Below are 57,671 nucleotides of genomic sequence, written 5' to 3' on the forward strand. Positions count from 1 at the left end.
ACTGCTCTAGGTTTTCATAGTTTTTCTAGTTGATGAACATTTTCAAACAGGTTTCCTCTCTAATTTCCAGCAAATTAAATGAGTTGAAGCAAAGGGGTGTCATAAATACAAGTACGGTAAATTTTATTGTAGAGCCTCCAAGCAATAGAGCACATGGTGATATCTATACAAATGTTGCTATGGTGCTTGCAAAGCATGAAAAGAAGAATTCAGTCGAGATTGCAGGGATGTTAGCAAGAGAATTTAAACCTTTTGATGAAGTTGCAAAAGTGGAAATAGCAGGCCCTGGTTTCATCAACATGCACTTAAAAATAGAAGTATGGCATGAAATTTTAAAACAAATAAATGAGCTGAAAACAGAGTTTGGCACCCTAGATATAGGGAACAATCAGGCCATCAATGTTGAGTTTGTATCTGCAAATCCAACTGGTCCACTGCATATTGGTCATGCAAGAGGGGCAGTATTTGGTAACGTTCTGGCAAATTTATTGAAAAAAGTTGGTTATAAAGTTACTAAGGAATACTATATTAATGATGCTGGAGCGCAGATAGATACACTAATAAAGTCAGTATATTTGCGGTATAAGGAAGCTCTGGGAGAAAAAATCAGCATCGAAAAAGGTTTATACCCAGGTGAATATTTAAAACCGATAGGGAATGGGCTGGCCAAAAAATATGGCAAGGAGCTTCTAGAAAAGCAAGATAATCAGGTGATTAGGGAATATACTTTAAGTTCTATCTTAGAATTCATAAAGGAAGACATGAACTTACTTGGGGTAAGTCATGATGTTTTTACTTCAGAGTATGAGCTACAAAAAAGTGGCAAAATTGAAGAGAGTATAAAGATATTGTCTGACAAGGGTTTGGTGTATGAAGGGTACCTGGAGAAACCAAAAGGCAAAGAAAGTGAAAATTGGACTCCCAGAAAAGAGATGTTATTTCGCTCTACAAAATTTGGTGATGACGTTGACCGCGCATTGAAGAAAGAGGACGGCAGTTGGACTTATTTTGCCTCAGATATCGCTTATCATTTTGATAAGATATCACGTGGTTTTAATAATATGATAGTAGCAGTCGGTAGTGATCATAGTGGTTATATCAAAAGGCTCAAAGCAGTCGTCTCTGCGCTGAGTGATGATCAAGCAAAAATAGAGGTAAAACTGCATAATATTGTGAATTTTTTCAAGAATGGCAAACCTGTTAAGATGTCCAAAAGATCAGGAAACTTCCTCACAGCAAGAGATGTAGTGGAAGAAGTTGGCAGGGACATAACTCGTTTTATAATGTTAACACGCAAGAATGATATGGTCTTGGACTTTGATTTTGCTAAAGTTAAAGAACAGTCAAAAGACAACCCTATTTTTTACGTGCAATATGCGCATGCTCGTGCTCACTCATTAATGCGTAATGCTCCAAAAGAGCTCCCAACAGCAGATCCTTCACTTTTAAAGACCGATGGGGAGCTCTTCCTCATAAAAACCTTAGCAAAGTGGCTAGATGTGGTAGAAACTGCAGCAAGGCTTTATGAGCCACACAGAATTACTTTCTACTTACTTGAAGTTGCAGAAGCGTTTCACGTTTTATGGGGGTATGGCAAGAGTGATTTAAACACGCGGTTCATACTGGAAGACAACTTAAACCTCACCGCTGCAAGAATGTTCCTTGTACAAGCCTTAGCACACGTCATCGCTTCTGGACTTTCCATCTTTAATATAGAACCGTTAGAAGAAATGAGTTGACTTTTTTTGTGCAAGATTGTTTTTTCAACGAATAGAGAAATTGACAAAATTAAGTAAAAATGTTATAGTTTATAGTAGTATTTTTTGGTTAATATATGGCTCACAGTCAAAAAAAGCTCAATGTTAATGTAAGTTTTGACAGTAAATTGGCTCAGTATCTTACAGAAATGGCAGAGATTCAAAATAAAACTATCCCTGAAGTTTTAGTAGATTTAGTGGAAGAAGAGTTCGAAGAAGATGTAGAGCTATCCAAAATAGCTGACGATCGCCTCTCTGAAGGTGAAGAAGAAGTAGAGGATGATGAAAACATCTGGAAATAAAACTTACACTATAAAATTCTTAAAAAATGTTATTGAAAAAGAAATTCCAGCTCTTCCGGCAAAGATTAAATTAATGGTTCAGGAGGCCATAAAGAAACGCCTTACAGTTGATCCTTTTAATCTAGGAAAGCCTTTATGTCATAGCTTTAGAGGGCAATATAGGATAAGGGTTAGCAACTACCATATAATTTACATCATAAATCATTCAGAACGTAAAGTACTTATTACTGCAGTGGGGCATAGAAAAAACATTTACAAACACAGAAGATTACACAATTAAAAATATAAGAAAGACCTCACCGCTGCAACTCGTACAAACCTTAGATCGCTTCTGGACTTTCTATCTTCAATATAGAGCCTTTGGAAGAAATGAGTTGATTTTTTTGCCATAATACATGATAATTAAAATATTCTTGAAGTAGGGGTAAAATTATGACAATGAACTATGAGCAGTGGAAAAGAATGTTAAGCGCAGTTGATAAGGAGGAAGGCTTAAGTAAGGATAACGTAATTGAAAAAATAAAAGAGAAATTAAAAGCAGAAAATGGAGAAGATGAGTATAAAAAGTGGGAAGAGGCTGGTTTTGATGTAAATCACCCACTTGAAGACGATGAATTCACATTATTACATTTAGCTGCTAGATATAACAGCGAAAAGGTAGTAGATGTTTTATTAAAGGCAGAGGGAATCAATGTTAATGCAAATGCAAAAGATCCTAAATATACCCCTTTGCATATAGCTGCCCTTCATAACAGCGGAAAGGCAGCAGGTGCTCTGTTAAAAGCAAAAGAAATTGATGTCAATGTTGCAACATTTTTTTTACCTCCTTTACATTTAGCTATTAAGTCTTACAGCCATAAGGTAGTAGAAGTTCTATGTAAGGAAAGACCAGATATTATCAATGCAAAAAATAAGGATGGCGATACTCCTTTACATCAGGCTATCTTTCCACCCAATGAACAAGCCATATGTATTTTGCTAAAAAATGGAGCAGATGTTAATGCAGTAAATGAATATAGAAATACTCCTTTACATGAGGCTGCTTGCAGAAGAGACACAAATATATTGAATATTCTCATAAAAAATGGAGCAAGTATCGATGCAGTAAACAAGCTTGGAGATACTCCTTTACATTGAGCTGTTAATCACAAACGTGAAAAGGTAGTAAACATTCTAATAGAAAATGGAGCAAATGTTAATGCAATAGGGAGAGATGGTTATGCTCCTTTATATTTGGCTGTTAAGAATAATCATGTGGGAATAGTGAATTCTTTATTAAAGAGAGAAGACATAAAGGTTAATATAGTGGATGGGGATGGGGACGGCGACACTCCTCTATATAAGGCTGCTTCCAAGGGTTACATAAAGGTGGTAGATACTCTATTAAAAGCAAAAGGAATCAATGTTAATGTAATGAATAGGGACGGCGAAACTCCTTTATATGAGGCTGTTTCCAATGGTCACATAGAGGTGGTAGATGCTCTATTAAAAGCAGAAGGAATCAATATTAATGCAGTATATAAACCATATTTGTGGACTCCTTTGCATTTGGCTGCTTATCATGGCCATAAAGATGTAGTAAAAGCTTTGGTAGAAAAAAAAGCAAATCCTTTATTAAAGAATAAAGATGGTAAAACTCCGAGAGATTTAGCTAAAGATGATAGCATAAAGAATCTTCTGAAAGAGGCAGAAGAAAAACAACTGAAGCAGCAAGCACTTAATAAAAGTATTTCTGCCAGTGGTGCAGTCGCAGTATTAGGCACTGCTGTAGCAGTGGCACTTTTTGTAACCGGAACAGTTGCAGTTGAGTTGATATCTATAGTAATAGCAGTGGCTGCAATTGCAGCAGCAGCACTAGCAGTTGGTGGTATCACATATATGATGTTAAAACCTAGTACTGAAATGGATGAAGTGGAAAAAGAACAAGGCATAACTGGGGATGAGCGGAAAGCTTGATCTGCTGGATTCCAGTGTCAGCTACTTTCATGACATCATCCTTTTTTCTTGATCCCAGTATCGGCTACTTGGATGACAGGAGAAGGTACTAGCCTGACAACCGTCATCCCGCTACGTGTTAGCGCCGCTGCGGTATAGCTATACTTAAAAATATGGTTGAATAGTTGTTAATAATAGTGTATAATTATTAATCTTTTTTCAGTATTTTTACTATGGCTCTTTCTAAATTTCTCGATCCAAAGTTAGATTTAACATTTAAGAAAATCTTTGGCACTGAAAAAAATAAGAATATTCTTATCCACTTTTTGAACGATATTTTAGGATGTACTGAAGTCAATACTATACAAGAAGTAGAATTCTTAAGCACCATTATGGACCCTGAAATTGCTTCTGACAAACAAAGCATTGTTGATGTTCTTTGCAGGGATTCTAGTGGGAACAGGTATATAATTGAGATGCATCTCACTCGTGATAAAGGCTTTGAAAAACGTGCACAACTTTATGCTGCTAAGGCTTACTCAAGACAAGCTGATAAATCTGGTAAATACGTTGATTTAAAGAAGATTTTCTTTATCGCGATTTCAAATTGCACCTTATTCCCTGATAAGCTTGACTATATATCTAGCCATACCATAAGAGATGAGAAAACCAATGAGCATGACTTAAAAGATTTTCAATTTATCTTCATAGAGCTGCTAAAATTTCCTAAGAGTAGAGAAGAACAACTAGAAAGTGTAGTAGACCGTTGGCTATTTTTTTTCAAATATGCAGATGAAACAACGGACGAAGATCTCAGAAAAATTGCGGAAAAATCACCAATAATAAAGCTAGCATATGATGAATTAGATAAGTTTCACTGGAATGAAAAAGATCTAGTAGCTTATGAAGAAAGAATAATGGATCTGCGCAAAGAAGAAGCCATTCTTGAATACAGACTTGATCTTGCTAAAGAGGAAGGTAGAAAAGAAAGGGAAATTGAAGTTGCAAAAGCAATGCTGGCTAGTAATGTTGATGTCAACACTATTGTCAAGTGTACTGGCCTTTCCATGAAAGAATTGCAGAATTAAGTGTGAACGGTTACGAAAAATATAAGTTTTTGCGATAAACGACATAGTGATGTATTTGTTGTTCAGCATGTCAGTGGAATATTTTCTGAAAAATTTCCACATAACTCTTTCAGATTTCATAATATCTCTTGCCACTCATCTGAACAGATACCCATTTTGGAGGGATACCAATAATAGTTGTGAGCGGGTGACCACTAGTCCACAAGCATAACACGCTCACGAAACTTTAATGCGATAGCTTGATTTCTACTGAAAGACAGCATTATGCCAAGTGCGATGCTCGAAGATAAAAGAGAAGAACCACCATAGCTAAGTAGTGGCAGGGTTATGCCGGTGGTGGGAAAAACACTCAATGTTACCCCTGTGTTTATCATGAATTGTGTGATGAATTGAATTGAGATACCAAGAATCACCAATAGATTGAATAATTCATTTTCTCTATATGCAACGTAAAGCAAGCGGGCGGAAATGATGCCAAATAACATCAATGTGGCTAAGCACGTAATCAAACCAAATTCTTCTGCTAAAACAGAAAACACAAAATCTGTATGACAATCAGGAAGAGAGGTTTTTACGCTACCTTCACCAGGTCCAACTCCAGTTAATTGACCTCTTTTGAATGCTTCTAATGATTTTGTGACTTGAAAGTTATCGTGTTGTGTAAAAAAGACAAAATTGTAAATCCTTTGCTTTATATGTGGGAGGCATAAGTAAGCTATTGTAGTTCCAGTTGTGGCCATTCCTATTATGCATAGAAAGTATAAAAGTGGTATACATGCAATAAACATTTGACCAATAAAAGAATATGTTAAAAGCATGGACATACTGAAATCAGGTTGCAAAAGTAACAACACAAAAACTAACAGAAATATTATGATTGATATGTGCATTTTAAACTTCATTCCGCTGGCTAAGACACTAGCTATAACAACAGAAAAAAATGGCCTTACGAACTCAGATGGTTGAACTGAAATTTTGACAATATGTAACCATCGTTTTGCACCTTTTACCTCTATACCAAGTATTATCGCAGCTGCCACTAAAATAGTAAATAAAATGAAACCTGCGAATGAGAGGTTAAGTATAGTTCTTGTGTTGAGAAAAGAAAATGTCACCAGGGTAATTAGTGACAGGACTATATAAATTGTATGGCGCCGTATAAAATAATCTTGTGGTAAAGAAAGACGCTGCGCAATTACAGGGCTTGCTGAATAAACAAGAATGAAGCTTATAGTGAGCAAAAAAAACACTGGAAGGATGAGATAATAATCCAGCGTTCTATACCAGAATTTAATATTCATTTTGTTCCAATGTGTAATGCCACTATTCCATAGCTCATATTATGAAACTCAACATTCTTAAAGCCTACCTCTTCAATTTCCATTTTAAAATCAGCCTGAGTTGGAAACTCTCTAATGCTCTTCACTAAATATTCATAAGAACTCCTGTCTTTAGCAACTATGCTGCCAATTTTAGGAATTACTTTAAATGAATATAAGTCATAAAGTTTGGTAAATATCTCATTTTGATAGTGCATAGGGGCAAATTCTAAGCAGATAAATTTCCCATGTGGTTTTAATACCCTGTGCGCCTCATTTAAAGCCTTCTTGCGGTCAGAAACGTTTCGAATGCCAAAAGCTATTGTGCAATAATCAAATTCGGAGTCTTCAAATGGTAAACTTTCTGCATTCGCACATACCCAATCAAAATTAATTTGGTTTGAATTTATAGCTTTATCACGTCCTCTGCTTAGCATATTTTGATTTATGTCACATACTGTAACCTTAGCACTTGGCTCTTTTCTTACTATTCTTATTGCTATATCTCCAGTTCCTCCAGCAACATCTAAAATCTTAGAGTTTTTTGTAAAATGCACACTATTTACTATCTTATCTTTCCATAATCTATGCATTCCGAGGCTCATTATATCATTCATGGTGTCGTAGCGACTTGCCACGGAATCGAATACCTCTTTAACTAATTGTGATTTCTTCTCGATTTTTATAGTAGACATTACGTAAAGTCGCTCAACTCCTTTATAATTAGTAAAAATTAATTTGAATTAACACAAATGTCAACGACAGGCCTTGAGCCTGTTGAAATCTTCTTCAGCGTGGTATGATGACCGAGTTAGTGGGCTTGATGCAACCACTAAGAAACCTTTGGAGTAAGCAACGTATTTATAATGCTCAAATTCCTCTGGGGTAACATACCTATCAAGTTTTGCATGTTTTGGAGTTGGTTGTAGATATTGACCAATTGTAATAAAATCAACCTCAGCACTGCGCAAATCGTCCATAACCTGAAGTATTTCCTCTTTTGTTTCTCCAAGACCAACCATAAGCCCTGACTTTGTGAAAACTTTAGGATTAATCTGCTTTACCATCTTCAACAAATATAGTGAATGAAAATAGCGAGCTCGTGGTCTTATTTTTGCATACAATCTCGGCACTGTTTCAATATTGTGGTTATAGACATCAGGTGATGCAACAGCAATTGCTTCAAATGCTCCTTTCTTATTTAAAAAATCAGGAGTTAAAATCTCTATTGTTGTTTCTGAAGTTATCTTTCTAATTTCTTCTATGCACTGTATAAACTGATTTGCGCCACCATCTGGTAAATCATCACGATCAACGGAGGTAATGACAACATGTTTTAAGTTTAACTTTTTTATCGCTTTTGCTAAATTTTCTGGCTCATGAGGGTCTAGTTTATCAGGAATGCCAGTTGCAACGTTGCAAAATGCACAAGCACGAGTGCAAACAGAACCAAGAATCATCACAGTAGCATGACGTTTATTCCAACATTCACCAATATTTGGACATGCAGCTTCTTCACATACCGTATGTAAGTTATGCAGTTTAACGATGTTTAAAGTTTCATTGAATACTTCACCGGTAGGAGCTTTTGCTCTGAGCCATTGAGGTTTGCTATGCATCTGAAACGGCTAACTCTACCTCTTGCTTTACTAAAACTTTTTTCAACCTTCTTTTTATCTTCTGCGCTTTTTCACTTAGTTTAATCGTTCTTGTGTTGAGCAAAAAAGCATCTAAATCACCTTTGTAATCTATAGTTCTCAAAGTTCTTGTTGCCACACGAAATCTAAACTTTTTATTCAATATATCACTTGCCAACGTAACCTTATGTAAATTTAAAAGAAAGGTACGCTTTGTTTTACGATTCGAATGTGATACCTTATTACCAAAAGATTTTTTTCTATTTGTTAATTCACAAACTCTACTCACTTCAATATACCAAATTATTCTATGTACTTAGATTACCTTATATAGTCAAATAGTCAATACTCTCTTGCTTAATTTTTATACCATATACTGCTTTGTAGCCAAAAAATATCGTAATTTTTTCTATTATAAGAGAAATCATATGCTGAATTTCTAATGCTTTACTGCCATTTGTTACTACTAGATGCAATACACCAGAATTTACATTCTGTGCATATGAGATCTTTTTCGGTTTTGTACACTCTGCTATTTCTTTCCCTACTATATTTCGCCAGTTTAAAATCAGACGTATTTCATTTTTGCTAATCTTATTTTTCATGCATTTTAATGCGTAATTTTCAATTATAGACTTTAATTTTTTTGGACCGCTACGTTTGAGCATTTTTCTGTTTTTTTAGTAGGTAGATAATATAAAAGCATACATATAACTTGAGATTTTGTCATTACTGCTACATGTTTGTGAGATACCGTGACGGTATGACGACAAATACATAATCGTCACTCCGCAACGCATACCGCATAGTCGTCACTCCGCGGTGTGTTCGCGGCCATGTCACGCTACTTAGATGACAACCTTCTAACTGCTTTACAAAGACTCTACCCTCTGGCCTCACACCGTAAAAAGCAGTATTTTTATGTAAAATTTATCTCAACGTAGCACTTGTCAGGCAAGTCGTAATCACGTTCCATCCAAAAATTTTTGTGCTGCCATCTTTGCCTCATAATTAACCTTATAGCTGTTTTAATTGTAATTGGTTAAATTATTATTAACTTGCCAGGCTAGATCCAAAAAATAGCATAATCAATATGCAAACTGCAATAGAAATCACATTTGCGTATGGTTTATTGCTATGTGGTCAATCTTTCCTCAATCCAAGCTGCTTGAATGGCCTCGAGTATTTTCTCGTTACAGCGTTTTTCATCATCATCAAATTCCTCTAAACTCAAGACCTTTTTTTTAAGCTCAGTGAATCTGATATTAATTATATTCTCATCTGGAAATTTTTCCTCCAGAGCTTCTACAATATCTTCTATATCAAGCCATTTCATACTTTTTTGTATTTATCTGCTAAGTTAAATTGGTGCCCATGGGGAGACTTGAACTCCCAAGGTCGCAAAACCCACGGATTTTAAGTCCGCTGCGTCTACCGATTCCGCCACACGGGCTTTTTTTTATCTATCTAGAGTAAAACTCTACTACTAAATTGACTTCCATGTCTGCTGAATAAGGAACCTCAGAATATTGAGGTGACCTCAAATACTTCACTGAATGCTCTTTACTATCTGTCTTTAAATAATCCGGAGCCTTGCGCTCTTGTTTTTGTTCAGCCTCTACTACTACAGGGATTTTTGCTGCCCTTTCTCTTATTTTTATTATATCGCCTGGTTTCACTCGATAACTCGATATGTTGACCACCTTATCATTAACTGTAACGTGCTTATGAGATATGAGCTGCTTCGCTGCATAAATTGTTGGCACAAGACTAGAGTGGTATAAAACAGAACTGAGCCTTGATTCTAAAATACCGATAAAATTATCAGCCGTATAACCTCTTCTGTTATAAGCATCTAAAAATGTACGTCTGAGCTGCTTACTTGAAATCGCATAGTAAAACTTAAATTTCTTATGCGCAGCAAACTGCTTACCAAAGTCGGATAACTTCTTGAATCCAAGAATACCATGTTGACCTGGAGGGTATTTCCTTTTGTTTACTGGGTCTTTAGCTCTACCCCATAAATTCACACCAAGTCTACGGCTAATCCTATACTTTCTAGTGATAACAGTTGTCATATAAAAACTCTCACGATTTAACTTTAGATTATTAAGGATTTTAGCACTCAGTGTCAACTTGTTTTTGCTGGTATAATCTTTTATACTTTATTTTTAAGTTTTTCTATGAATCATCTACCTTTGGAATCTATGGCAAACGCCATCCGTTTTTTATCAATTGATGCAGTACAAAAAGCAAACTCTGGACACCCAGGTATGCCACTTGGCATGGCAGATGTTGCAACTGTTTTGTTTGCTAAATACCTGAATCATAATCCTGATGATTCTAAATGGTTCAATAGAGATCGCTTTGTTTTATCAAACGGTCATGGGTCAATGTTACTATACTCAATATTATATTTGACAGGTTATACTAGCATAGATGAGCTAAAAAACTTCAGGCAAATGGGATCCAAGACCCCAGGTCATCCAGAGTTTGGCTTGACTTCCGGGGTAGAGGCAACAACAGGCCCGCTCGGTCAGGGATTTGCCGCTGCTGTTGGCATGGCACTTGCTGAATCAATCCTTAAAAAGCAATTCAGAATCAATCACTACACTTACGTAATGCTAGGGGATGGCTGTCTTATGGAAGGAATAAGCCATGAAGCAGCATCACTTGCTGGGCACCTTAAATTGAATAAATTAATAGCCCTTTTTGATGATAATGATATCTCTATAGATGGCGCTACTTGCCTTTCCTGCTCTGATGATGTAGAGAAACGCTTCTTAGCGTATGGATGGAATGTTGACAAAATTGATGGCCATGATTTTAATGCCATATCCCTTGCAATAGAGCAAGCAAAAAAGTCTGATAAACCTACAATGATCTGCTGCAAAACTATTATCGGAAAATTTTCAAGCCGTGCTGGCACATCCTCTGCTCACAGTGGTGCTTTTTCGGAGGAAGACATCAAACAGATGAGAGAGAAATTAAACTGGAATTATGAACCATTTCATGTGCCAGATGATGTAAAAAATGCCTGGATGAAAACAGTTGAAAGAGCAAGGCAAAATTACAGTTCGGTGTCCTTGACTAGTGAGAATAAAGAACTTCACAGAAGACTCGATGAGCGTTCACCAGACTCGGTGTCATTCCAGTGCTTGACACTGGAATCTAGGAAAGAAGGAAAAGAATGGATCCCAGTGTCAAGCACTGGGATGACAGAAGAGAATGCTGGGATGACAGGGTATCATGCAGAACTTCAAAGGCGACTAGATGAGCGTCTGCCGGATAACATCAATTCGGTGTCATTCCAGTGCGTGACACTGGAATCCAGAGAAAAAAATGAAGAACTAAAAAGAAGACTTGATAAGCGTTTGCCGGATAATATCGATAGTGTTTTAGCTGACCTGAAGAAACAAATATGTGAGCTAATGCCAAATGAAGCTACACGTTCTTCTTTCGGCATGGTAATGGAACTTTTAACACAACATATGCCGGAATTAATCGGCGGTTCTGCTGATCTTACTGGGTCAAATTGCACTAAATATAAGCACATGCAGGTAATAGATAGTAATAATTATAGTGGTTCTTATGTCCACTATGGAGTGAGAGAACACGCTATGGCAGCATGTATGAATGGTATGGCTCTTCACGGCGCGATTCTTCCTTATAGTGGCACTTTTTTGGTATTTTCCGACTACTGTCGTCCTGCTATACGTCTTTCAGCTCTGATGAAACAGCAGGTTATCTATGTGATGACTCATGACTCAATTGGAGTGGGAGAAGATGGCCCAACTCACCAACCAATAGAGCATTTAGCTTCTTTGCGTGCTATACCAAATCTATATGTTTTTAGGCCAGCCGATGCAGTTGAAACTCTAGAGTGTGTTAGCATTGCACTCGAAAAAAAAGAGTCACCTGCACTGTTTGCGCTCTCAAGGCAAAATGTCAATTACATGCGCAAACTCTATTCTGATATCGATCAATCTGCTAATCTATCGAAGTTTGGTGCATATATTTTGTGTGAATGTTCAAAAGAATTAAAAGTGACAATATTTGCTACGGGGTCCGAGGTTGAAATTGCAATTGAAGCAAGGGAGAAATTGCAGGAAAAGGGTATAGATACAAGGGTTGTTTCTATGCCATGCTGGAGACTTTTTGATGAGCAAAGTGATGTATATAAAGCAGCAATATTAAATAATGACAGCATTAAAGTTGCAATTGAAGCCGGAAGTGAAATGGGTTGGCATAAATATATAGGTTCAAACGGTATATTTATTGGCATGAAAAGCTTCGGAGAATCAGCACCTTATAAAGCACTCTATAAGCATTTTAATATCAGCGCCGATCATGTAGTAAAATGTGTGTGTGAATTTTATCATTCCACTGTATATATTCAATAGAAACTACTTGACAAGCTTCGCCAGCCCCCTTATCATGATATGTATAACAATGTTACAAAAAATAATATCATAGAATTCAACAGGATCATTCCTAGAAAATCCCTACATACTAAAAAAAGCAAAATGCTGTTAAAATGAGCTTAAGAATAAATAGCAAACATCTAACATAACAATTTCTATTTGTAAATCAGGTGAGGCTTATCCTATAGAAAGCTTTCAAACTATGCAAGCGTATCTTTTTGCCTTTACTATTTCTTTATTGTTTTAAGGCAACTGTCTGAGCTCCTCTGCCTTAGCATTATATCTCCACTTTCTGCAAGTTATTCCATTAAGTAGTAAAAATATTAGACTTGCTGCAAAACTAAGAAAAAAAGACCAAAGATAGAGCAGATTGAACTTACAGTAAAAATAGAACAAAAAAACTCCAACAATAAATTATACAAACTTCATCAGGTTAACTTTAACTTAAGAAAACATAAATCAAATTTTCTTGCTCAAAGACCTTGCTTTTTCTCCAACCTTACTCAAACGTACTCTAGAGCTTAATGCATAATTTTACCCATAAACAACCTTATCTTTGGTACTTTTATTAGTTACAAAGTCATCTAGAAAACCCAGATGCTCTACGAAGCCCACCAATCAATATCAGATCCTGCTCTTGTCCTACAGCATTCAATATAGCGTATAACAAAACCATCGCATCTCCCCCAGTAATACGCTTGCATCCTCCACAAAATTCGTATTCACTTAACTGTCGATTTGCCTCCACCCTTTTTCGTTCAACTTGTTCTGCGGTGTTAGCATACTTCAACTCTATTCCAATTGGATGAGTATCATCATTTTCCGCAGATTTTGATAATACTAGGTCTATTTTCCTTCCTCTCTGTAGCTGGAACTCAATAATTACCTTGGCAGGATTATCGCAACTTTGAAATATCCCACGCAACAAAGCCTGAAATTTAGCTTCATTGTTCACAAGTAGACGGTTTCCATTTAATAACGGAGACAACAGACGAGAAATCTCATTAAATAAAACTTTATACCTAGCCCTGTACTCACCATTCACATTACCATCATTACCAAAATTAGGCTCAGCACTCATCAACTGATCTGCAAATTGATGTAAGTTCCTAACATTACCCATTTGTTCTGAGAACCTCCCCTCGAAATAACCTTCACTATGAGAACGTGAGTAAGCACGTAGTGATTCGAATTTCTTTGCAGAAGCCACTTCCAGATGACCCTGGACATCTACTTCACAAAGTACTTGACGCACCTTAGCATCATCTGTGGCTTGAGGTAGTAACGACAGGTTCAATGCCTTATCTGGTAAAGTCTGCTACTTTAAACGACGAAAAATGTGAAGCACAACAAAACCAATATTTGATAAAAATAGAGCTAAAGTTAACGCATGGCTTACAATATCTGCTGCATCTCCCCTACCACCTGTACGTTTCATTTTCTCTCTCTGAGAGTGGTTAAATAGATACTTGGTAACCCTTACCTCCCGCCCATCATCTGTTTCTAAGTCCCTCCTTGTAGATAAAACATTTCCAAAAACAAACGATGAGATACAGGAAAAAGTATTACAATGAGGCGATTGAGTGAACTCTGGTGCTATGGGTTGTAAAAAACGTTTTACATTTCCCCTAACTCCATTTCCATGAGGATGTAGTAAACCCGGTATTAAGGAAAGACCGCCTTCTGAAAAGGCCTGCACAGAAGTTCGGAGACCAGCACCTCCACGCAATTGAAAATTTAACGCTACACAAACAGCACTTGGTGATGAGGTATGAATAGGCAAAGACGAAACAGAACAACTTTTAGCATAATCTTTAGCTTGCTCTAACCCTTCCTCATCACCAACCTTCAACTCAATTATAATTGGAACCGAATCATTTGCCTGATCAACACCACGAACAAGCAAAACAACATCTGCATAACCTTTTCCTATAAGTAGCTCTGGGTAGAAATCAGCCACAGCTCGGTATCTAAAATTTACTAAAAGACCACACAGAAAACCGTGGTAATCAGACTCTGCACGAAACACTAAGCTATCTTCATGTTCATCATGGATATCAATAATATATTCCAAAATTCTTTTAACATTAGTACGCACTTCTCCTGCATCATCATTTGCCAACTCATTCATCAGGTCTAACAATTCACCTTGTTCTCTGATTGGGTTAATTTCATGAAAAATTGGAGCTCCAGGTTCATCACGTTGAGGAAATCTATCTATTTCATGAATAAACCTACATTCTTCTCCAAACCGAAATATTTTATACTCTTCCCAGTCCAGATCCTCATCTTCCTGTAATTCTTGTGGAAGATTCTCTTCTACCTGCTGCTTCTCTTCTGCACTAAACCTTGACCCAGGGCTGTTCTCATTATCAGCAATAGTATAACACCTTACTATTCTTCTATCTTCTTCATTAGTAAGAACTGCAACTTTCAGATTTCCACAACCGTCAAAACGAAAATAAATTCTTTCATCATTTGGATCTGCAATACCAGAATCATGTGCAGTAGCAAACATGCCAAAGAAGAATGCAGGAAAAAAGCCGTGCTTATTAGCAGAATGCAAAAAAGATGGACAATTGTTTAAAAAATCCCCAAACTTCCTACTGAATTCAGTACAATTTCCATTTAATAAATCCCTAACTAATTCATGATCTTCACCATTACCATGCATAAACACTCCTACTTGTTAATAACTACAACAGGCGAACCACTAACACTAGTGCCTGCTAACGTGGATTGAGGACCTTCAGTGCTAGCAGAGGATAAATTCAAATTTCTCGCCGACTTACACAACTCTTCTATTAAATTGCAGGAGCTAGTTGCATCTATCATCTTAGAATTCCTTGTTTTATCTAAACTATTTGCTATCCTCTCTTTTAATGATTTAAAGCTTTTGTCTGAACAACAATCTTTAGCAAACTTTAAAATACTCAAGACCAAATCAACTTTTTCACCATCGCCAGCACTTTGAGTATCCTTACTGTTCTCCTGATCTACAATCAAATTTGAAATTGCATTCTCCATTGCAACAAAAGCAATCCTATCTTTAAAAGGATCGACAACATTTATTTTATTTTGGTCAAATACACTAGATCTCCAAAGACTGCTAATAGCTGACCTTGCTTCATTCCTGTTATCCAAGTCATAATCTTTAGAAACTGCAACAAATGAAAGCGATGAGAGAAGATGTGCATATCCTCTAGGTGAAAGCATTTCCTCTACTTCAGATCTCGAACATCCCTCGCTCAAGTACTGTATAACATACTTAGTTGTGCAAAGAAAACCATGCTCTACTAAGCAACTAAGAGGACGATAGATCACACCCCTATCTTTCTTATTCGGTAGCCCGAGTAGTGACTTATGATCTACTTTTGTGCTTATGACTTTACCTAGAAGGGAATTTAAGGTAGAAGCAAGTTTATAGCTAGATTGCAATGGAGATAATTTTGCAATAGCAGAAACTAGCAATTTTTCTCGCCCTTCTTTCCCTAATTTTTCTTCAGAACACAGACGATTATAGAAGTGTTCCACTCCCTTACTCCACTTGAAGTCTACAGCCTTATTAAATCCATCTTCTGCTTCTATATTTTCTCTAAGGTTACCTGATTCTTGATCAATCCAGAAATTGAAAACAGGATCACGTCTTCCCATGGAACTTAACAATTCAACTCTTGCAAGCTCATCACTGCAAGCTAAATTCCTATCTTCCTCACATGCGCCTTTATGAGATAAATCAGATCTAAAAGACTCTAACGCCTTGTCAAATAATTGCTTAATTTCACTCTCCACACACTCAATACATGCTATTTTATATATAGCAAATGGATTCAACACACCTGATTTAGCTAATTCTCCTACCAATTTAGCAACATCTAGTATCGCACCTGACCAACAAGATTCATCACGAAACGCATTACATAAGAGGTCCGATTGCTCAACTGTTAGACCCTCTACTGTTACAGGGTGAGCCTTGACCCATTGCTCAATAGCTGGAGTTCTATGACCTTTAACAACATCCTTCAGCTTATTTATTACTTTACCAGAGCTGACCTCTTTATCTTTTTTAGGATCAGAACTGAGACGAGATCTTTTGCTTGGGCCTGCATTACCCTTCAAATCTTCTGTTCCACGTTTAGTTTTACTTTTTGGCATCTTATTACCTCAAAATCAAATATTCAATGAAGGCATTATATAAGCATTAGAATAATATGCAAATCGAAAAATTAGTGTGCACCTAAATTTAAGCAGCAAGTATAGACCTGCTGCAAAAGAGGAGATATAAAGAGAGATGTAGCAAGAGGGAAGATGAGCTTAAATTATCAAATCAACGTTATTCTACTTTACCTCACTACCATTTTCCTTACCTTGAACCTTACTATTACTCACAAATATAAACATTCGTTACATAGCTCTTAATATGTCTACAGAGACGAAATTTCCCGAATTATTTATAATTAACACTCAAGATCACATTCTGGGACCATACATCAGAAAACTTTTATATTATTAGTTTTGTAGTAAAATTATATGAGTACATCGTATCTATTAAATCAGAAGCTTTATGGATTACAGACTGAGAGCTTATTTGTTTGGGGTTATCTGGTTTATACTTAGCTGATACCAATTCTCATTGTTGATCAGTCAAATAGGAGAAATTGCAGAGTTGTTTAATTGTGGAGCTGGCAAGAGAAGTAATAAATTTGCACAAAGCACCCTAAAGCAGAGCAATTGTATCGTATATTTTATTGCGCAAAATGTTCTGTTTTATGTATAACCAAAGCCTCTCAACAGGATTGAGTTCAGGTGAATATGGAGGTAGGTATATAATCTCAATATTTTTAGCTACCTTTAAATTTTTTGACTTATGCCAACTAGCACAGTCCATAACAAGAACAGCTTCTCTTGTCCCTAGATATTGCGACATTTGCTCAAGAAATACATTCATGCAATCAGTGTTAACATTTAGTGCAAATAAGCTAAAACTCTCTCCATTTTTAGGATTAACTGCACTGTAGAGATAAAAATTATGCCTACCTAATTTTATTTTAACCCGAGTCCTAGTGCCTTTTTTAAACCATCCATGCCCAACTTTCGAATGTGTGCCAAACCTTGATTCATCAAAGAAAAATAGCTCTTTTTCTGGATACTTGCCAATAACTTCATTGAGATTTTTTTTTGAATTCCTCTTGTTTACTTTTATCTTGTACGTTGTGTACTGGTCTTGGTGTAATATATGAAAATTTCATCTTTTGCATATGGCGGTGTACTGTAGATTTGCTGATATTTAATCCGAACTTTTCCTGGATTCTTATTCTCATTTCTTTAATGGTAATATTAGGATTTTCTTCTATACATGCTTCAATTTGCTGTAGTTGAGCCTGATTTAATTTAGTTTTTCTACGGCGTGATGGAGGAGCAAACAGTTTTTCTTCTCTGCCAAATTTCAAGAGTTTTATCCACGAAGTTAGTGCGCTTCTTGAAATTCAATATATTTTTGCTACAGCCGTTATACTATGCTTTTTTGCCGCAATTACAGCATTTAGTTTTTTTGAAACATATGCATTGTTCCTTACTTTCTTCAGCATTTCTTTTGCTGATTCTACTACTTTTTCATCCAATAATTTTGATCTTAATGCCATTTATACCTCGCTACTTCACTTACTTTAGTATGGCTTTTTTCCCATTATTGTCTATCCGTTCTTTGTATAGTGGGAATTGGTACCAGTTACCAGGGAAAACAGATGATAAACCTAGAACCTGTTTAAAGGATCCAACAGTGAACAAGCAGCTACAAAGATCATGTCAGACAATTTCTTCCTGAAGTTGTTTGATTTCGTCAAGGGAAAGTCCGGTGATTTCAGCTATAACATCTATAGAGACAACGGCCTTAAGTGAATTTTTTGCCACTGCTATTTTAGCTTTCATTTCACCTTTTTCTTCGCCGATTAGGATGCCTTTTTCATGTTCGATTTGGATGGCTTCTCTATTTATGAGCTGTATTAGCTGTGGTATTACGTAGCAGGATTTCCTATTATCCAATCTGGTGCTCCTCTGCCATTTTCCCACTTAGCAAATCTCATCTTTTCCTTGAGATAATATCTCCTATAAGCTTCCACAGCACTGCTGCATTTATACTGATCCGGCAGTGCTTGTATAAAAGCTTGCATATCAGTTGATCGAAAAATGAGTAAATCCTTATTACTATCACACCAATTTATTACTTCCTCTGGTTTATGCTTTCTTTTGTATCGCCAAGTGTACTCTTTACATAATTCTCTTCCGTACTCTATCAACCAACAAAAATTCCCTTTCGATTGCCTAGCCCACAAAGAACAAGGATGATTGTTGTGAGTCAGTTTATATGGGACTTCTATATTCTGATTTATGATACTGACAAAAGGATTTGGCACTTTCAATGCTGTTGAAAAAACATTACTCAATAATTGAGCAGTTTCTAATGGCATTTTTACTATATGCTTATCACATAACATTTGAGCCGCAATTGCTGGGTTTTCATCTAGTATAAAGATGTTCATCTAGACACCCAAAGATAGAATTAGCTTAAGTCTTTGACTTCGTTAACTGTAAGACCAGTAGTTTGAGCTATAATATCAATAGAAACACCTGCTTTAAGTAGATTCTTTGCAACTGCTATTTTAGCTTGCTTTTCACCCTCTTTTCTGCCTTTTTCATGACCGATTTGGATGCCTTCTTGCCTACCTTCTTGTTTAGCATCATCGAGTTTTTGAGCGAGTACAGCCTGTTCATCACGAATACGCTTGATCTCTTGTTCATAGGCAATAAATTCTTTTTCAGACCAGTTGAACCTATTTAGTTCTTCATAAGCTCTTTTAATTATTAGATCACTTCCTATTATTCTTTCTAGCTCTTCTTCACTAGTTTCATCTGCATATCTAAAGAAGTAGATCCATTTCTCAACAATACTTGAAAGCTGATCCTCTTTGGTTTTTGGAAATTTAGGCAACTCAATAAAGATAAAGTAGAAATCTTTTAGGTCATGTTCATTAGTATCTTCATCGCGAATAGTGTGTTTTGATTTATACTCAGACTTATCAGGAAATAAAATACAATCTGCTATAGCAATAAAGATAATTTCCTTAAGGTCATGGTATTGATCGCCCTTGTCAGCCTGTCTTGAATAGGCTTTGGCAGCATAGTATTTGGCACGTTTTTCAAATCCTTTAGTTTTAGCGACCTGCATCTCAATTATGCATTGCACTCCTGTGGAATCCCTACACAACACATCAACAATGCTTTGCTTTTTAGAGGCAATATCAGGGTCTTGAATAGTACTTAAAAACTCTATATCCTGTATTGCATTTTTGCCAGTAAAGCCCAGAATATCGTTGAGAAAGTAAATGAGGATATCTTTATTCTTTTCAGTACCAAAGATACGGCGAAAGGCGACATCATTCTTTGGATCGAGAAACTTCGAAAGAGCCATAACGAACTAACCTAAAAAGCATTAACAATTATACACAATTCTGAAGAAATGTTCAAGTTTTTTATTTTTTTAAGTTTTGAATGCGTTGATGAAAAAAATGTCTCCCATGGATGGCTTTAGAATGCTACTACGCACCTTAGAGGTCCAAACGCACACAAATTTTCAAAGAAATATATCTATCTTTAGGTAATACAATAAGCCTGTTTATTGACTGCTTTAATTCTTTCCAAAAATGCGAAACTATCATAGCTAGGTGCACTAGTATGTATCTAAAATAGGATAAAAATAGACTAAAATGTTGGATTTAGGTTACTTAAAGGAATAAAGCTTTTGCATATGCTGATAGGATTAAGAACACACTGGTGATTTATTGTACCCAGTAGTCCATACACTAGAAAGGACGCTCTTAACAGCATCCCACGTATCTATATCGGGATCTTCTTGCTTCTCTTCACTAACTTTTTCACAAAATTTGCCAATACCATAACCTACCAATGCACCAACTACTGCAGCTGCAAGAAACACCGCAACAGCACCAACAGGAGTTAGAGCAGCAGCTCCTGCAAAATATGCTATGCTCAAACCTAAAAATAAACCAATTACTCTCCCGCCACAAGCATAGTATTTGTTGTCTTTAGGTTTAACTTGTGGTTTTTTATTACATAAAGATATAGTAAAATTTTTAGATTTATCTCCTAACTCTTTTACAACCTCATCACTAATATTGTTGTGTGCTAAACTAAGCAGGCCGAGCTCTGCAAATTTACATTAGCTAAAGCTTTTGTACCTTTACCGCCAATTCTATTACCCGATAACTTAAGCCATTTGAGATTTGTAAGCTTACCGTTAGCTAGAGCTTCTGCACCTTCATCACCAACCTTATTCTTCTCTAAATTAAGTTCAATAAGCTTGGTAAGATTAGCCAAAGCTTTTGCACCTTCAGCGCCAGTCTGGTTGCTTTCTAAATTAAGTTCAGTAAGCTTTGTGAGCTTAGCTAACCCTTTCGCACCTTCAGTACCAATATTATTACGTTCTAAACCAAGTGCAGTAAGATTTGTAAGACTAGCTAAAGCTTTTGCACCTTCATCACCAATATTGTTATATGTCAAATCAAGTGTAGTAAGGTTTGTAAGATTAGCTAATTCTTTTGCACCTTCATTGCCAATTTCTGCTCCGTACAAACTAAGTTTTGTAACGTCTGTTCTATTTTGTAAAAAGCTTACTAGTTCACTTACGTTTACGGCGCAATGACAATAAAGGACACCGTCCTTAATATGTTCATTAAAATCCATTCTTTTCCCTACTAAACATTATCATATAAATATTTTAGCCAGTATTTCAGTGATTGTCAATTATGTAAAAACTTATAGAAAATACCAGACTCTGTAGCGTCACAAAAGATTTGATTATTTACTTTCTTCAAAAACGTGAAAATAGTACGTATATTTGTGAGAACAATTTAAATAAAAGCGGCGTTGTGAAAATAAAAACGTAAAATTGTTCCAATAAAGTTAGGTACGTTAATTCGTATATAAACATAGTGAAAGTAGGCTAATATAGCTGACTTTGCGGTATAGTAGAACTATTATATAGAAAAGTTCGAACGTGTCATTTGGTAAAGAAGATCATTAGAGGGAAAAGAGGAGCTTGATGATTTGGGAGAGTGCTTAATTGATGAAAGATAGCGAAGTAAGCTAGGAATTTCTACAGATGTAGATAGTTTTCATTTCTAAATTTTACATAAAAGCTAATACCAATTCCCACTATACAAAGAACGGATAGACAATAATGGGAAAAAAGCCATACTAAAGTAAGTGAAGTAGCGAGGTATAAATGGCATTAAGATCAAAATTATTGGATGAAAAAGTAGTAGAATCAGCAAAAGAAATGCTGAAGAAAGTAAGGAACAATGCATATGTTTCAAAAAAACTAAATGCTGTAATTGCGGCAAAAAAGCATAGTATAACGGCTGTAGCAAAAATATATTGAATTTCAAGAAGCGCACTAACTTCGTGGATAAAACTCTTGAAATTTGGCAGAGAAGAAAAACTGTTTGCTCCTCCATCACGCCGTAGAAAAACTAAATTAAATCAGGCTCAACTACAGCAAATTGAAGCATGTATAGAAGAAAATCCTAATATTACCATTAAAGAAATGAGAATAAGAATCCAGGAAAAGTTCGGATTAAATATCAGCAAATCTACAGTACACCGCCATATGCAAAAGATGAAATTTTCATATATTACACCAAGACCAGTACACAACGTACAAGATAAAAGTAAACAAGAGGAATTCAAAAAAAAATCTCAATGAAGTTATTGGCAAGTATCCAGAAAAAGAGCTATTTTTCTTTGATGAATCAAGGTTTGGCACACATTCGAAAGTTGGGCATGGATGGTTTAAAAAAGGCACTAGGACTCGGGTTAAAATAAAATTAGGTAGGCATAATTTTTATCTCTACAGTGCAGTTAATCCTAAAAATGGAGAGAGTTTTAGCTTATTTGCACTAAATGTTAACACTGATTGCATGAATGTATTTCTTGAGCAAATGTCGCAATATCTAGGGACAAGAGAAGCTGTTCTTGTTATGGACTGTGCTAGTTGGCATAAGTCAAAAAATTTAAAGGTAGCTAAAAATATTGAGATTATATACCTACCTCCATATTCACCTGAACTCAATCCTGTTGAGAGGCTTTGGTTATACATAAAACAGAACATTTTGCGCAATAAAATATACGATACAATTGCTCTGCTTTAGGGTGCTTTGTGCAAATTTATTACTTCTCTTGCCAGCTCCACAATTAAACAACTCTGCAATTTCTCCTATTTGACTGATCAACAATGAGAATTGGTATGACTTGCACTAGCTATAGATCTAAAGTGAAACTTGAGTGAGAAATATTTAAGTAATAATTTTCCGCCACAAACAATACTTTCTTTGTTTGCTAGTGCAATAGAAGTCTAATCTACTTTCAATTCCCCAGTATGTAAACTGCGCGGTAAGGACTCTAATTTCTTTGCAGCACTTAAACTTTTATTTTTTGCATGTATACCAAGCTTATTGAATTCTCGGGCAGCAGGAAACACCCTTGCTTCAAGCGAACCAGCAGTTTTATTATAATGATCGACAGCACTTTTTAAGCTCCTGCGCAAATTATCAAAGTTTTCGCCCATTGTGCAAATGCGCTCATATAAAATATGACCTAGTTCACTGATTTTCTTTGCATTTTCAGCTATCATCTCTTGCTTCCATCCATATGCTATTGCTCTCAGCAACGCAATTAGAGTGATCGGTGTTGCAATGATCACTTTTTTTTCCACTCCAATCTCTATCAAAGCAGGCTCATATTCCAGTGCTGCGCTAAAAACCCCTTCCCCTGTTAAGAAAAGCACCACAAGTTCTGGCGTATTTTCAAATTGATTCCAATACTCTTTTTTACCCAAGTCATTTATGTGTTTTTTTATTGCCAGGGAATGATTCTTTAATTTCTCCTTTTGTATTTGCAAATCATTTTGTGATATAGCATCCATGTAAGAATCAAGCGGCACTTTAGCATCTATTATTATTTGCTTTCCAGATGGCATTTTGATTATTAAATCAGGACGCAATAAATTATCCTCGTTTTTATCAACCACTGACGGCTGAGTAAAAAAATCGCAATATTCAATCATTCCCGCCATTTCTACCACTCTCTTTAACTGCATTTCACCCCACTTTCCTCTGATGTGGGGCTTTCTCAAGGCATTAGCAAGGCTAGAAGTTTGGTTCATCAGCGCTCCAATTTGCTCCTTTAAACCTTCATAGGCCCCTACCCTCTCCTTTTCTAGCTCACGTATTTCATTATCGAATTTTTCTAATTTTTCTTTTATCGGAGTTACAACTTCGTTAATCGTTGCTTGTCTTTTTTTAAAATCGCTTTCCGTTTCTTTTAATTTACTATCGATTACTTCCTTCGCTAAGTTCAGAAAATTATTGTTATTTGTCTGCAAAGCATCAAGAGAGAGCGCTTTAAAAGTGTTTGTTAATCTCTCCTCTGCTTTTGTTAGTAATTCTATTTCCTTTTTCTTTTCCTCACGTTCTTTTTGCAGAGTTACTTCAAGCTCTGCTTTTTTGATCTTTAAATCAACTATTTCTTCATTCTTCGTAAGCAAACTTTGTTTTATCTCTTGAAGTTCTTGCTCTAATTTACATAAATTACCCTCAAGGTTTGCTTTCTTTTCGCTCATTTTTTTTACGATAATGTAGAAAAATAGTAATAGAGAGACAACCAGAGCTATAGAATTGAAAAGCATCATAATAAAAGAACTGTGTTTACAATTCTATATGATTTTTGTGTGTATAAGAAAGAAAAAAAGAGCACCTCTTTAGGTGCTCTTTTTTATAAAGGGTTGCTATGCATTAACTGATAGATCAGTATCAACAGTGTGTTGTTCTGCTTCTGGACTAGTAGTTTCTGAACTTGGTACGCCATTATTTGTGGGCACTTCAAGTTTAGGACTTTCAACAGATTGATATTTACATATAAAATCTATTGCAACAGATGTCAACCGTCTCTCCAAGCCTAAGGACTTTTTAATTTTACTTGTATCACTAAGTACTTGTTTATCATCTGTTTTTTGCAGCGTGTTAATAAGTAGAGATAAGGAACCATCCTTATCTTTCTTACTAAAATTAATGTTAAAATCATTTTTATTGCAGTATATTCTCATACGATATTTACCATTATTTTTTGGGTGTTTATAATCTTCTAGCTTTTGTTGAATATCATCTGCAAGACGTAGTTCTAATACCAATTCTCATTGTTGGTCAGTCAAATAGGAGAAATTGCAGAGTTGTTTAATTGTGGAGCTGGCAAGAGAAGTAATAAATTTGCACAAAGCACCCTAAAGCAGAGCAATTGTATCGTATATTTTATTGCGCAAAATGTTCTGTTTTATGTATAACCAAAGCCTCTCAACAGGATTGAGTTCAGGTGAATATGGAGGTAGGTATATAATCTCAATATTTTTAGCTACCTTTAAATTTTTTGACTTATGCCAACTAGCACAGTCCATAACAAGAACAGCTTCTCTTGTCCCTAGATATTGCGACATTTGCTCAAGAAATACATTCATGCAATCAGTGTTAACATTTAGTGCAAATAAGCTAAAACTCTCTCCATTTTTAGGATTAACTGCACTGTAGAGATAAAAATTATGCCTACCTAATTTTATTTTAACCCGAGTCCTAGTGCCTTTTTTAAACCATCCATGCCCAACTTTCGAATGTGTGCCAAACCTTGATTCATCAAAGAAAAATAGCTCTTTTTCTGGATACTTGCTAATAGCTCCATTGAGATTTTTTTTTGAATTCCTCTTGTTTACTTTTATCTTGTACGTTGTGTACTGGTCTTGGTGTAATATATGAAAATTTCATCTTTTGCATATGGCGGTGTACTGTAGATTTGCTGATATTTAATCCGAACTTTTCCTGGATTCTTATTCTCATTTCTTTAATGGTAATATTAGGATTTTCTTCTATACATGCTTCAATTTGCTGTAGTTGAGCCTGATTTAATTTAGTTTTTCTACGGCGTGATGGAGGAGCAAACAGTTTTTCTTCTCTGCCAAATTTCAAGAGTTTTATCCACGAAGTTAGTGCGCTTCTTGAAATTCAATATATTTTTGCTACAGCCGTTATACTATGCTTTTTTGCCGCAATTACAGCATTTAGTTTTTTTGAAACATATGCATTGTTCCTTACTTTCTTCAGCATTTCTTTTGCTGATTCTACTACTTTTTCATCCAATAATTTTGATCTTAATGCCATTTATACCTCGCTACTTCACTTACTTTAGTATGGCTTTTTTCCCATTATTGTCTATCCGTTCTTTGTATAGTGGGAATTGGTATGAGATTTACGTTGCACATGTATTCTTGGTGAAGTAGATCTTATTGACATAATAACCCTCCTTTTTTGTATATAGCTAGAATAAGTAAGGTTTACCTCGTTTATCGTGACAGCGTGGGGCAAATCTTACTTACTTTAGCTATGCAGCTTGCATTCAATATTAAGTTGAATTGGCGCAGCAATACTTATACAACTCTGAGTGCTTGAATTCTTTATCGTATGAATATATTAAGAAGAGAACGTATTAAAGCTGTTTCTCCTTTTTTATTGATAAAATTTGAACTTATAGCATATTCAACTAGGCTGGATTTTAGTAGATTAACATTTTGAGAATGAATATTATTGAAGATGGAGTTTAACTCTTTAGCAAGCAGACTGCGAAATTTTTGCACACTGTCATATGCGATATTTTCAAGTTCATGTGCAAATTTATCTTGAGCTATAGTTGTTATATCTTCAATTTCCTTATTAAACTCCTCTAGCTTTTTTTCGTTATTTTTAAAATTTTTCGTAAAAGTTTTCATATCAATTAAACTCAACTACTATTATGAGTATAATGATAATGAAAAACTACCGAAGTAAAAAATTCACACTACTGTGTAACTTGCAAATACTTTTTACTAGTCACGCGCTAGGGCTATAGGTGTTATCCCAGCTCGTCATGCAAGTAGCCCCTTTCTTGTCATGCAAGTAGCCTCCTTTTCCTGTCATCCTTTTTTTGGGATTCCAGTGTCAGCTACTTTCATGACATCGTTTACTATGTACCATATTGCAATGCTCGTACAATTATGGGTGCTGTACAAATCAAGTTTTACAAACACCATGTTGTGCTGAACCTTGAATATTCACTTCTTTCAATTCAGTGGTAGGTTTTGGTTCAGCGATGGGTCTTGATATTGTGTATGTAATACCACCAGCTATAAGTGCAGATACCACAGAAGCTGCAACTATTAATAGAGCAGACAATCCGGAAGCAATACTAAGAGCAGCACCTACTACTAACATAGCTGCAAGGCTCGCATAGGCAACTTTTGGGGAAAATTGTCTTTTTCCTACTTTTTCTAGCGACACTTCATTTGTTTTAGTTTTGCCCAGTTCACTCTTAAGTGGTGTGTTTTCATTTTTCAGATTTTTTATTTCTTGTCTTAGTGATTCATTCTCTTTATTGAATTCTTTCAACTTAGTCTCATGTCCAGCTATGCAACTTTTTGATTCTTCTAGTTCCTTTTGCGTTTTTTCTAACAACGCTTCTGCTTTAGAATACTGACTTTCTGTTTTGTCTAATTTATCCTTAAGCTTTGTGTTTTCATTTCCTAGATCTTGTATTTTTTGTTTTAGTGATTGATTTTCTTCCTTTTGAGATCGCAGTGCGTTTTCCAGAGTCTGATTATCAACATTTTTCTCAACATGATTTGCCCCATCATGATTTATTTTGGAGTGGGAAGAGGTATTAGATGCAGTCTCAAGTCCTAATTCTAGACCGCTGTCCTCACTATCACTTTCATCAGTAAGAATCCGTTTATCACTATATGTAGCATTTGGTTTTTTCGGTGGCTCAATTTCTTCTATCCTACTCTTAACACTAACACATGGGTATTGCTCATCTACTGTACTGTCACTACTTTCACCCGCAACAGAAGTCTGTTTATCATTACGTGTAGCATTTGGTTTTTTCGGTGGCTCAATTTCTTCTATCCTACTCTTAACACTAACACATGGGTATTGCTCATCTACTGTACTGTCACTACTTTCACCCGCAACAGAAGTCTGTTTATCATTACGTGTAGCATTTGGTTTTTTCGGTGACTCAATTTCTTCTATCCTACTCTTAACACTAACACATGGGTATTGCTCATCTACTGTACTTTCACTACTTTCACCCGTAACAGAAGTCTGTTTATCATTACGTGTGGCATTTGGTTTTTTCGGTGACTCAATTTCTTCTATCCTACTCTTAACACTAACACATGGGTATTGCTCAACTACTGTACTGTCACTACTTTCACCCGTAACAGAAGTCTGTTTATCATTACGTGTAGCATTTGGTTTTTTCGGTGACTCAATTTCTTCTATCCTACTCTTAACACTAACACATGGGTATTGCTCAACTACTGTACTGTCACTACTTTCACCCGTAACAGAAGTCTGTTTATCATTACGTGTAGCATCGTGTTGTTTCAAGTAAGGACTTATAACATTTGCTGGCTCAGCAGCTGCATTATTCCCGTTCACAACTAAACCTTCTGGAGTTTTGTCTTTATTCTTTTCTAATTGAGGATTTGCTTTTCGTAAAAGCTGTATTATCTCTTGATCATTATTCGAAATAGCAATGCCCAAAGCAGTTCGTCCATCATTAGATCCATCTTTGACTCGAGTTTTAACACTTGCTTTCTTTTTTAGCAGAAGTTTTACTGTCAATTTATTGTCACATGCCACAGCAAGATGTAATAATGTCCAATTTTCTATTTTGTCTGAAATTTTTATACTGAACTGATGCTCCTTACCAAAATTACGTTTAAACTTGTCGTATTCTGCATAATCTTTTTTATGTAACTCATCTTTTATTTTTTGGAGCAAATTATCCTCATTCAAATCTTTACTCTCACTCACATTGCGTATTATTTCAAAAAACTTTTCCTTTTCTATTGCCATAACCTTTACACTTAATTTATTTATTATTGCTGAACCATCTCACAAAAAAGTTAAGTTTGTCGAAATTCCATGTTTGATCTAAAAATTAGTCATAAACATTTTCTTGTCTGTCATCCAAGTAGCTGACACTGGTTCACTCTATAATGGTATAATCTAATACCAATTCTCATTGTTGGTCAGTCAAATAGGAGAAATTGCAGAGTTGTTTAATTGTGGAGCTGGCAAGAGAAGTAATAAATTTGCACAAAGCACCCTAAAGCAGAGCAATTGTATCGTATATTTTATTGCGCAAAATGTTCTGTTTTATATATAACCAAAGCCTCTCAACAGGATTGAGTTCAGGTGAATATGGAGGTAGGTATATAATCTCAATATTTTTAGCTACCTTTAAATTTTTTGACTTATGCCAACTAGCACAGTCCATAACAAGAACAGCTTCTCTTGTCCCTAGATATTGCGACATTTGCTCAAGAAATACATTCATGCAATCAGTGTTAACATTTAGTGCAAATAAGCTAAAACTCTCTCCATTTTTAGGATTAACTGCACTGTAGAGATAAAAATTATGCCTACCTAATTTTATTTTAACCCGAGTCCTAGTGCCTTTTTTAAACCATCCATGCCCAACTTTCGAATGTGTGCCAAACCTTGATTCATCAAAGAAAAATAGCTCTTTTTCTGGATACTTGCCAATAACTTCATTGAGATTTTTTTTTGAATTCCTCTTGTTTACTTTTATCTTGTACGTTGTGTACTGGTCTTGGTGTAATATATGAAAATTTCATCTTTTGCATATGGCGGTGTACTGTAGATTTGCTGATATTTAATCCGAACTTTTCCTGGATTCTTATTCTCATTTCTTTAATGGTAATATTAGGATTTTCTTCTATACATGCTTCAATTTGCTGTAGTTGAGCCTGATTTAATTTAGTTTTTCTACGGCGTGATGGAGGAGCAAACAGTTTTTCTTCTCTGCCAAATTTCAAGAGTTTTATCCACGAAGTTAGTGCGCTTCTTGAAATTCAATATATTTTTGCTACAGCCGTTATACTATGCTTTTTTGCCGCAATTACAGCATTTAGTTTTTTTGAAACATATGCATTGTTCCTTACTTTCTTCAGCATTTCTTTTGCTGATTCTACTACTTTTTCATCCAATAATTTTGATCTTAATGCCATTTATACCTCGCTACTTCACTTACTTTAGTATGGCTTTTTTCCCATTATTGTCTATCCGTTCTTTGTATAGTGGGAATTGGTATTAGGACTAGCCCCTTCCTTGAACAATCCCTTGCATTTGTTGAGAGTCTTGTCTTTCCCAACTTCTGGGTGTAGGTGTTTGTGCTTTCCTTTTGTTACTTTTTTCGTTATAATGCTCAATAATTCATTGTTGTGTACTAACTCACTAGATGTAGAATTTTCTTTTGTCATACCAAAGCCTCACTAAAAATTAACCATTTGTATATTTTTGTAGTTGTATGTGTTAACAATTTTAGATTGAGAACTAACAACTAAGAAGCTAGATTTAAATTTTAAAATGTTGTATATGTAATCGAAATACAGGCAGAAGAGCGTTTCTGCTAGGAAATTTGTCATCATAGTTAAACCTCACTTTAACAATTATCTACTCTATTTTGAACGTTTAGTTTTAAGAAAGGATAAATATTGGTATATAGCTAAAGTGAACAGGTGCAAAATATGCTATACCGCGGCGCTAACGAGTAGCGGAATGACGGCATATCAAATTGTAGAACTTAGGCTAGCTATAGAACGTTCCCTACTAGCTTATTCATGAATTGACGTAGTATTGATACATCGCTCATTTTAGTAGCTGGGTTTTCTGTATGCTCTGATTGATTTTGTTGTCTTTTTGCTGCTAGGTCTTCAGAATCATTTCCTAGATTCTGTTGATCATTGTCAATAGGGTTCTTCGAAGCTTGATTCTGCTCTGTTGTTGAATTAGAGCGATTTTTGTCGTTAAATGTGTCCTGTGCTTTGTTGGTCGATTTTTCAAAAAGTTTCTTAATACCATCAAACCCTAAAGTGATAGTAAGACATATAACTCCAGCAGTAGCTATGATAGGAATGGCTGCTCCAATTGCCATTTGACCCTGAAAGAAAGCAAATGTTACCATTGCAATAACAGTAATCGTTATCGTGATTGCTAACAGTTCGCGGGTCCTTTTTGCTGGATCTATGAATCCTGCTACAACAGATACTCCTTTTCTTATACCAGAACCTGCTTCTTTAATGTCAGACTTGCATTTTTTTGAAGCAGTTTTACAGTGGTATTTTTCCTCAAGCTTCTCTTTTAGTTCTTTAGCTTTCTCCTGTGCTTTCTGTGGAGTCCCTGAATAATCTTTTAGATCTCGTAAAGTTAAATAGTACTTTTTAGTATGGAATTTTGGATCTTTCAGCTCCAGAGAACAGGGATCAGCGCCTATTTCTAGCAGCATTGTACAAAATTTTGTTGTATTGTCATAAGCAGCTGCTGTATCAAAAATTGTTCCTTGCGGTAAGTATTCGATACTTCTTTTTTCTGCTTTTTTCTTTAATGCCAATTCTAGGGGTGTGTTCTCTTCTCCATTAGGTGCATTCACAGCCTCTCTTAATTGATCTTCAGATATTTTTCTTTCTTTTATTAAACCTAAAATCAATTCCAAACATGCAACTTTTTGTCTTCCTTTGAATGAAGCAATATAGTGAAGAGCATTTTTTCCATCTTTATCTTGCACAGTAATATCTGCACCATTTTGTAGAAATAACTCTAAGGCTTTAAACCTGCCAGTATCCTTAAATTCTTTTTTTACTACATTTTTTATTTTATTTTTCAATGAAGGTTCTTTATTCTTTTCTTGTATGCGCTGGAGTACCAGATGGAGCGGTATTTGTTCTTCCTTGTTAGTAGTATTTACAGCATTACTAAATCCATCTTTATTTGAAATCAACTCTAAACATGTAACTTTTTGTTCTCCTTTTAGTAAAGCAATATAGTGCAGAGCATTTTTTCCATCTTTATCTTGCACAGTAATATCTGCACCATTTTGTAGAAATAACTCTAAGGCTTTATACCTATTTGTTTTTTCAAATTTTCTATCTGTACATGATCGATCCTCATTCTTTTCTTTTATATGCTGAAGCAACTGATGAAGAGGTGTTTGTTCTTCCTGATTTTTACTATTAATGAGTTGTGCTAAATCTTCCTCGGTGACCGTTTTTATTAGGGCACCTAGAAACTTGCATTTCTGTTTCTTTTCCAACGACGCGATAAGGTGTAAAATATTTTTCCCTTCTTCAGCTTTTATGCTGCTAATATCTGCGCAACCTTTTAGATATTTTTTAAATTTCCTGTTATTTCCATTTTTGATCGCTTTTAGTAATAGAGCATTGCTATTTGTTATTTCGTTGCTTTTCTCTATTTCTTGATCTTCATTTGCTGCATTAGGGTTACTGATTGAATGTTTCTCATAATCATCACCAGCATCGCTACTGTAGTCACTTTCAATTCCACTGTCTTCACTATTTCTACGATCATTTTGGTTGTGGGTAAAACAATATTTGCTATTATAAGTAATTTCTGAAATTACTTGTCCTATTTCCTCTTTTTCTATAGGGTCTAGTTCTTTCGATATTTTTCTATTCAATACCGGAAGAAAGCACTGGACATAGTACCTATAATATTTTTCTTGTTCTCTAAGTGATTCTTCTAATTTAGTTAATACTTCAGGACTAGCACCTTCCTTGAATAACCTTTTACACTTCTTGAGGGTTCCATCTCGACTTCTTGGTTTTTCACGCTTATGCTCTTCTTTTTTTACCTTTCTCTCTATAATGTCATACAATTGCTCGTCTTTTCTATCCTGCTCTCGCTTTTCATTTTTATCTATGTATTTATCTAATTTTTTTGCATTAGTAGCTAGTGCACTTAGATCTGTACTCATACTAAAACCTCAATATTAAAAGCTATTTAAGTTGTCAGCACTAAACTAACAACCAAGAAGTTTGACTTTTAATTTGAGCTAAACGTTGTATATGTGATCGAAATATAGGTGGAAAGGCAGAAAATTAATTTCTGTAAGAAAGTTTGCCGTCATAGTTAAACCTCACTTGAACAGTTGTCTACTATTTTAACCATTTTGTCTTAAAAAATAATAAATATAGCTAAAGTGAGTAACTGCAAAACGTGCTATTGGCTAAAATAGGATAAGAAATTATAGCTGCAAATTGATGTTTTTACAGACTTGGTTTTTCTTTTAGTTTTTTAAGTCTTTCTTTATTTAGTATGGAGCTTATCTCTTCTACACTTTTATCAATATCATCATTGATTATTACATAATCATATTTATCACGTTTGCTTATCTCTTTTTGAGCTTCGGCTAATCTGCGCTCTATTTCGCTTGCATCATCACTATTACGCTTTTGCAAACGCAACCTAAGCTCTTCCATTGAAGGGGGAAGTATAAAAACACTCACAACTTTTTTTTTCATGAGCTTGAATAAGTGAAATGCTCCTTGCCAGTCTATGCTTAGTAAAACGCTTATTCCACTGCTTAAGTTTTGCTCTATAAAATCTCTTGGTATACCATAAAAATTCTCAAAAACTTTGGCGTATTCAAGCATCTGACCAGCTTCGCATAACTCGTGAAATTTTTCTTCGGTAACGAAAAAATAGTCTTTTCCATTTATTTCGCCAGAGCGAGGCTTGCGCGTAGTTGTAGAAACAGACCTAACTAAATTAGTTGATCGCTCAAGTAATTTTTCTGATATAGTAGTTTTTCCAGCTCCAGAAGGAGAGGATAGAACCAATAATATGCCCTCACTTTTTATGGTCATTTTTCTTTGCATTTTTTAACATGGCGCTTTTTTGATCAGAGTTTAAAAAGCTAGAACCTTTTAAATTAGAATTTGATAAGTTGGTGCCAATGAGAGAAGAGTTATCAAAGACAGTATAGCGCAAATCGGTTTTTTCAAGATTTGCCTTATTCAAATTAACGTTTACAAACTTTGCTCTACTCAATGTTGAATTAGAAAAATCAGCATTTTCTAAATTCATATTCTTAAATTCAAAGTAAGAATAATTTACATTAAATTTTTCACCCTGTGATATTTTCTCTTGCAAATCTCCAATTGAAGTTATAGCATTTTCTAACCCTGCAAGTTTTTTCTGCCCTTGATTGTCAATCAAAATTGAATTATCAAACTTGCAATCTGTTAAATGAGCATCAGCAACTGAACTTTTATATATGCTTGAAGAGTGAAAAGACATATCACTAATTGTTGAATTGCTCAAATTGCTAAGAAAAAAGCTAGTTTTCCTAAAGGCATTAGTGTGAAGCAAAGAAGATCTGAAATCGCTTTCAATAAAATTTGAATTAGTTACTTTTAAATTGGACCAGCTCGAATTATCAGCTAATAAATTAAAGAATGTTGAATTTTCTATTTCACTGGAATCAATATTATAGTGAAAAAGTGTACTGTTATAAACTTGAGAGTCTTGGATTTTTATCTTATACATTGAAGTTGTAGAAAGGTCTGAATCTTCTATCTTCGTAGAGGTGAATAGTGAATGGTCAAAAAATGAGCCATTCATGTTAGAATTCGCAACTTTAGTATTATGAAACTTTCCGTGACGAATGTCAGCATTAGAGACATTAACTTGATGCAGTTCACTAAAACTAAAATCAATATTGGATAAATCAGCATCCTGAAGACTTGCTCCAGAAACATATACATGTTTTATCTTGGAACCATTTAGTATAGATTGAACAAAACTTGAATTATCGTCATTCACATAGGAAATTTGTGTGTTGCTTAAATTAGCTTCGTCGAAGTTACTGTTAATTATGATAGAAGAATTAAGGCAGGCATCGGAAAGATTGCTACCTGTAAAGTCTGATTCTTTTAACTCTGCACCATATATGTTAGCATTTTTTAATGAAGAAAATTGTATCTTTAATTTATATGCATCCACTCCAAAGAAACTTGCATTATCAAGGTTATTTTTCTGCATAACAGTATCGTTTATTTCACTATCATTAAAATTTACGTAGCTAACATTCGAGTTTGATAAGTTGGAGAGATTCATTTTCACATTCGAGTAATTAGTATGCAAACCAATTACGTTGTGCATACTTACTTTTTTGAGATCGGAACTGATAAAATCAGCATAACTAACATTAGACTGATCAAATACGATATCTGTTAAGTTTGCAGAAACAAATTTTGTAAAACTCAAATTTGTACCTTTTATTTTAATGCCATGTAAATTAGCATTGGAGAAATTAGCACCACGTAAATCAACATCAATGAAAGACACGTCGGATAAATCAGTATTAGAAAAATCAGCACCAATCAGACTTACTCCATCAAAAACAGATCCACTTAGGTACAATTGGCTAAAATTAGCTCCATTTAAGTTAGAGCCAAAACCTTTCTTAAAATCTTCTGGCACGCCCTCTTTGTGGCACTGCACCAAAAATTCAGCAAAGTCTTTTTTACTGTAAGATACGTATTTTACATCATGCAGAGCATTTAAAAAATCACTAATCTGATTTTTTTCATCATTTGTTTCGTTTCCATAACATAAATGACCAACTAAAATTAATATCAAAAATCTAATCATCTTGCTTATCGCACTGCGACTCATTGTTTTCTTTCGTTTTCACAGCCCAATCGTACATTGCTGAGCTTTCTTTATTGTCTATTTTTCTATCCTCCAAAAGATGTGGCATCATTTCGGCAATCGCATTTATTATATTGATCTGCTTTTTTTCGATTGCTATATCAATTGGGGATTGAAAATTATTATTAACTACTCTAAGATCAGCGCCTTGTAATAAGAGAAAGCGCACTATGTCTACCTCACCTTGTTTAACTGAATAAATGAGAGGAGTATCACCCAATTTATTTCTAAACCTTAGTATCTCTTGAGTTGTTAATCCAATTTTTTCTAGCTTACTCATTATTCCTCTTAAGCAAGGTAAGTTATTTTTCTTAATACAGTAAAAAAATTGCTTACTGTAATCATCAATAAATACAGTTGTAGGAAGATGCTCATTAAGGCTATCATATTGTCGTTTATATATTGACTTGCTTTGTATATCTTTATGACCCCATTCTTTTATTGGTTCTCTGTTTAGCTTTGTCCATTTTTGTAAATTTTTCTTTTCACTTTGCTCTTCTTCATCTTTTTTAGTTATAGGTTTTACTCTATTGCGGTACTTAGAATTATTGTTTGTTTCTTTCACTTTTTTTTCTTCAAACTGATTCTCTACTTTTTCTTTTTTTCCCTCTAATAATTGACTCGCATCACTTTTTGAAAGTTCATTATCTTTTATATCAATCTTCTGATCAGCTTGTAGATTTTTTTGCGGGGCAGTTGTATTCTCATTTAAATCAGCACTTAAAGGCAAAGGCTCTGGTTTCAAATCTTTATTCACTTCTTTATTGGCCACATTTGGTAAATTTCGAGCAAATTCGCCTGTACTTTCTTCTAGCTGGTCATTTGGCAAATCTTTATCAATCCTTTCACCTTCACTTTGTGTTTGTTTAGCATCGAAGTTGCTTTTCAACTCATCTTTTTGATTTGTGCTATCTTGCTTCCTTACAACTACATTTTCGTTTTTATGAACTGATTCGATTTTCTTTTCTTCAAATTGCTCTACAGCAAATAGGCTCAGTGATCCAAATACAACAACTAATAATACAAAGTATAAAATACTCTTCATAAATATTCCAAGCATAAGCTTAATTAAGATGATACTATAATCAAATGATTAATCTACAGTAAAAAATGCCTTAGGATTTTATTTATAAAAAACCAATAGATTTTTTGCATTACTTTTTCTGGGTAAGGTCAATTGTTTCTTAAACCTCTCCCCTAAACGAATACACTGTAGAAGGAGGAGTTTCTTCTCCCCAGAAAGCTACACATTAAACCTAAAGTGCATTATATCACCATCTTGTACGATATAATCTCTGCCTTCAAAGCAAATTTTTCCTGCGTCTTTGCAAGCTGATTTACTTCCATACTTTATGTAGTCTGCAAAGCTTATAGTTTCTGCTTTTATGAAGCCTTTCTCAAAATCAGTGTGGATTACACCTGCTGCCTTATCAGCTGTTGATCCTATTTTTACTGGCCATGCCCGTGCTTCTTTGGGGCCCACAGTAAAGAAAGTTATCATACTCAGCACTTCATACATAATACGCGCTACTCCATCAAGGCCTGATTCTTGTAAGCCAAATTCTGACAAGAAACTCTGTTTTTCCTCTTCACTATCAAGATTTGCAATATCTGCTTCAAGTTTTGCTGAAATGCAATAAAATTTGCTTTTATTTTCCTCCGCCATTCTCTCTACCTTTTGAGATAATTCATTGCCAGTTATAACATTTGTATCTTCAACATTGCAAACGTACATAACGGGCTTTGTTGTCAGCAATTGAAGTGACTTCATTTCGGCTTCGTCCATGTTTTCCAAACTTCTTGCAGGTTTACCGAGTTTTAAAGTAGCTAATACCTCTTGCATTAATTCAAGTTGTCTCTTTAGCTCTTTATCACCTTGTTTTGCTTTCTTTTCCAATTGAGGAAGCCTTTTTTCTATGCTATCAATATCAGCTAGAATTAACTCCATTTCCACCACTTCAGCATCTGATATTGGATCTATTTCATTGTGTACATGGTTAATATCATCATTTATAAAGCACCTGAGTAGATGCACGATGGCATCAACTTCTCTGATATAACTCAAAAATTTGTTTCCGAGTCCTTCACCTTTGCTTGCGCCCTTTACAAGACCTGCAATATCCACAACTTCTAATTGATTATAAATTATCTTCTCTGAACCGGCAATTGCTGCGATTTGTTTCAAACGCTGATCTTTTATCGAAATCTTGCCTATATTTGGCTCGATTGTGCAAAAAGGATAATTTGCAGCTTCGGCTGCACTTGACTCTGTAAGTGCATTAAATAAAGTTGATTTTCCTATGTTTGGTAACCCAACTATACCACAGTTAAAGCTCATATTTGCTATTTAAAGCCATAATTATTGCACAATTTAAGAATTTCTGCTATACTTAATTAGTTACTTATTGACAGTTTTGTTGGTATAGTAATATATAGCTTAAATTAAGGTAAAAACTATGCTTCAATCTAGGGAACGGAAATTACCAACTAATAGCCAAGTAGTTAAGTATAATACTGCGGGCGATGGCAATTGTTTTTTTCATGCTGTGTTTGGTGATAATAGCTCTGGTCCATATAAAGCTGAAAGAGCGCAAGATATGAGAATGGAATGGCACAAATTTTTAAGTCAATTTACATCTTTAGATGATGTAAGTATGCCAGCTCCTTTAAGAGCTCAGCTAGAAAAGGTTTTTAATATGTTTTTAAACAAGCCAGGGGATTTAACTGGTAAGTCTGATAGAATAAAGGAGTTGGTTGAGCAAACAAATAGGAAAATTAAAAATGCTGAAGGTAATGTGAAGAGGTTAGTAAGTAAAGCTGTTAGCAAATTTAATATATCGCATGATCAAGCTATGCGTGATTTAAGAGAATATGCAGAGGCCCTTGGTGAAAATGAGTACGATGTCCAATATAACAGTGAATTTATTACACGCTCATTTCTTGACAAACCTGAACTCTATCAAGCCTATCTAGAAGCAATAGAAAGTAAAAGTTATTTTCCTTTCATTGAAGAAGTTCAGACATTAGCTTCTTTAGCTAATATTGAAATTAATGTCCATTGTGAAGTTAGCGGTAGAGAGAAGCAACAAAAGTTTGAGCCAGATCCACAAATGATAAATAATGATGATCAGTTAAATCAGGTATTTAATCGTGAGAGTTATAAATTAAATGACGAGTTATGGGGTAGTAAAGAGCGAGAAACAATATATCTTGGAGGGAATCATTACTCTAGAGTTGAAATTGTAACTCAAGAATTAATAAGACAGCAGCAAGAGCAAGAAGACCTTCTATTAGCAAAAAAACTGCAGTTAGATGAGATCTTAGAATATTGTAACCTTTCAAAGGATATCTCTGATAGAGCAGAGGTTGAAAAGAGATTTGATGAGTTATTGGCAGAAAATGCTAATGGAAAAATTTGTGATGTTGTAGAGCAGTGCGTTAGTGATATAAAGCAGCGCATAGAGCGCTCTGAAGAGCAAAACCCTTCAAGTTTACTAAGTTCAAGATGTGGTACGGAATCGATGGCAGAACAACCATTTCATCAGCAGCAACCAATACTTGTAAAGTAAATCTTCATAGCCCTGTATATTTTTATATAGGGCTTTTGCAAGCATTTCATATAATATGCACTTGCAGTACGTACTAACCTAAATGCAAGTTGACCATGAAGCTAGTTTAATCATCGATGCCATAGAGAAATTTGGTGGTGAGGCTAGGCTTGTCGGCGGGTGTGTGAGAGACTCAATTTTGCAGCGTGATGTCCATGATATTGATCTCTCTACCAATTTGCTTCCTGATCAGGTGATGAAAGCGCTAAAACTCCGTAATATAAAAACTATTCCAACTGGCTTAAAACATGGGACTATAACTGCGGTTCTAAATCAAAGATCTTTTGAGATCACAACACTAAGGCATGATGTGAAATGTGATGGCAGGCATGCGAAAGTAGAATTTACTAATAATTGGCAAGCTGATGCTTCAAGGCGTGACTTTACATTTAACGCTCTATATGCAGATAAGCATGGCCATATATATGATTACTTTGGTGGTATAGAGGACTTAAAGGCGCGAAGGTTAAACTTTATAGGCAACGCTGAAGATAGAATTGAAGAAGACTATCTACGTATTTTAAGAGCATTTCGTTTTCATGCAAAAATATGCGTCGGAGATTTGAGTGATGAAATACTAAGCGTATGCAAAAAGCATTCGCATATGATCCAAAACCTCTCTGGAGAGAGAATAAGAGATGAAATACTTAAATTGCTGGAGTGCAATGATCCTTTTCCAACACTTAAGAGCATGCAAGAATCTGATGTTTTGCAAAAGATTATCCCAAAAGAAGTAAAATGCGAAATTCTGTCTTCGTCACTTCTTTTCGGCACTGATGCACTAGTAAAATTAGCGTTACTCCTTAGGACCACCAAAAATGACAGGCTAAGTCTTGGAGAATATGTAAGTAAGTTTCTACGTCTTTCAAACAAGCAAAAGAAAAAGCTGTTATTTTTATTATCCAACGATATCAAAACAGAACTCTCAGAAAAAGAGCAAAAAAAATACATATCTTTATTTGGTAGAGAATTATATTGTGATTTAGTAAAAATTTGTGGTGTTGAGTCTGGAGAAAATGTTGATAAATACATTTCGTTTGCTAATACATTCAATATTCCAAAATTTCCTTTATCTGGCGATGATTTAATAAGTATAGGTCACCATCCAGGAAAAAGTTTAGGTAGGAGCTTGGAGTTGCTAAAACAACATTGGGAAGACAGCTCCTACACTTTAACAAAAGAGGAGCTGGTGCTTTATGCTAAGGGTCTACTTTAGGCTACTCTCTGAGCATTCAATAAATGTACGCTTACAGTATTAGTGTGACTCATCGAGGAATTAGGTGTGTATTCTTTTTTAGCTTTTTCTGTTAATTGGTATTCGTTTACTCCTCCTTGAGTTTGATTACACATTCCCTGATCTGGAGATAAAAGTTTATCTCTTATACTTGATGCCAGTTGTAACTCTTGAATCTTATCTGAAAAAAATCTCATTCTATCTTCTACTAGCTCTTTCACAACAATTTCTTTAAGTAATTCTCCCCGAGTCGTTATTATTATTATTTCTGTTATTAAAGCTGTGCAAGATAGAGTCTACAATCTTATTTACCCCTTCTTCTTGTTTGTTAAATTCTAATTTTTTTACGCATTTTCTAACAGAAGATGACAACTTGGCTTTTAACGTGCCATCTCGTAGTTCTTTACCTACATTTTTTCCAATGTTACAATGTTCGTTGACAACTTCTTTAACCTTGGCTTCTATGATCTCCCAAGCTTATTGGTCAAGTTCTGCAATTTTGAAAGGGTTGATTTACTAGAGCCTGTAGTTGATTTTGCAGTAGATACTGTACTCACTGTATCTGGCTTGTGAGCTTTTGTTTGTCCTTGTGATTTTTTAGTTTCTCCATCAATATCTTCTAACCTTTTATAACACCCTTTAACTTTTCTTCCAACTTTCGTTGTTCTTGGTAATTTAACAGTTGTTGTTGTATTATTTTTAATTGTTCTTCCATGTTTTCTTTTTCTTTCTGTAGTTTCTTAATATCAGCTTTTGATTGATCTTCTGCTTGCTTCTGTTCCTTTTTTAGCTGCTCAATCAACTTCTCTTGTTCTGCAAGCTTTTCTCTGGTTTCTTGTAATGCTTCATCTGATTCTTTCTTTAATTCTGCCTTTAGTCTTTCTATTAATACCAATTCCCACTATACAAAGAACGGATAGACAATAATGGGAAAAAAGCCATACTAAAGTAAGTGAAGTAGCGAGGTATAAATGGCATTAAGATCAAAATTATTGGATGAAAAAGTAGTAGAATCAGCAAAAGAAATGCTGAAGAAAGTAAGGAACAATGCATATGTTTCAAAAAAACTAAATGCTGTAATTGCGGCAAAAAAGCATAGTATAACGGCTGTAGCAAAAATATATTGAATTTCAAGAAGCGCACTAACTTCGTGGATAAAACTCTTGAAATTTGGCAGAGAAGAAAAACTGTTTGCTCCTCCATCACGCCGTAGAAAAACTAAATTAAATCAGGCTCAACTACAGCAAATTGAAGCATGTATAGAAGAAAATCCTAATATTACCATTAAAGAAATGAGAATAAGAATCCAGGAAAAGTTCGGATTAAATATCAGCAAATCTACAGTACACCGCCATATGCAAAAGATGAAATTTTCATATATTACACCAAGACCAGTACACAACGTACAAGATAAAAGTAAACAAGAGGAATTCAAAAAAAAATCTCAATGAAGTTATTGGCAAGTATCCAGAAAAAGAGCTATTTTTCTTTGATGAATCAAGGTTTGGCACACATTCGAAAGTTGGGCATGGATGGTTTAAAAAAGGCACTAGGACTCGGGTTAAAATAAAATTAGGTAGGCATAATTTTTATCTCTACAGTGCAGTTAATCCTAAAAATGGAGAGAGTTTTAGCTTATTTGCACTAAATGTTAACACTGATTGCATGAATGTATTTCTTGAGCAAATGTCGCAATATCTAGGGACAAGAGAAGCTGTTCTTGTTATGGACTGTGCTAGTTGGCATAAGTCAAAAAATTTAAAGGTAGCTAAAAATATTGAGATTATATACCTACCTCCATATTCACCTGAACTCAATCCTGTTGAGAGGCTTTGGTTATATATAAAACAGAACATTTTGCGCAATAAAATATACGATACAATTGCTCTGCTTTAGGGTGCTTTGTGCAAATTTATTACTTCTCTTGCCAGCTCCACAATTAAACAACTCTGCAATTTCTCCTATTTGACTGACCAACAATGAGAATTGGTATTATTACCTTAAATCCACAGGAAAATCTCGCTTGAGTAAGGCTATATATACACACTACGTTTTCTTTATTTTGCTTATAACTTCCACAAGCAGTGCAAACATAAATGAAGAATACAAATATCCTTTTGGTAATTCTATATGAAATCCATGAAGTATGAGGTACACACCGACAAGTAAAACAAATAAGATAGCAATTACTTTTAAACCTGGATTAGATTTGATTAACTGGGCGGTATAACTTGATAAAAACAGCATTGCTAGCATGGAAAATGTAAACGCTGTGGCAATTATTATCATGTTATAAGTTAGTGCTACAGCAGTTAATATCGAATCAACTGAAAAAACTAAATCTATTAATATAATTTGTAGCACAACTAAAAAAAATTTTGATTTAACGTTTGCTTTCTTTTTATTTTTCTTACATACGAAGATGTCATCTCGTAACTCCATAGAGCTTTTAACAATAAGGAATAATCCCCCTGCAATCATAAGTAAATCCCTTGCTGAAATATTTAGCGATGCAGTGTGAAATATAGGTTTTTGCATTGACAATATAGATGATGTAAAAAATAGTATTACAAAACGCATTAATAGCGCTAATCCAAGGCCCATAAGGCGCACTCTTTCTCTCAGCACATTTGGTACCTTATCTATTGCTAGAGAAATAAAGATTAAATTGTCTACACTAAGTATAGTTTCAAGTAGTGTAAGTGTCAGTAAAGTCCAAGCATCAGCTAGCATTTTTGTCCCAAATTCAGCTCTTCTTACTCTACAATAGATGTGTAAAAATTAAGTGACTTCACTCAGAAGTTTTATAGCAGCTCTCCAGAAAAACAGGATAACTGCTAATATAAAGTTCAGCAGCTTCTTCTATTTTCGTTTTTAAGTAAAATCAATAATAAGAGAGTTTCTTATTTTCATACACGCAAATAAGATAAAGCCTTATTTTCATTTTTGACTTTATTTGAAAATAATATATACTATAAAAATAGTGTGCTAGGTTGAATGAATGTATATTAAAGGATCACCATCAGGCAAAGTTGTTAGAGCATTCGCTGGTTATCAGGCATTTATACCTAACCCCTTGCCACCAAAATTTGAATGGGACAATTATTTAGTTAATAGTCTTTCCAGAGCAGATCATATTTTGGGTATGTTATCCAGGGAAGGAGCTAAATTGCCTAACCCTCATCTTCTCATACGACCCTTTATAGCACGTGAAGCAGTTCTTTCAAGTAGAATCGAGGGAACTCAAGCAACTCTTGGTGAAATTTTGGCTCAAGAAGCAGGTGCTAATGTAGATCGCAATCCCGATGATTTACAAGAAGTACGCAATTATATATCAGCGCTCGATTATGGACTAAAACGTTTACAATCTTTTCCACTGTCGCTTCAGTTGGTTAAAGAAATTCACGGAAAACTTATGCAAGGTGTAAGAGGTTCTCACGCAACTCCAGGAGAATTTCGCCGAGTGCAAAATTGGATTGGAAGCCCAGGATGTACAATAGACACAGCAAAATATGTGCCACCAATGCCAGGTGAATTGATGGGTTGCTTGGACTCTTTTGAAAAATTTTTACATGATAGAACATTACCCCCACTTATACATATAGCTCTATGTCATTATCAATTTGAAGCGATTCACCCATTCTTGGACGGTAATGGACGTATTGGACGTTTATTAATAACGTTACTTCTGATCGAAAGAAAATTATTATCATCACCTCTGTTATACTTAAGTGCATTTTTTGAAGCTACAAGAAGTGAGTATTATGACCAACTTTACAATATAAGCAACAGAGGCACGTGGCATGATTGGTTCTCTTATTTCTTAAATGGTGTAGTACTGCAATCATTGGATGCATTGTCAAGAGCAGAACGAATTAACATTTTGATTGCAAATTGGCAAACTGAAGTTAGTTCTAAAACTGAAGGAGTTGCGAGTGGTATTGTAAGGTATCTCGCTGTAAACCCTTACTTTACTATAAGGAAAGTGGTTGAAAACTTAGGTGTCGTATTTACAACGGCCCAAAGAGCAATCGTAAAGCTTGAAGATTTAGGCATCGTTTCACAAACTTCTCAAGGAAAGAGAGATCGGGTTTATTGTGCAACTGATATTTTGAATATTCTAGAAGAACCAACTAAGATTACAGAGAACTTCGATAGCACATTATAGCTATAAAAGCACTTAAATCGGTGAAGAAAAAGGTAGAAAGACACAGAAATTGCTCAATTTGTTTTTGTATCATAAAAATACCCTCCACCTATTTAAAATTTATGTTATTCACATGTGCAATATAATCTATAATAACATTGAATTTATTACCAATACAATATATTAAAAAATATTATGAGCTTTGTGAAAGAAAGAAACACTCCTGTGATTGAGCAATATTTGAACCTGAAAGCTCAATACAAGGATCATCTGCTATTTTATAGGCTAGGAGATTTTTATGAGTTGTTTTTCGATGATGCTATTAAAGCTGCGAAATTGCTGAATATAGTGCTAACCAAGAGGGGCAATTCAAATGGGCAAGAAATACCAATGTGTGGAGTGCCAGCACACAGTAGCGAATCTTACCTACACAAGCTAATAGATTTAGGATTCAAAGTAGCAATCTGTGACCAATTAGAAACTGTTGATGAAGCAAAAAAGAGGGGCTATAAATCCATAGTAAAACGTGATGTAGTACGAGTTGTAACTCCAGGTACAATTATAGAAGATTCGCTACTGGAGGATAAAAGCAATAATTATCTCGCATCCATAGTTGAACAAAATGACGAATATGCTATTAGTTGGCTTGAATTATCAACGGGAAAATTTTTTCACACTTTAACGAATTTGAAAGCTCTAGATAGTGATTTATTGCGTATATCACCAAGAGAATTATTAATTTCTGAAAAATTCACTGAGGACGAAAAAATTAGATCGATTTTAAAAAATTATAAAATATCAATTACACAACACGCACAGAGTTTTTTTGAGTATAGTAAATCTCACAGAACGTTATGCGAGTTTTATAAAATCAGGGAACTTGGGAGTATAGGAAATTTCAGCAAAGTAGAAATCATGGCGTGCGGTGCACTGCTTGAATATGTCAGAGTAACACAAAGGGGCTCCATTCCAAGGCTTGAATTCCCAAAAACCTATAAGCAACAAAATTTCATGCTTATTGATGCTTCAGCAAGGAGAAATCTTGAGTTGTTTTCAACTCAATTTGGTGAAAAGAAAGGTTCACTAATTTCAGTTATTGATCACACAGTTACAGCCTCTGGTGGACGCCTGCTCAAACAAATGCTCGCTTCACCACTTGCTTGCTCCAAGGCAATCAATTTGAGGCTCAGCACCGCTCAATTTTTTGTAAATAATCATGAGCCACGCAGAAAAATACGAGAGATATTATCTAACATTCCGGATATTGAGAGGTCTTTATCGCGCTTAATACTAGGACGTGGTTCACCAAAGGATATGAACCTATTAAAAATAGGCCTAGGAAAAACTTTAGAGTTATCTGAGTTTCTGTCTACCTTGCATAATTATTGTTTAAGTGAAAAACCAGCAATTAACTCTCAGATGTCATTCCAGTGCTTGACTAGAGAAAAGGAACCAGTGTTTACTACTCAGGTGATAAGTAGTGACGAGAGTGAACTAAGCACAATACATAAAAGTCTTGGTAATCATAAAGATCTATTCGAGCTTCTAAACAGCGCTGTACTTGATAATAACCTCAGTTCCGTGAAAGAAGGAGGATTTATCAATCCAAAATACAACTCAGAATTATCTGAGTTATCTTATATATTGAACAACAGTAACAAGTTGGTAACTAAGCTCCGTGAGTCTTATCGCGACCTAACTGGCATTGCCGCACTCAAAATATTACACAACAATATACTTGGTTATTACGTTGAAGTGTCAGCAAATCACAAAATAACTTCGGACATATTTATTCATAGGCAAAGCTTAGCAAATAGCATGCGCTACACTACTAATGAATTGAAAGAACTAGAAAATAAAATTCTTACGGCACGTGATGCTGCAATCGGCTTAGAAGTGAAAATTTTTAGTGAACTGTGTAGTGAAGTCGCTAAAGAATCTGAAAAAATTGCTCTTGCTGCAAATGCTTTGGCAAAACTTGATATTAGAGCCACTTTTGCGGAGCTTGCAGTGCAAAATGATTACGTAAAACCCATTATCGATGACAGTAAAGAGTTCAATATTCGCAATGGAAGACATCCAGTGGTTGAAGTTAACGATAAATTCATTGCAAATAGCATCAATTTAGCTGGTATACATCTAATTACTGGTCCTAATATGGCTGGAAAAAGCACTTTCTTGAGGCAAAACGCTCTCATTGCAGTTTTAGCTCACATGGGGTCATTTGTGCCAGCAGAGAGTGCGCATATTGGAGTGATTGACAAGATATTTAGCAGGGTTGGTGCAACAGATAATATAACAGCTGGTTATTCTACCTTCATGGTAGAGATGATCGAAACAGCAACGATAGTAAATCAGGCAACAGATCGTTCCTTGGTGATACTTGATGAAATTGGTAGGGGCACAGGAGTGTATGATGGATTATCTATTGCACAGGCAGTGATTGAACATATTCACAATGTAAATAAGTGCCGCGCCATTTTTGCAACTCATTATCATGAATTAACTAAAGTAAGTAAATACTTGAAGAACGTGAAATGTTTTTGTGTAAAAATAAGAGAGTGGAACGGAGAGGTTATCTTTCTACATGAAGTAATTGAAGGCATTGCAGATGAGTCATATGGAATACATGTAGCAAAACTTGCTGGTTTTCCTGATTCTGTTTTAAATAGAGCAAGTGAAGTATTTGAGGAGCTAAAGGCTTAAGAGGAAATTCTGACCTTACCCAGAAAAAGTAGAGAGAACCCTATGATATTATTTTTTGTAACATTGTTATACACGTCATGATAAGGGGGCTGGCAAAATGTGTCAAGTAAGTTTTTCGTTTCTATGTTATCCGCTACTTGGATGACAGGAGGCAATGTAACCTCATTAAAAACTTAATTTCAGTCCAGTCAAGAGCACATAACCAGAGTTGCTATTTTCTACTTCAGGCTCTTTGGTACTAAATTTTACAATATCGAAATAGTATGAAGTGCCCATAAAAAATGGATATTCAAGGCTTAAAGCATATGATGTTAACTCGTTTGCTGCAATATCCCTACCACTATTGAAATATGTTAAGCTCAATTTACGAGAATCAGAATGGTAAGCAATACCTGCATTCATATAATATGTATTATTTATTTCAGGATTACGCTTCTCACCAGATTTACCGCCATTACCATACGAAAAAATGCAATCAAGATCAAACAATTTTAGCTTCAAACCAAAATTCCAGTGCAGTAATTGATTACGACATTCATAATTTTTAGAAGTTCCATCTGAGCAATCAGTTAAATTTTCTCTTGCAACTTCACCAGTTAAGGCAGTAGTAAAATTTATATCATCTGATAGGCCATTTTTATAGGAAAGGCCAGCAGCAATTAAATTGCTGTACTGTAAGTTATTTTTTCCTGGGACATAACTGAACCCGAGTTGAAAGTTATAGATTTCAGGGGAGATGTAGTTAATTGATGATTGTTTTAACCCTAGTTCGAGTCCATTATAATTACTGTAAATGTTGGGTTTTACCCAAAATACCTTGTCTTTATCATATCCAGGGCCATTATTTCTGTTTTCGTTACCACGCAAATTTGCATAGTTTGTCCAATGACCATTTACTCCTCCAGCAGCTGTATAAATTTTTGAAGTGTTAATTAACATGCCCTGACTAACTAAACTTCTTTTACCATATTCAATTGATCCAAGCACCTGATTTTTAATGATGAAATACCATTCCTCCATGTCTAACTTTTCTATGTCTAACGCTTTTAGGTTTGCAATACCAGAAACTCCTGCCTTAACATTAAACCCCATTTGAGTATTTGGATAAACTTGCTGTAAATAAAGAAAGCGCAAGTATGAATAACTTGAAGTTTTATCCTTAGCCTTAGCATTGAAAGAACCTCTGTTGAAGGCGTAGCCGAATCTCAAATCTATTTTTCCGTCTAGTTCTACATAAAATATTTCCTTATCCAAAATTGTTCTAGAGCTAGCACTACTCTGCAAAAATAATGATGAAAGCAGTGCTACCAGGTAGTACCTTAATTTCATAAATAAACTTAAATTTTTATAAAAATTTAAGTTTAAACTCAATATAAATAAAAAACAACTTTTCAGAAGGCGCCGCTGGTAGATTTTGCTGCCCGTTTTTGAGCTATATTCCCATAAATTATTGATACACTTGGTAATTTTCGCTTTAATAACTGCTTATTAATGGCAGAATGTAAACGATTAATTATTTTAGACGTGCTTTTTACATCGCAGTTAATCAAAACAAAAAGCACTTTATTCTCATCAATATACCCTAGAAAATCATCACTACGGCAATTTTTATAAAAATGTTCTATGATAACTTTCAGTGCATCATTTGTCTCACTACAGCTACTATTTAAGCCAATCACTCCTATAGCTGCATTAATTTGATGTTGAAAGGCAAAATTTAATATAACGTATAACTCTAGAATAGTAGACTCATTGTTTGGTATATCGAATAAGTCATGGTTTTTATATTTTTTACCCATTAGATATTCATCTCTAAAGATTCCTAATTTATGAGACAAGCTGATATCACGTATCAATAGCTCATAATTTATTTTATTACTAGCAAATTGTGCAGTGCGGAAAACTTTTACTTTTGTCTTTATATCTTCTCCTTTAGCATCAGTTAAGGAAAAACCTATCACTTTAGGTAATACATCAAGTAAATCGTGTCCATTTTCGGTATACTCTAAATAATTCTTCATGTCGTCAGCTGCTCTTGCACTTAAAATATTGATTAACGGCTTATTAAGTAAATTCCCTTCCTCGTATTTTAACAAATTCCTTGCGGCTTGATTGAGCCCTAAAATTAATACGTTTTTTTTCTTATTATCCTGACAAACAGAAACCACATCATCATCTTTCCTTCTTGCAGTTAAGATTATATTAAAATTTACTTACTTATTAATATGCTTGATTAGATATAGATAAAATGTCATACGAGATGGCTTTGTTAGCTATTTTAGGTGGTAATAAATGGATAGTCAAGCAAAATTACATTTGTAACTTTGCTTGACTTATCCGTTTTTTTTATATCTTTATTACAATCATAACCTCTAGCTCTGAGTTATACCCCTTTGTTACATTGTTACCCCAGAAGGGATAAAAAGGTATAAAATGGCTTTAGATAAGGTAGAATGATGCCAAAGTAAGAATCTGAGGGGACGTGTTTTGAAAGTAGGTAGCTTGTGCTGTTTACCCAGTCTTACCAGTGTGGGGTTTAGCTATCCTTGGCGTTAATTCTCTTGTATGTTTTGCTGGTGGTTTAGCTTTTCATATGAAGCATGAGAAAGAATCAGACAATATTGAGGAGGCTGAAGAAGCAGTTAGGAATTATGGACCACCTCCTCCTTACTCTCCTCCAAGCGCTCCTCCTTATAGTGAATTTAATAATTCTAATGCGGAACAGCAGTTTGGGAATTGTGAGGGGTTCTAAACCCACAACTATACGAACATTGCAATTTGGGCCTACCAGATCCCAGTGCCTTGACTACAAATGTTCGTATAGTTGTGAGCTTGACCATAAAATGATTCTTAAGAAAACAAATGCAATTTTTTGCAGGTTTCACGTATGATAAAAATTAACAGTTTTATTTTTAGCCAAATTAATTGAATCAAGCTACAAAACCTGCTAAAGTTAACTTTATGAAAGCACCCTTAGCTCAGTTGGATTAGAGCATTTGACTACGGATCAAAAGGTCGGGCGTTCAAGTCGCTCAGGGTGCACCACATTTTATAGGAAACAGAAGTCACACTTGAAATTAATGTATGCAATACCTATCTTTAAAGGTTAAACAATAAACTATTATATATGAGCAAAAAAGACTACTATGATCTGCTGGAAGTAGGAAGAAATGCCAGTATTGATGAGATAAAAAAAGCGTATAAAAAATTAGCGTTAAAATATCATCCTGATAGAAATCCTGGCAATCAAGAAGCAGAGGAAAAATTTAAAGAAGTAACAGCTGCATATGAAGTTCTATCTGACTCTGAGAAAAGGGCAAGCTATGACCGTTATGGCCACGAAGGTGCTTCTGGTGGGTTTCAAGGCTTTAGCTCTGCAGGAGATTTTAGCGACATATTCAATGACTTCTTTGGTGGAGGATTCGGTGGTGGTGCAAGTAGATCAGGAGCAAAGAGGAGCACAACAGGAGTGTCTGGAGCAGACCTACGTTATGATCTTAAAATTACCTTAGAAGATGCATTTAAAGGAATACAAGCGCCTATACATTATGTGACAAATGTAAAATGTGACACATGCCAAGGCACAGGTAGCGAAGGAGCAATTAAACCAGTTCAGTGCCCCACATGCCAGGGAAGCGGTAGGATTAGAACTCAACAAGGCTTTTTTACCATCGAAAGAACATGTACTACATGCTATGGGGAAGGAGAAATAATACAAAATAAATGTAAGAAATGTGATGGAAGTGGACGTAGAAGAGATGAAGTAAATATATCCGTTTCAATTCCAAAAGGCATAGAAGAAGGAGCTAAGGTAAGGATAAGTGATAAAGGAGAAGCTGGAACAAGAGGTGGAAAAAGTGGAGATTTATACGTATACGTGAAAATAATTTCCCATAAAATCTTTGCTAGAAATAAAGCAGATTTACACTGTAAAGTGCCTATAAGAATGACACTAGCAGTGCTTGGTGGCGAAATCGATGTCCAATCAATTGATGGAGCTAAAATAAAAGTAAAGGTCCCTGAAGGCACTCAAACTGGTACCAAACTACGTTGTAGGGAAAAGGGTATGCCATATATGAACTCACATGTTCGTGGTGATTTATATGTACAGGTAATAGTTGAGACTTTAAATCCAAAAAATTTAACTAAAAAGCAAATTGAACTATTAAAAGCACTTGAAGAAGAGGAAAATGCAAGTGTACAACAGCAATCTGAAGGGTTTTTTAGTAAAGTAAAAAAAAAATAAGAAATCTGCTAAATGACATGAAGGAGTAACTGTTTACGGGTTTTCATTTAATCCTGCAATTCTTTGACCTTATTAATGGAAAACTTAACAATAGTGTTGATATCAACATTATTAGCCAACAGAAACTTCTTAGTTCCTTAAAACTATGTAAAAGCAATAAATTTCTTTATTTAAGGTCGAAGTTTTGCTATTCTCAGGTTTTAATAATTTAAATTTAATGAATATAAACAAAAATGAGTTTTTATTTCTTCCGCTTGGGGGAGTAGGAAGAATCGGGATGAATGTTAGCCTATATCATTATCAAGGTAAGTGGATTATGATTGACCTTGGTGTTGGTTTTGCAGATGAAACTATGCCAGGTGTTGAGCTGCTCATTGCTGATGTAGATTTTATTGCTCAAAGAAAAAAAGATTTGCTTGGAATAATAATTACACATGCACATGAGGACCACTGCGGTGCAGTGCCCCACTTGTGGGAAGAGTTGCAGTGCCCCATATATACAACAAAGTTTACGGTTAATTTTCTTAAGGAGAAACTAAAGGAGTTTCGATTAGAAGGTACAGTACCTGTGAAAGAGGTGGACATAAATGGCAGCACAAATTTGGGTCCTTTTACCGTCGAGTTTATAAATATAACTCATTCAATTCCTGAGGCAAATTCAATATTAATTAGCACTGAAATGGGTAGTGCACTCCATACCGGAGACTGGAAATTTGATCCAAAACCTGTTGTTGGATTAACTTCTAATATAGAGCGTCTAAAAGAAATTGGCGATAAAGGTGACCTGCTTGCAGCAATTTGCGATTCAACCAATATATTAAGCAAGCATCACCCTGAGTCAGAAGGTGAAATTTATAATAACATTTATAACATAATAAAGCGGTCTAAAAAATTAGTTGCTGTTTCGCTATTTGCTTCAAATGTGGCACGAATTGAAACGATAAGCCAAGCTGCAAAAGCACTAAATAGAAAAGTAGTTTTACTTGGTAGATCTTTATGGAGAATAGTGAAAGTTGCTCAAGATAGTGGTTATTTAACTGATTCTTCTCAGTTTCTTGAAGCAAAGGAAGCAGTAAATTTTCCAAGGGAAAAACTGGTGCTACTTTGCACAGGTTGTCAAGGTGAGCCACTGGCAGCAACTTCAAGGCTTGCTAATAAGAGTCATCAAGCATTTAAAATGCAGCAAGGTGATACCATGATCTTTTCGTCAAAAATCATTCCTGGAAATGAAACTCGTGCGCACAACATGCTCAATGCCTTTATTGAGATGGGGGTAGAAGTTGTTACTGAAAAAACAGAGCATGTTCATGCTTCTGGGCATCCAACAAGAGAAGAGTTAAAGGAAATGTATTCTTTAATAAAACCGAAGATGTCTATTCCAGTTCACGGCGAATATATTCACACGCATGCACATGTAAAATTTGCTAAAGAGTGCGGTGTGGAAAAAGCAATAATGATTGCACCAGGTGATATTGTTAATTTGGAGAACGGAGAAAAAGTTGATTCAATCAGTGTTGACTACTTTGGTATTGATGGTATGCTGCTACGCCATCCGGAGAGCAGTGTTATAAAAATGCGTAAAAGAATGAGAGATGCCGGAGTTATTGTGGTAACAGCAGTTGTAAACAAGAAAAATAAATTGCTTACTAAACCGAAAGTATTTGTACCTGGTGTTTTTGAAGTGCTAGAAGATGCAGCTATTATACAGAAAATTGTCAAGAAAGTTGAGTCGTTGTTTAGTTTGCAGCCAACAAAAAAAATTAAAAATAAGATTGGAAGTTCAATATTGAGTATCTTAAAGGAATATTTACTAAAAAGACCTATAATTGAAGTCCAGATAGAACAGGTATGAAATGAAAGAATGAAGTTATTCGTTCAATTAGTATTGCTTGTTTCGTTATTTATTCCTTATTTTACAAAAGCTGCTTTATATGTTGATATAAAAAAAAGCAGTGTTGGTAACATTGGTCTTGTTGTATCTAAATGTACATGTAAAACAGCGCTGGAAAGCGAATTAAGCGAAAATATTGCAAAGGTAATAGAAACAAATTTATCTAATTGTGGCTTATTTAATGTAAAACGTGGCGCGGAAGCTGAATTTAAATCTTGGAAAAGTGATACTGTAGTCACAGTAAGTTTAAGCGAAGTATCTGGTAGTGCATTAGAGCTATCATTTCGTTTATTTGACATTTTTGCAAAAAGAGAATTACTTACTCAGTCAGTTGTTTTTCCAGCAAAAGACTGGAGAAAAATTGGTCACCTCGTTTCGGATGTGATACATGATAGATTGATTGGTGAGAAAGGGCACTTCAACACAAAAATCACGTATATTGCTGAAGAAAAAGATAGCAATTATAAATCCGTACGTAAAATTGCTGTGATGAATCAAGATGGAAGTAATATAAAATACTTAACAAATGGCGATAGATTTGTGTCAACACCGAGATTCTCACCAAATGGAAAGGGTATTGTTTATATCTCATATGCAAATGGTAAAAGTTATATAGTATTAAAAAATTTAAAAGACCACACTGAATCAATAATCAGCGCATTTGAAGGAGTTATTTCTGCACCAAGATTTTCTCCTGATGGTAAATCTCTTTTAATTTCCCACTCATTGGGTGGTGAAACGAATATATTATCTTTGGATTTAAGTAGTAAACGGACAAAAAAAATTACTAAAGGTTCAGCTATAAGCACTTCTCCCTCTTTTTCTCCAGATCAAAAGTATATGGTTTTTAGTTCCGATATGAGTGGAAGTCAGCAGCTGTATGTTATCGATTTTACTAACAAAAGTAAAAAACCTAAAAGAATTAGTTTTGGAAGTGGAAGATATGCTACGCCTGTTTGGTCGCCAAAAGGAGATCTGATAGCTTTCACAAAGATTCAGTCAGGAAAATTTTACATAGGAGTTATGAAGCCAGATGGCAAAGAAGAACGTCTACTTTCAGAAGGGCATAAAATTGAATCTCCGGCATGGCTACCAAATGGTAGAGAAATCATTTTCACAAGAACAGAATCACCAAGCAACTCTAAACTATATTTAGTAGACTTAGTAAAGAAAAATCAAAAAATGGTTTCCACTCCCACAAATGCTTCTTTACCGGATTGGTCTTATTCTTGAACTACTGAGCTGCATGCTCCACAGCATTGATTTATTGCCACATTAACAAGATATCCAGCTACACCACCTACTATAGTACCAGCGATTCCTGACAACACAACAGTTGCAATTACTCCAATAGCAGCAATTTCAGGTATAATTCCCATTGTAGCCAGTGTGGCTCCTATAGCGCCAAACAATAATGCTGAGCTTATAATTATCCAGCTCCTCCCTGAAGTTTGTTTTTGTGGAGAATTATGTATTAAGATGTATATGAACAAGTAGAGAGAGCAAGCAAAGTTTTGCATATTGATGAAACTAGCCATTATTCTAAAGGTAAACTTGGCTGGTGCTGGGTGTTTGCTAATAATGAAGCAAGCCTTATTAAATTAGCAGACACAAGAGGAGTTAAGTTTCTAGAGAGTAGTACATTTTCTAGTTATAAGAATTTGGTTGTTACCGATAGGTATGCGGTTTACAACTACTTCAGTGACGAAAAAAGACAGATTTGTTGGGCACACTTGTTAAGGGATTTCGAAAGGCTATCTAATAGTTGGAACAATGAAATTAAGTGTCTTGGGAGTTGTTTAAAAGATGCAGCTGCTGGATTATTTATACTCAATAAAGACCTGCGCAAGAATGAAATGGATGTTTCAAAGTTTATTAGTCGAGCCAAAGAATTGCGAAGATATATACAGTCATACGTGTCAAGTTAAGGGAAAGTAGCATAAGGAAAAAGAAAAGTGGTAAAAATTATTTTAGATATTAAGTAATAAAGCTAGTAATTTATAGACTTTTCTAAAAGAATTATCTTATTTTAGATCAAAATTTCCCAAAAAATAAATGTAACAAACAAGTTTAAATGGTGCTATATTGGGCCTTAACTTGACGCGTATGGTTTATTTAACACTCCCGGTTAAAATAATTACTTAGCAAACAATAGGTTTCATGTAATGGTAACCCTATAACGGAAGAGTAGGAGCCGCGTAAGAACAATACGAACATCCCAGCTAGGCCTTGTATATTGCATCCCCCTGCCCTATTTTTCCACTCTTCTGATGCTAAATAATACTTAATTTCTTGTTCACTGAGACGTTTAAATTTCACTATCGTAACCACAGTTCTAATATGTTGTTTAGATTGATCGGGAGTTAATAGACACACACTGGTATATACTCTATGCCTTCTTCCTGATAACAAGCGGATGCATTTTTCTGCTTGCTCAACGTTTTCAGCTTTAAGCAATATCCTTCTACCACAAGCAACAACTGTATCAACACCAAGCACAAAGTAATTTGGATTTGAACTTTGTATTTTCTCAGCTTTACTTTTTGCCATACGGATTGAGTAATCCTTCGGAAGTTCCTTTTTCAAAGGAGTTTCGTCTATATCTGCTGGCAAAATCAAGCCTGGTTTAATATTTATTTGTTTTAGTAAAGCTACACGTCTTTCTGATGATGAAGCAAGAATAAGATTATTTAGAGATCGTTCTGTCACTTGTACCTTTAAGCCTTCTAATGATCCGACCTTTTTTCGCATTCCTATCGTAAATGCTCATCTCAACTAACACCCTATCCCCGATAATGATACGTATTTTACTTCTTCTCACTTTCCCTGATACATGACAGATAATCTCATGTTCATTGTCCAGTTTCACTCTAAATTCTGCTGCAGGTAGTAAAGCAGTTACTGCCCCTTCCACTTCAAAAATTGTTTTCGATTTCTCGTCTTTTATCATATGTTATATTATAATTTAATAATCTTTTTCAGTCTACTATAGATTTTAAATTATTATCAACACAAAAGACCTTTTGCACCCCACTTAAGTATTTCTCTTGCTACTTAACCCCAACCATCTTCACAATAATGCTTTCGAACCTGCATTTTTCACTTTCTCTAACCTAACCGAGCTTTATGGCACCCAATTCCTAACAGAGAGGAGGCGAGCTACCTACGTTTCTACTCTTTGTCACCTTCTCAATAGAAATATCAGAACCTATGCTGGAAGGTAAATTATTACCATAATTTTCCTCATTGCTATTATATCCTTCATCAAAGCTTGAAGATCTGAGTAACTTTCTCTGTTGTAGTGGAGCATTATCAGGCTCATTAGAAATGTCTCCCGTTATAGTATAAAGTTTTTGTACGTAATCATTGGGGATCTCGCTCATTCTTTGCTCATGAGTAACTTGACCTTCTAAGTATTTCACTTGATTGTTTAAGTTTTCTATTTTTTCTTTCATTTCTTCAATTATCTGAATTTCATCTGCAATGATTTCACCCCGTTCATTAAATTCCTCTTTCAATCCATCAACATGATCTTCATGCTCTCTAGCCATGGATTCAAATATTGATGCTACATACTCTTTAAACTTATTATGCATGTTTTCTAACTTTCCTCTCTCTTGTTCAGAAGATTCCAGTTGTGCTTTATGCTCATTTTCCAACCCTTGCATTTGACGTTTTAAATTGCTTATAAACTGCTCCTTTTCCTCCATTATTTGTGCTTCTTGGTCTATCTCTTTTTCACATTCTTTTAATTTTTCTTCTAATTCCTTCTTTTCTGTATTAACACCTTTCAGCTTGTCCTCTAGCTTTCTTTTTTCTTCATGCACACTTTTAAATTCTTCCTCATTCCTCTTCAGGTTTTCTTTAAGCTGAGTTAACTCCTTACGCATTGCATCTATTTCTGCCTTGGATCCTCGCTCCTTTTTTTCAAGTTTATCTTGTAAATCACTATTCTTTCTTTCTAAGGCTTCAATTCTTTGCTCAGCTTCTGCAAGTTCCTGATTCGCTTCTTTTTTTTCTGCTTCAGCACTTTTTAACTTATTGATTAATTCTTGGGTTACCTCTTCCGAGCATGATAATTTTTTTTGCAGATCTAATACTTGTTCTGAAAGCTGTTCTTGGTTTCCATCCATCTTCTTATTCAAGTGTTCTAAATGGTCAAACTTGTCCTCTAAATCAGACTTTTCTTTCTGCACATGATATAGTTCTTCTTGCGATTTCTTTAATTCACTTTTTAGCTCCTCCTTTTTTGCATTAGCAACTCCCAGCTCTTGCCTTAGCTTTCCTTTTTCTTCATATAAACTTTTAAGTTCTTGTGCTTTCCCTTGTAGCTCTGCTAACGCGCTTGCTAACTCTTCATCTTTTTGTGCCAGTTCAGTTTGCAATTTTGTGTTTTTTTGCTCTTCTTTTCCAAACCTGTTTTGTAAATCAGTTATTTGTTGTGAAGCAACTTCTGGTTGAGTTTCAGTGTGCTGTAAATTGACTTCTGTTTGAATTAATGCATTGCTATTAATAGAAGGAGAAGAAGGAAGGCTATTGTCATCATCAACTTTAGGGTCTGGACCTTTTGATTCCCCCCCTGGTTCCTTATCTTGATAGGCCACTATAGATTCATTTTGAAAATTATTATTAGCAGTAGGTACAACATCAGCAGCCTTACCCTTTTCTAGTGATTTCATTACAGCA

At 35.0% G+C, this 57,671-nt stretch carries 50 protein-coding genes, 2 tRNA genes and 5 pseudogenes (1 of these 57 running past the window's edge); 19 read left to right on the forward strand and 38 right to left on the reverse strand.

What is annotated here, in order from left to right:
* Nucleotides 1-32: 32 nt before the first annotated feature.
* The 6 genes from argS (at nt 33) to OPR24_RS03015 (ending at nt 5,082) form a co-directional block, all read left to right on the forward strand.
* Nucleotides 33-1,739 carry an arginine--tRNA ligase gene (gene argS / locus OPR24_RS02990; RefSeq protein ID WP_265033876.1) on the forward strand — a complete coding sequence of 569 codons (1,707 nt, stop codon included), beginning with the start codon at nt 33-35 and terminating at the stop codon, nt 1,737-1,739.
* A gap of 95 nt (nt 1,740-1,834) precedes the next feature.
* Entirely contained in the window at nt 1,835-2,059 is a 225-nt protein-coding gene (locus OPR24_RS02995) for a hypothetical protein (protein ID WP_265025506.1), read from the forward strand.
* Nucleotides 2,037-2,339 (forward strand): type II toxin-antitoxin system RelE family toxin, encoded by a 303-nt coding sequence (locus OPR24_RS03000; RefSeq protein WP_265033878.1) that lies wholly within the window; start codon nt 2,037-2,039, stop codon nt 2,337-2,339. The genes OPR24_RS02995 and OPR24_RS03000 overlap by 23 nt, the downstream gene beginning before the upstream one ends.
* Before the next feature lie 158 nt (nt 2,340-2,497).
* Entirely contained in the window at nt 2,498-3,196 is a 699-nt protein-coding gene (locus OPR24_RS03005; protein WP_265033880.1) for an ankyrin repeat domain-containing protein, read from the forward strand.
* Nucleotides 3,197-3,235: 39 nt separating this feature from the next.
* Nucleotides 3,236-4,015, forward strand: coding sequence for an ankyrin repeat domain-containing protein (locus OPR24_RS03010; RefSeq protein WP_406833293.1), 780 nt, complete (start codon nt 3,236-3,238; stop codon nt 4,013-4,015).
* A gap of 212 nt (nt 4,016-4,227) precedes the next feature.
* Nucleotides 4,228-5,082: an Rpn family recombination-promoting nuclease/putative transposase gene (locus tag OPR24_RS03015; protein ID WP_265033884.1), complete on the forward strand. Its 855-nt coding sequence runs from the start codon at nt 4,228-4,230 to the stop codon at nt 5,080-5,082.
* A 194-nt stretch (nt 5,083-5,276) separates the two neighbouring features.
* Here OPR24_RS03015 and OPR24_RS03020 read toward each other — a convergent pair whose 3' ends face one another.
* From OPR24_RS03020 to rpsD, 8 genes are all read right to left on the reverse strand, one after another.
* The gene (locus tag OPR24_RS03020; RefSeq protein WP_265033887.1) at nt 5,277-6,383 is read right to left on the reverse strand and encodes an FtsW/RodA/SpoVE family cell cycle protein; all 1,107 of its coding nucleotides are present in this window, start codon (nt 6,381-6,383) and stop codon (nt 5,277-5,279) included.
* Nucleotides 6,380-7,096 (reverse strand): bifunctional demethylmenaquinone methyltransferase/2-methoxy-6-polyprenyl-1,4-benzoquinol methylase UbiE, encoded by a 717-nt coding sequence (gene ubiE / locus OPR24_RS03025; protein WP_265033889.1) that lies wholly within the window; start codon nt 7,094-7,096, stop codon nt 6,380-6,382. The genes OPR24_RS03020 and ubiE overlap by 4 nt, the downstream gene beginning before the upstream one ends.
* A 60-nt stretch (nt 7,097-7,156) precedes the next feature.
* Complete coding sequence (gene lipA, locus OPR24_RS03030) at nt 7,157-8,020, reverse strand: lipoyl synthase (protein WP_264732375.1); 864 nt, start codon at nt 8,018-8,020, stop codon at nt 7,157-7,159.
* Nucleotides 8,013-8,327 carry a 50S ribosomal protein L28 gene (gene rpmB / locus OPR24_RS03035; protein WP_265033891.1) on the reverse strand — a complete coding sequence of 105 codons (315 nt, stop codon included), beginning with the start codon at nt 8,325-8,327 and terminating at the stop codon, nt 8,013-8,015. The genes lipA and rpmB overlap by 8 nt, the downstream gene beginning before the upstream one ends.
* A gap of 37 nt (nt 8,328-8,364) precedes the next feature.
* Nucleotides 8,365-8,706: a DUF721 domain-containing protein gene (locus tag OPR24_RS03040; RefSeq protein ID WP_182182927.1), complete on the reverse strand. Its 342-nt coding sequence runs from the start codon at nt 8,704-8,706 to the stop codon at nt 8,365-8,367.
* Between the two features lie 467 nt (nt 8,707-9,173).
* The gene (gene iscX, locus OPR24_RS03045; protein ID WP_064125440.1) at nt 9,174-9,374 is read right to left on the reverse strand and encodes a Fe-S cluster assembly protein IscX; all 201 of its coding nucleotides are present in this window, start codon (nt 9,372-9,374) and stop codon (nt 9,174-9,176) included.
* Nucleotides 9,375-9,404: 30 nt separating this feature from the next.
* Nucleotides 9,405-9,491, reverse strand: a tRNA-Leu gene (locus OPR24_RS03050).
* A gap of 10 nt (nt 9,492-9,501) precedes the next feature.
* Nucleotides 9,502-10,116 (reverse strand): 30S ribosomal protein S4, encoded by a 615-nt coding sequence (gene rpsD / locus OPR24_RS03055; protein WP_265033894.1) that lies wholly within the window; start codon nt 10,114-10,116, stop codon nt 9,502-9,504.
* Nucleotides 10,117-10,221: 105 nt separating this feature from the next.
* On the opposite strand from rpsD, the gene OPR24_RS03060 reads away from it, so the two are divergent.
* Nucleotides 10,222-12,441 (forward strand): transketolase family protein, encoded by a 2,220-nt coding sequence (locus OPR24_RS03060; protein ID WP_265033896.1) that lies wholly within the window; start codon nt 10,222-10,224, stop codon nt 12,439-12,441.
* A gap of 601 nt (nt 12,442-13,042) precedes the next feature.
* On the opposite strand, the gene OPR24_RS03065 is transcribed toward OPR24_RS03060, so the two are convergent.
* From OPR24_RS03065 to OPR24_RS03105, 9 genes and pseudogenes are all read right to left on the reverse strand, one after another.
* Nucleotides 13,043-13,717 (reverse strand): hypothetical protein, encoded by a 675-nt coding sequence (locus OPR24_RS03065; RefSeq protein WP_265033898.1) that lies wholly within the window; start codon nt 13,715-13,717, stop codon nt 13,043-13,045.
* Nucleotides 13,718-13,780: 63 nt separating this feature from the next.
* Nucleotides 13,781-15,136: a PD-(D/E)XK nuclease domain-containing protein gene (locus OPR24_RS03070; protein ID WP_265033900.1), complete on the reverse strand. Its 1,356-nt coding sequence runs from the start codon at nt 15,134-15,136 to the stop codon at nt 13,781-13,783.
* An 8-nt stretch (nt 15,137-15,144) separates the two neighbouring features.
* Complete coding sequence (locus OPR24_RS03075; RefSeq protein WP_265033902.1) at nt 15,145-16,617, reverse strand: hypothetical protein; 1,473 nt, start codon at nt 16,615-16,617, stop codon at nt 15,145-15,147.
* 475 nt (nt 16,618-17,092) lie between these two features.
* Nucleotides 17,093-18,104 (reverse strand): annotated as a pseudogene (locus OPR24_RS03080) (IS630 family transposase).
* 163 nt (nt 18,105-18,267) lie between these two features.
* Nucleotides 18,268-18,504 (reverse strand): RpnC/YadD family protein, encoded by a 237-nt coding sequence (locus tag OPR24_RS03085; protein WP_265033904.1) that lies wholly within the window; start codon nt 18,502-18,504, stop codon nt 18,268-18,270.
* A complete protein-coding gene (locus OPR24_RS03090; RefSeq protein ID WP_265033907.1) occupies nt 18,477-19,001 on the reverse strand; it encodes a pyrimidine dimer DNA glycosylase/endonuclease V in 525 nt (174 codons plus the stop codon). The genes OPR24_RS03085 and OPR24_RS03090 overlap by 28 nt, the downstream gene beginning before the upstream one ends.
* A gap of 20 nt (nt 19,002-19,021) precedes the next feature.
* The gene (locus tag OPR24_RS03095; RefSeq protein ID WP_265033909.1) at nt 19,022-19,930 is read right to left on the reverse strand and encodes an Rpn family recombination-promoting nuclease/putative transposase; all 909 of its coding nucleotides are present in this window, start codon (nt 19,928-19,930) and stop codon (nt 19,022-19,024) included.
* A 348-nt stretch (nt 19,931-20,278) separates the two neighbouring features.
* Entirely contained in the window at nt 20,279-20,512 is a 234-nt protein-coding gene (locus OPR24_RS03100; RefSeq protein ID WP_265033911.1) for a hypothetical protein, read from the reverse strand.
* Between the two features lie 152 nt (nt 20,513-20,664).
* The gene (locus OPR24_RS03105; protein WP_265033914.1) at nt 20,665-21,222 is read right to left on the reverse strand and encodes a leucine-rich repeat domain-containing protein; all 558 of its coding nucleotides are present in this window, start codon (nt 21,220-21,222) and stop codon (nt 20,665-20,667) included.
* Nucleotides 21,223-21,763: 541 nt separating this feature from the next.
* On the opposite strand from OPR24_RS03105, the pseudogene OPR24_RS03110 reads away from it, so the two are divergent.
* Nucleotides 21,764-22,775 (forward strand): annotated as a pseudogene (locus OPR24_RS03110) (IS630 family transposase).
* A gap of 116 nt (nt 22,776-22,891) precedes the next feature.
* On the opposite strand, the gene OPR24_RS03115 reads toward OPR24_RS03110, so the two are convergent.
* The 12 genes and pseudogenes from OPR24_RS03115 to ychF all read right to left on the reverse strand — a co-directional run bounded on the left by OPR24_RS03115 (nt 22,892) and on the right by ychF (nt 37,491).
* Nucleotides 22,892-24,223 (reverse strand): DNA recombination protein RmuC, encoded by a 1,332-nt coding sequence (locus tag OPR24_RS03115; RefSeq protein WP_265033984.1) that lies wholly within the window; start codon nt 24,221-24,223, stop codon nt 22,892-22,894.
* 99 nt (nt 24,224-24,322) lie between these two features.
* Nucleotides 24,323-24,724 (reverse strand): hypothetical protein, encoded by a 402-nt coding sequence (locus tag OPR24_RS03120; RefSeq protein WP_320157129.1) that lies wholly within the window; start codon nt 24,722-24,724, stop codon nt 24,323-24,325.
* A gap of 3 nt (nt 24,725-24,727) precedes the next feature.
* Nucleotides 24,728-25,739 (reverse strand): annotated as a pseudogene (locus tag OPR24_RS03125) (IS630 family transposase).
* A gap of 293 nt (nt 25,740-26,032) precedes the next feature.
* On the reverse strand, nt 26,033-26,344 hold the full coding sequence (locus OPR24_RS03130) for an ECH_0659 family protein (RefSeq protein WP_007548422.1): 312 nt from the start codon (nt 26,342-26,344) through the stop codon (nt 26,033-26,035).
* Nucleotides 26,345-26,624: 280 nt separating this feature from the next.
* Nucleotides 26,625-28,472 (reverse strand): ankyrin repeat domain-containing protein, encoded by a 1,848-nt coding sequence (locus OPR24_RS03135; protein ID WP_265033915.1) that lies wholly within the window; start codon nt 28,470-28,472, stop codon nt 26,625-26,627.
* Nucleotides 28,473-28,638: 166 nt separating this feature from the next.
* A pseudogene (locus OPR24_RS03140) lies at nt 28,639-29,650 on the reverse strand (IS630 family transposase).
* 51 nt (nt 29,651-29,701) lie between these two features.
* Complete coding sequence (locus tag OPR24_RS03145; RefSeq protein ID WP_265033916.1) at nt 29,702-29,902, reverse strand: hypothetical protein; 201 nt, start codon at nt 29,900-29,902, stop codon at nt 29,702-29,704.
* A 332-nt stretch (nt 29,903-30,234) separates the two neighbouring features.
* Nucleotides 30,235-32,412, reverse strand: coding sequence for an ankyrin repeat domain-containing protein (locus OPR24_RS03150; protein WP_265033918.1), 2,178 nt, complete (start codon nt 32,410-32,412; stop codon nt 30,235-30,237).
* A 292-nt stretch (nt 32,413-32,704) separates the two neighbouring features.
* Nucleotides 32,705-33,304: a guanylate kinase gene (gene gmk, locus OPR24_RS03155; RefSeq protein ID WP_265033986.1), complete on the reverse strand. Its 600-nt coding sequence runs from the start codon at nt 33,302-33,304 to the stop codon at nt 32,705-32,707.
* Nucleotides 33,288-35,093: a pentapeptide repeat-containing protein gene (locus OPR24_RS03160; RefSeq protein ID WP_265033988.1), complete on the reverse strand. Its 1,806-nt coding sequence runs from the start codon at nt 35,091-35,093 to the stop codon at nt 33,288-33,290. The genes gmk and OPR24_RS03160 overlap by 17 nt, the downstream gene beginning before the upstream one ends.
* Nucleotides 35,086-36,198 (reverse strand): ankyrin repeat domain-containing protein, encoded by a 1,113-nt coding sequence (locus tag OPR24_RS03165; RefSeq protein ID WP_265033920.1) that lies wholly within the window; start codon nt 36,196-36,198, stop codon nt 35,086-35,088. The genes OPR24_RS03160 and OPR24_RS03165 overlap by 8 nt, the downstream gene beginning before the upstream one ends.
* Before the next feature lie 198 nt (nt 36,199-36,396).
* Nucleotides 36,397-37,491: a redox-regulated ATPase YchF gene (gene ychF / locus OPR24_RS03170; protein ID WP_265033922.1), complete on the reverse strand. Its 1,095-nt coding sequence runs from the start codon at nt 37,489-37,491 to the stop codon at nt 36,397-36,399.
* Nucleotides 37,492-37,609: 118 nt separating this feature from the next.
* On the opposite strand from ychF, the gene OPR24_RS03175 reads away from it, so the two are divergent.
* Both OPR24_RS03175 and OPR24_RS03180 read left to right on the forward strand, forming a co-directional pair.
* A complete protein-coding gene (locus OPR24_RS03175) occupies nt 37,610-38,722 on the forward strand; it encodes a hypothetical protein (RefSeq protein ID WP_265033924.1) in 1,113 nt (370 codons plus the stop codon).
* A gap of 82 nt (nt 38,723-38,804) precedes the next feature.
* Complete coding sequence (locus OPR24_RS03180) at nt 38,805-39,977, forward strand: CCA tRNA nucleotidyltransferase (protein WP_265033926.1); 1,173 nt, start codon at nt 38,805-38,807, stop codon at nt 39,975-39,977.
* Here OPR24_RS03180 and OPR24_RS03185 read toward each other — a convergent pair.
* Together OPR24_RS03185 and OPR24_RS03190 are read right to left on the reverse strand one after the other, a co-directional pair.
* A complete protein-coding gene (locus OPR24_RS03185; RefSeq protein WP_265033929.1) occupies nt 39,974-40,216 on the reverse strand; it encodes a hypothetical protein in 243 nt (80 codons plus the stop codon). The two genes, OPR24_RS03180 and OPR24_RS03185, sit on opposite strands and share 4 nt — an antisense overlap.
* 398 nt (nt 40,217-40,614) lie before the next feature.
* The gene (locus OPR24_RS03190; RefSeq protein ID WP_265033930.1) at nt 40,615-40,890 is read right to left on the reverse strand and encodes an EMC3/TMCO1 family protein; all 276 of its coding nucleotides are present in this window, start codon (nt 40,888-40,890) and stop codon (nt 40,615-40,617) included.
* Between the two features lie 76 nt (nt 40,891-40,966).
* Between OPR24_RS03190 and OPR24_RS03195 the strand changes: the two are divergent.
* Nucleotides 40,967-41,978, forward strand: a pseudogene (locus tag OPR24_RS03195) (IS630 family transposase).
* 63 nt (nt 41,979-42,041) lie between these two features.
* On the opposite strand, the gene OPR24_RS03200 reads toward OPR24_RS03195, so the two are convergent.
* Complete coding sequence (locus OPR24_RS03200) at nt 42,042-42,728, reverse strand: TerC family protein (RefSeq protein WP_265033932.1); 687 nt, start codon at nt 42,726-42,728, stop codon at nt 42,042-42,044.
* A 268-nt stretch (nt 42,729-42,996) separates the two neighbouring features.
* Between OPR24_RS03200 and OPR24_RS03205 the strand changes: the two genes are divergently transcribed.
* The gene (locus tag OPR24_RS03205; protein ID WP_265033933.1) at nt 42,997-44,163 is read left to right on the forward strand and encodes a Fic family protein; all 1,167 of its coding nucleotides are present in this window, start codon (nt 42,997-42,999) and stop codon (nt 44,161-44,163) included.
* Between the two features lie 174 nt (nt 44,164-44,337).
* Nucleotides 44,338-46,848, forward strand: coding sequence for a DNA mismatch repair protein MutS (mutS, locus tag OPR24_RS03210; protein ID WP_265033935.1), 2,511 nt, complete (start codon nt 44,338-44,340; stop codon nt 46,846-46,848).
* A gap of 165 nt (nt 46,849-47,013) precedes the next feature.
* Here mutS and OPR24_RS03215 read toward each other — a convergent pair whose 3' ends face one another.
* Both OPR24_RS03215 and OPR24_RS03220 read right to left on the reverse strand, forming a co-directional pair.
* Nucleotides 47,014-48,177 carry a porin gene (locus OPR24_RS03215; protein WP_265033937.1) on the reverse strand — a complete coding sequence of 388 codons (1,164 nt, stop codon included), beginning with the start codon at nt 48,175-48,177 and terminating at the stop codon, nt 47,014-47,016.
* Between the two features lie 62 nt (nt 48,178-48,239).
* On the reverse strand, nt 48,240-49,016 hold the full coding sequence (locus tag OPR24_RS03220) for a hypothetical protein (protein ID WP_265033938.1): 777 nt from the start codon (nt 49,014-49,016) through the stop codon (nt 48,240-48,242).
* Nucleotides 49,017-49,441: 425 nt separating this feature from the next.
* Between OPR24_RS03220 and OPR24_RS03225 the strand changes: the two genes are divergently transcribed.
* The 5 genes from OPR24_RS03225 to OPR24_RS03245 all read left to right on the forward strand — a co-directional run bounded on the left by OPR24_RS03225 (nt 49,442) and on the right by OPR24_RS03245 (nt 54,218).
* The gene (locus tag OPR24_RS03225; protein ID WP_265033939.1) at nt 49,442-49,600 is read left to right on the forward strand and encodes a hypothetical protein; all 159 of its coding nucleotides are present in this window, start codon (nt 49,442-49,444) and stop codon (nt 49,598-49,600) included.
* A gap of 215 nt (nt 49,601-49,815) precedes the next feature.
* Nucleotides 49,816-49,893, forward strand: a tRNA-Arg gene (locus OPR24_RS03230).
* 82 nt (nt 49,894-49,975) lie between these two features.
* Nucleotides 49,976-51,094 (forward strand): molecular chaperone DnaJ, encoded by a 1,119-nt coding sequence (dnaJ, locus tag OPR24_RS03235; RefSeq protein ID WP_265033940.1) that lies wholly within the window; start codon nt 49,976-49,978, stop codon nt 51,092-51,094.
* A gap of 217 nt (nt 51,095-51,311) precedes the next feature.
* Nucleotides 51,312-52,946: a ribonuclease J gene (locus OPR24_RS03240; RefSeq protein ID WP_265033941.1), complete on the forward strand. Its 1,635-nt coding sequence runs from the start codon at nt 51,312-51,314 to the stop codon at nt 52,944-52,946.
* Nucleotides 52,947-52,955: 9 nt separating this feature from the next.
* Complete coding sequence (locus OPR24_RS03245; protein ID WP_265033943.1) at nt 52,956-54,218, forward strand: Tol-Pal system protein TolB; 1,263 nt, start codon at nt 52,956-52,958, stop codon at nt 54,216-54,218.
* On the opposite strand, the gene OPR24_RS03250 is transcribed toward OPR24_RS03245, so the two are convergent.
* On the reverse strand, nt 54,209-54,364 hold the full coding sequence (locus OPR24_RS03250) for a hypothetical protein (RefSeq protein ID WP_265033945.1): 156 nt from the start codon (nt 54,362-54,364) through the stop codon (nt 54,209-54,211). The genes OPR24_RS03245 and OPR24_RS03250 overlap by 10 nt on opposite strands.
* 135 nt (nt 54,365-54,499) lie before the next feature.
* Here OPR24_RS03250 and OPR24_RS03255 point away from each other — a divergent pair, with 135 nt between their 5' ends.
* Complete coding sequence (locus tag OPR24_RS03255; RefSeq protein WP_265033947.1) at nt 54,500-54,913, forward strand: IS66 family transposase; 414 nt, start codon at nt 54,500-54,502, stop codon at nt 54,911-54,913.
* Nucleotides 54,914-55,100: 187 nt separating this feature from the next.
* Here the strand turns inward: OPR24_RS03255 and OPR24_RS03260 are convergent, their stop codons facing one another.
* The 3 genes from OPR24_RS03260 to OPR24_RS03270 all read right to left on the reverse strand — a co-directional run.
* Complete coding sequence (locus OPR24_RS03260; RefSeq protein ID WP_265033949.1) at nt 55,101-55,694, reverse strand: Maf family nucleotide pyrophosphatase; 594 nt, start codon at nt 55,692-55,694, stop codon at nt 55,101-55,103.
* Nucleotides 55,672-55,935, reverse strand: a complete 264-nt coding sequence (infA, locus tag OPR24_RS03265) for a translation initiation factor IF-1 (RefSeq protein ID WP_164224845.1) — start codon at nt 55,933-55,935, stop codon at nt 55,672-55,674. Before infA ends, OPR24_RS03260 begins: the two co-directional genes overlap by 23 nt.
* 190 nt (nt 55,936-56,125) lie before the next feature.
* Nucleotides 56,126-57,671 carry the 3' portion of a coiled-coil domain-containing protein gene (locus tag OPR24_RS03270; protein WP_265033951.1) on the reverse strand. It continues 1,013 nt past the right edge of the window, so only the last 1,546 of its 2,559 coding nucleotides appear in the window; its start codon lies beyond the right edge, outside the window; it ends in the stop codon at nt 56,126-56,128.

The sequence above is a fragment of the Wolbachia endosymbiont (group A) of Sicus ferrugineus genome (assembly GCF_947251515.1).
Classification (GTDB): domain Bacteria; phylum Pseudomonadota; class Alphaproteobacteria; order Rickettsiales; family Anaplasmataceae; genus Wolbachia.

Bases quoted from the DNA above. Each gene is read 5' to 3' on its own strand.
- argS (WP_265033876.1), top strand. From the start codon at position 33: ATGAACATTTTCAAACAGGTTTCCTCTCTAATTTCCAGCAAATTAAAT.
- OPR24_RS02995 (WP_265025506.1), top strand. From the start codon at position 1,835: ATGGCTCACAGTCAAAAAAAGCTCAATGTTAATGTAAGTTTTGACAGT.
- OPR24_RS03000 (WP_265033878.1), top strand. From the start codon at position 2,037: ATGATGAAAACATCTGGAAATAAAACTTACACTATAAAATTCTTAAAA.
- OPR24_RS03005 (WP_265033880.1), top strand. From the start codon at position 2,498: ATGAACTATGAGCAGTGGAAAAGAATGTTAAGCGCAGTTGATAAGGAG.
- OPR24_RS03015 (WP_265033884.1), top strand. From the start codon at position 4,228: ATGGCTCTTTCTAAATTTCTCGATCCAAAGTTAGATTTAACATTTAAG.
- OPR24_RS03020 (WP_265033887.1), bottom strand. From the start codon at position 6,383: ATGAATATTAAATTCTGGTATAGAACGCTGGATTATTATCTCATCCTT.
- ubiE (WP_265033889.1), bottom strand. From the start codon at position 7,096: ATGTCTACTATAAAAATCGAGAAGAAATCACAATTAGTTAAAGAGGTA.
- lipA (WP_264732375.1), bottom strand. From the start codon at position 8,020: ATGCATAGCAAACCTCAATGGCTCAGAGCAAAAGCTCCTACCGGTGAA.
- OPR24_RS03040 (WP_182182927.1), bottom strand. From the start codon at position 8,706: ATGCTCAAACGTAGCGGTCCAAAAAAATTAAAGTCTATAATTGAAAAT.
- iscX (WP_064125440.1), bottom strand. From the start codon at position 9,374: ATGAAATGGCTTGATATAGAAGATATTGTAGAAGCTCTGGAGGAAAAA.
- rpsD (WP_265033894.1), bottom strand. From the start codon at position 10,116: ATGACAACTGTTATCACTAGAAAGTATAGGATTAGCCGTAGACTTGGT.
- OPR24_RS03060 (WP_265033896.1), top strand. From the start codon at position 10,222: ATGAATCATCTACCTTTGGAATCTATGGCAAACGCCATCCGTTTTTTA.
- OPR24_RS03070 (WP_265033900.1), bottom strand. From the start codon at position 15,136: ATGCATGGTAATGGTGAAGATCATGAATTAGTTAGGGATTTATTAAAT.
- OPR24_RS03075 (WP_265033902.1), bottom strand. From the start codon at position 16,617: ATGCCAAAAAGTAAAACTAAACGTGGAACAGAAGATTTGAAGGGTAAT.
- OPR24_RS03090 (WP_265033907.1), bottom strand. From the start codon at position 19,001: ATGAACATCTTTATACTAGATGAAAACCCAGCAATTGCGGCTCAAATG.
- OPR24_RS03095 (WP_265033909.1), bottom strand. From the start codon at position 19,930: ATGGCTCTTTCGAAGTTTCTCGATCCAAAGAATGATGTCGCCTTTCGC.
- OPR24_RS03105 (WP_265033914.1), bottom strand. From the start codon at position 21,222: ATGGATTTTAATGAACATATTAAGGACGGTGTCCTTTATTGTCATTGC.
- OPR24_RS03115 (WP_265033984.1), bottom strand. From the start codon at position 24,223: ATGCTTTTCAATTCTATAGCTCTGGTTGTCTCTCTATTACTATTTTTC.
- OPR24_RS03130 (WP_007548422.1), bottom strand. From the start codon at position 26,344: ATGAAAACTTTTACGAAAAATTTTAAAAATAACGAAAAAAAGCTAGAG.
- OPR24_RS03135 (WP_265033915.1), bottom strand. From the start codon at position 28,472: ATGGCAATAGAAAAGGAAAAGTTTTTTGAAATAATACGCAATGTGAGT.
- OPR24_RS03145 (WP_265033916.1), bottom strand. From the start codon at position 29,902: ATGACAAAAGAAAATTCTACATCTAGTGAGTTAGTACACAACAATGAA.
- OPR24_RS03150 (WP_265033918.1), bottom strand. From the start codon at position 32,412: ATGAGTACAGATCTAAGTGCACTAGCTACTAATGCAAAAAAATTAGAT.
- gmk (WP_265033986.1), bottom strand. From the start codon at position 33,304: ATGACCATAAAAAGTGAGGGCATATTATTGGTTCTATCCTCTCCTTCT.
- OPR24_RS03160 (WP_265033988.1), bottom strand. From the start codon at position 35,093: ATGATTAGATTTTTGATATTAATTTTAGTTGGTCATTTATGTTATGGA.
- OPR24_RS03165 (WP_265033920.1), bottom strand. From the start codon at position 36,198: ATGAAGAGTATTTTATACTTTGTATTATTAGTTGTTGTATTTGGATCA.
- ychF (WP_265033922.1), bottom strand. From the start codon at position 37,491: ATGAGCTTTAACTGTGGTATAGTTGGGTTACCAAACATAGGAAAATCA.
- OPR24_RS03175 (WP_265033924.1), top strand. From the start codon at position 37,610: ATGCTTCAATCTAGGGAACGGAAATTACCAACTAATAGCCAAGTAGTT.
- OPR24_RS03180 (WP_265033926.1), top strand. From the start codon at position 38,805: ATGCAAGTTGACCATGAAGCTAGTTTAATCATCGATGCCATAGAGAAA.
- OPR24_RS03200 (WP_265033932.1), bottom strand. From the start codon at position 42,728: ATGCTAGCTGATGCTTGGACTTTACTGACACTTACACTACTTGAAACT.
- OPR24_RS03205 (WP_265033933.1), top strand. From the start codon at position 42,997: ATGTATATTAAAGGATCACCATCAGGCAAAGTTGTTAGAGCATTCGCT.
- mutS (WP_265033935.1), top strand. From the start codon at position 44,338: ATGAGCTTTGTGAAAGAAAGAAACACTCCTGTGATTGAGCAATATTTG.
- OPR24_RS03215 (WP_265033937.1), bottom strand. From the start codon at position 48,177: ATGAAATTAAGGTACTACCTGGTAGCACTGCTTTCATCATTATTTTTG.
- OPR24_RS03225 (WP_265033939.1), top strand. From the start codon at position 49,442: ATGAAGCATGAGAAAGAATCAGACAATATTGAGGAGGCTGAAGAAGCA.
- dnaJ (WP_265033940.1), top strand. From the start codon at position 49,976: ATGAGCAAAAAAGACTACTATGATCTGCTGGAAGTAGGAAGAAATGCC.
- OPR24_RS03240 (WP_265033941.1), top strand. From the start codon at position 51,312: ATGAATATAAACAAAAATGAGTTTTTATTTCTTCCGCTTGGGGGAGTA.
- OPR24_RS03245 (WP_265033943.1), top strand. From the start codon at position 52,956: ATGAAGTTATTCGTTCAATTAGTATTGCTTGTTTCGTTATTTATTCCT.
- OPR24_RS03250 (WP_265033945.1), bottom strand. From the start codon at position 54,364: ATGGGAATTATACCTGAAATTGCTGCTATTGGAGTAATTGCAACTGTT.
- infA (WP_164224845.1), bottom strand. From the start codon at position 55,935: ATGATAAAAGACGAGAAATCGAAAACAATTTTTGAAGTGGAAGGGGCA.